Origin of the sequence: Streptomyces sp. DvalAA-14, from assembly GCF_900091855.1 — a bacterium.
Classification (GTDB): Bacteria; Actinomycetota; Actinomycetes; order Streptomycetales; family Streptomycetaceae; genus Actinacidiphila.
Map to the genome: position 1 here is coordinate 1 of NZ_FMCH01000388.1, position 57,671 is coordinate 57,671.

Annotated in this window: 45 protein-coding genes, 1 tRNA gene and 2 pseudogenes; 26 read left to right on the forward strand and 22 right to left on the reverse strand. The window is 71.8% G+C overall.

What is annotated here, in order from left to right; all coding sequences use genetic code 11:
- Positions 1–18: 18 nt before the first annotated feature.
- Both GA0115240_RS19955 and GA0115240_RS19960 read right to left on the reverse strand, forming a co-directional pair.
- A complete protein-coding gene (locus GA0115240_RS19955) occupies positions 19–1,116 on the reverse strand; it encodes a MerR family transcriptional regulator (protein WP_161302327.1) in 1,098 nt (365 codons plus the stop codon).
- A gap of 130 nt (positions 1,117–1,246) precedes the next feature.
- On the reverse strand, positions 1,247–1,441 hold the full coding sequence (locus tag GA0115240_RS19960; protein WP_093738123.1) for a hypothetical protein: 195 nt from the start codon (positions 1,439–1,441) through the stop codon (positions 1,247–1,249).
- Positions 1,442–1,725: 284 nt separating this feature from the next.
- On the opposite strand from GA0115240_RS19960, the gene GA0115240_RS19965 reads away from it, so the two are divergent.
- Positions 1,726–3,642 carry a tetratricopeptide repeat protein gene (locus tag GA0115240_RS19965; protein WP_093738125.1) on the forward strand — a complete coding sequence of 639 codons (1,917 nt, stop codon included), beginning with the start codon at positions 1,726–1,728 and terminating at the stop codon, positions 3,640–3,642.
- 192 nt (positions 3,643–3,834) lie between these two features.
- Here the strand turns inward: GA0115240_RS19965 and GA0115240_RS19970 are convergent, their stop codons facing one another.
- Both GA0115240_RS19970 and GA0115240_RS19975 read right to left on the reverse strand, forming a co-directional pair.
- Positions 3,835–4,014, reverse strand: coding sequence for a hypothetical protein (locus GA0115240_RS19970; protein WP_093738127.1), 180 nt, complete (start codon positions 4,012–4,014; stop codon positions 3,835–3,837).
- 164 nt (positions 4,015–4,178) lie between these two features.
- Entirely contained in the window at positions 4,179–5,663 is a 1,485-nt protein-coding gene (locus GA0115240_RS19975; RefSeq protein ID WP_093738129.1) for a glycosyl hydrolase family 79 C-terminal domain-containing protein, read from the reverse strand.
- Between the two features lie 558 nt (positions 5,664–6,221).
- Between GA0115240_RS19975 and GA0115240_RS19980 the strand changes: the two genes are divergently transcribed.
- The 4 genes from GA0115240_RS19980 (at position 6,222) to GA0115240_RS37020 (ending at position 9,027) form a co-directional block, all read left to right on the forward strand.
- Positions 6,222–7,814 (forward strand): phage tail sheath family protein, encoded by a 1,593-nt coding sequence (locus tag GA0115240_RS19980; RefSeq protein ID WP_093738131.1) that lies wholly within the window; start codon positions 6,222–6,224, stop codon positions 7,812–7,814.
- 93 nt (positions 7,815–7,907) lie between these two features.
- On the forward strand, positions 7,908–8,351 hold the full coding sequence (locus tag GA0115240_RS19985; protein WP_093738133.1) for a phage tail protein: 444 nt from the start codon (positions 7,908–7,910) through the stop codon (positions 8,349–8,351).
- On the forward strand, positions 8,351–8,872 hold the full coding sequence (locus GA0115240_RS19990; RefSeq protein ID WP_093738135.1) for a hypothetical protein: 522 nt from the start codon (positions 8,351–8,353) through the stop codon (positions 8,870–8,872). Before GA0115240_RS19985 ends, GA0115240_RS19990 begins: the two co-directional genes overlap by 1 nt.
- Positions 8,869–9,027 (forward strand): DUF6760 family protein, encoded by a 159-nt coding sequence (locus tag GA0115240_RS37020; protein ID WP_093738137.1) that lies wholly within the window; start codon positions 8,869–8,871, stop codon positions 9,025–9,027. The genes GA0115240_RS19990 and GA0115240_RS37020 overlap by 4 nt, the downstream gene beginning before the upstream one ends.
- 3,079 nt (positions 9,028–12,106) lie before the next feature.
- Here GA0115240_RS37020 and GA0115240_RS37025 read toward each other — a convergent pair.
- Together GA0115240_RS37025 and GA0115240_RS37030 are read right to left on the reverse strand one after the other, a co-directional pair.
- Positions 12,107–12,358: a hypothetical protein gene (locus tag GA0115240_RS37025; protein ID WP_161302312.1), complete on the reverse strand. Its 252-nt coding sequence runs from the start codon at positions 12,356–12,358 to the stop codon at positions 12,107–12,109.
- Positions 12,359–12,504: 146 nt separating this feature from the next.
- Positions 12,505–12,645, reverse strand: a complete 141-nt coding sequence (locus GA0115240_RS37030) for a hypothetical protein (RefSeq protein WP_161302314.1) — start codon at positions 12,643–12,645, stop codon at positions 12,505–12,507.
- A 257-nt stretch (positions 12,646–12,902) separates the two neighbouring features.
- Here GA0115240_RS37030 and GA0115240_RS20010 point away from each other — a divergent pair, with 257 nt between their 5' ends.
- The 10 genes from GA0115240_RS20010 to GA0115240_RS20055 all read left to right on the forward strand — a co-directional run bounded on the left by GA0115240_RS20010 (position 12,903) and on the right by GA0115240_RS20055 (position 24,261).
- Complete coding sequence (locus GA0115240_RS20010; protein WP_093738141.1) at positions 12,903–13,340, forward strand: phage tail protein; 438 nt, start codon at positions 12,903–12,905, stop codon at positions 13,338–13,340.
- On the forward strand, positions 13,341–14,060 hold the full coding sequence (locus GA0115240_RS20015) for a CIS tube protein (protein WP_093738143.1): 720 nt from the start codon (positions 13,341–13,343) through the stop codon (positions 14,058–14,060).
- Positions 14,060–15,940 (forward strand): VgrG-related protein, encoded by a 1,881-nt coding sequence (locus GA0115240_RS20020; RefSeq protein ID WP_093738145.1) that lies wholly within the window; start codon positions 14,060–14,062, stop codon positions 15,938–15,940. The genes GA0115240_RS20015 and GA0115240_RS20020 overlap by 1 nt, the downstream gene beginning before the upstream one ends.
- Positions 15,940–16,377, forward strand: coding sequence for a GPW/gp25 family protein (locus GA0115240_RS20025; RefSeq protein WP_093738147.1), 438 nt, complete (start codon positions 15,940–15,942; stop codon positions 16,375–16,377). The genes GA0115240_RS20020 and GA0115240_RS20025 overlap by 1 nt, the downstream gene beginning before the upstream one ends.
- Positions 16,377–18,335 (forward strand): putative baseplate assembly protein, encoded by a 1,959-nt coding sequence (locus GA0115240_RS20030; RefSeq protein ID WP_093738149.1) that lies wholly within the window; start codon positions 16,377–16,379, stop codon positions 18,333–18,335. Before GA0115240_RS20025 ends, GA0115240_RS20030 begins: the two co-directional genes overlap by 1 nt.
- Positions 18,332–18,889 (forward strand): phage tail protein, encoded by a 558-nt coding sequence (locus GA0115240_RS20035; protein ID WP_093738151.1) that lies wholly within the window; start codon positions 18,332–18,334, stop codon positions 18,887–18,889. Before GA0115240_RS20030 ends, GA0115240_RS20035 begins: the two co-directional genes overlap by 4 nt.
- On the forward strand, positions 18,886–20,469 hold the full coding sequence (locus GA0115240_RS20040; protein WP_093738153.1) for an NADase-type glycan-binding domain-containing protein: 1,584 nt from the start codon (positions 18,886–18,888) through the stop codon (positions 20,467–20,469). The genes GA0115240_RS20035 and GA0115240_RS20040 overlap by 4 nt, the downstream gene beginning before the upstream one ends.
- Positions 20,470–20,566: 97 nt before the next feature.
- Complete coding sequence (locus GA0115240_RS20045; RefSeq protein ID WP_093738155.1) at positions 20,567–21,253, forward strand: helix-turn-helix transcriptional regulator; 687 nt, start codon at positions 20,567–20,569, stop codon at positions 21,251–21,253.
- 159 nt (positions 21,254–21,412) lie between these two features.
- Entirely contained in the window at positions 21,413–22,066 is a 654-nt protein-coding gene (locus GA0115240_RS20050) for a DUF4255 domain-containing protein (protein ID WP_093738157.1), read from the forward strand.
- A complete protein-coding gene (locus tag GA0115240_RS20055; RefSeq protein WP_093738159.1) occupies positions 22,063–24,261 on the forward strand; it encodes an ATP-binding protein in 2,199 nt (732 codons plus the stop codon). The genes GA0115240_RS20050 and GA0115240_RS20055 overlap by 4 nt, the downstream gene beginning before the upstream one ends.
- A gap of 94 nt (positions 24,262–24,355) precedes the next feature.
- Here GA0115240_RS20055 and GA0115240_RS20060 read toward each other — a convergent pair whose 3' ends face one another.
- On the reverse strand, positions 24,356–25,756 hold the full coding sequence (locus GA0115240_RS20060) for a hydrolase (protein WP_093738161.1): 1,401 nt from the start codon (positions 25,754–25,756) through the stop codon (positions 24,356–24,358).
- Between the two features lie 183 nt (positions 25,757–25,939).
- Here GA0115240_RS20060 and GA0115240_RS20065 point away from each other — a divergent pair, with 183 nt between their 5' ends.
- On the forward strand, positions 25,940–26,614 hold the full coding sequence (locus GA0115240_RS20065; RefSeq protein ID WP_093738163.1) for an eCIS core domain-containing protein: 675 nt from the start codon (positions 25,940–25,942) through the stop codon (positions 26,612–26,614).
- A gap of 140 nt (positions 26,615–26,754) precedes the next feature.
- Here GA0115240_RS20065 and GA0115240_RS20070 read toward each other — a convergent pair whose 3' ends face one another.
- Positions 26,755–28,302, reverse strand: a complete 1,548-nt coding sequence (locus tag GA0115240_RS20070; RefSeq protein ID WP_141708903.1) for a hypothetical protein — start codon at positions 28,300–28,302, stop codon at positions 26,755–26,757.
- Positions 28,303–28,653: 351 nt separating this feature from the next.
- Positions 28,654–30,408: an ankyrin repeat domain-containing protein gene (locus tag GA0115240_RS20075; RefSeq protein WP_093738167.1), complete on the reverse strand. Its 1,755-nt coding sequence runs from the start codon at positions 30,406–30,408 to the stop codon at positions 28,654–28,656.
- A 278-nt stretch (positions 30,409–30,686) separates the two neighbouring features.
- Here GA0115240_RS20075 and GA0115240_RS20080 point away from each other — a divergent pair, with 278 nt between their 5' ends.
- Entirely contained in the window at positions 30,687–31,820 is a 1,134-nt protein-coding gene (locus GA0115240_RS20080) for a chitinase (protein WP_093738169.1), read from the forward strand.
- A gap of 155 nt (positions 31,821–31,975) precedes the next feature.
- On the opposite strand, the gene GA0115240_RS20085 is transcribed toward GA0115240_RS20080, so the two are convergent.
- Complete coding sequence (locus GA0115240_RS20085) at positions 31,976–32,860, reverse strand: aldo/keto reductase (RefSeq protein WP_093738171.1); 885 nt, start codon at positions 32,858–32,860, stop codon at positions 31,976–31,978.
- Between the two features lie 3 nt (positions 32,861–32,863).
- Positions 32,864–33,421: a hypothetical protein gene (locus GA0115240_RS20090; protein WP_093738173.1), complete on the reverse strand. Its 558-nt coding sequence runs from the start codon at positions 33,419–33,421 to the stop codon at positions 32,864–32,866.
- Between the two features lie 208 nt (positions 33,422–33,629).
- Between GA0115240_RS20090 and GA0115240_RS20095 the strand changes: the two genes are divergently transcribed.
- Positions 33,630–34,343 (forward strand): TetR/AcrR family transcriptional regulator, encoded by a 714-nt coding sequence (locus GA0115240_RS20095; protein WP_093738175.1) that lies wholly within the window; start codon positions 33,630–33,632, stop codon positions 34,341–34,343.
- 223 nt (positions 34,344–34,566) lie between these two features.
- Here the strand turns inward: GA0115240_RS20095 and GA0115240_RS20100 are convergent, their stop codons facing one another.
- Positions 34,567–35,385, reverse strand: coding sequence for a DUF4232 domain-containing protein (locus GA0115240_RS20100; RefSeq protein ID WP_093738177.1), 819 nt, complete (start codon positions 35,383–35,385; stop codon positions 34,567–34,569).
- Between the two features lie 126 nt (positions 35,386–35,511).
- Here GA0115240_RS20100 and GA0115240_RS20105 point away from each other — a divergent pair, with 126 nt between their 5' ends.
- A complete protein-coding gene (locus GA0115240_RS20105) occupies positions 35,512–37,050 on the forward strand; it encodes a helix-turn-helix domain-containing protein (RefSeq protein WP_093738179.1) in 1,539 nt (512 codons plus the stop codon).
- A gap of 287 nt (positions 37,051–37,337) precedes the next feature.
- Positions 37,338–38,024, forward strand: coding sequence for a DUF4232 domain-containing protein (locus GA0115240_RS20110; protein WP_161302316.1), 687 nt, complete (start codon positions 37,338–37,340; stop codon positions 38,022–38,024).
- Positions 38,025–38,229: 205 nt separating this feature from the next.
- Here the strand turns inward: GA0115240_RS20110 and GA0115240_RS20115 are convergent, their stop codons facing one another.
- The 3 genes from GA0115240_RS20115 to GA0115240_RS37035 form a co-directional block, all read right to left on the reverse strand.
- Positions 38,230–38,709 (reverse strand): macro domain-containing protein, encoded by a 480-nt coding sequence (locus GA0115240_RS20115; RefSeq protein WP_093738183.1) that lies wholly within the window; start codon positions 38,707–38,709, stop codon positions 38,230–38,232.
- An 891-nt stretch (positions 38,710–39,600) separates the two neighbouring features.
- Complete coding sequence (locus tag GA0115240_RS20120) at positions 39,601–40,200, reverse strand: DinB family protein (RefSeq protein ID WP_093738185.1); 600 nt, start codon at positions 40,198–40,200, stop codon at positions 39,601–39,603.
- A 301-nt stretch (positions 40,201–40,501) separates the two neighbouring features.
- Positions 40,502–40,639, reverse strand: coding sequence for a hypothetical protein (locus GA0115240_RS37035; RefSeq protein WP_161302318.1), 138 nt, complete (start codon positions 40,637–40,639; stop codon positions 40,502–40,504).
- A 307-nt stretch (positions 40,640–40,946) separates the two neighbouring features.
- Between GA0115240_RS37035 and GA0115240_RS20125 the strand changes: the two genes are divergently transcribed.
- Both GA0115240_RS20125 and GA0115240_RS20130 read left to right on the forward strand, forming a co-directional pair.
- Complete coding sequence (locus GA0115240_RS20125; protein ID WP_093738187.1) at positions 40,947–44,369, forward strand: hypothetical protein; 3,423 nt, start codon at positions 40,947–40,949, stop codon at positions 44,367–44,369.
- 131 nt (positions 44,370–44,500) lie between these two features.
- Positions 44,501–45,136: a hypothetical protein gene (locus GA0115240_RS20130; RefSeq protein WP_093738189.1), complete on the forward strand. Its 636-nt coding sequence runs from the start codon at positions 44,501–44,503 to the stop codon at positions 45,134–45,136.
- Between the two features lie 369 nt (positions 45,137–45,505).
- On the opposite strand, the gene GA0115240_RS20135 is transcribed toward GA0115240_RS20130, so the two are convergent.
- Positions 45,506–47,299, reverse strand: coding sequence for a PA14 domain-containing protein (locus GA0115240_RS20135; protein ID WP_161302320.1), 1,794 nt, complete (start codon positions 47,297–47,299; stop codon positions 45,506–45,508).
- 558 nt (positions 47,300–47,857) lie between these two features.
- Complete coding sequence (locus tag GA0115240_RS20140; RefSeq protein ID WP_093738193.1) at positions 47,858–48,484, reverse strand: class I SAM-dependent methyltransferase; 627 nt, start codon at positions 48,482–48,484, stop codon at positions 47,858–47,860.
- A 63-nt stretch (positions 48,485–48,547) separates the two neighbouring features.
- Between GA0115240_RS20140 and GA0115240_RS20145 the strand changes: the two genes are divergently transcribed.
- Positions 48,548–49,210, forward strand: a complete 663-nt coding sequence (locus GA0115240_RS20145; protein WP_093738195.1) for a TetR/AcrR family transcriptional regulator — start codon at positions 48,548–48,550, stop codon at positions 49,208–49,210.
- Positions 49,211–49,352: 142 nt separating this feature from the next.
- Here the strand turns inward: GA0115240_RS20145 and GA0115240_RS20150 are convergent.
- Positions 49,353–49,532: pseudogene (locus GA0115240_RS20150) on the reverse strand (transposase); the annotation flags it as partial.
- A gap of 178 nt (positions 49,533–49,710) precedes the next feature.
- Between GA0115240_RS20150 and GA0115240_RS20155 the strand changes: the two are divergent.
- Together GA0115240_RS20155 and GA0115240_RS20165 are read left to right on the forward strand one after the other, a co-directional pair.
- Positions 49,711–50,490, forward strand: a complete 780-nt coding sequence (locus GA0115240_RS20155; RefSeq protein ID WP_256069898.1) for a DUF5984 family protein — start codon at positions 49,711–49,713, stop codon at positions 50,488–50,490.
- A 1,247-nt stretch (positions 50,491–51,737) separates the two neighbouring features.
- Positions 51,738–52,295 (forward strand): hypothetical protein, encoded by a 558-nt coding sequence (locus tag GA0115240_RS20165; RefSeq protein ID WP_093738197.1) that lies wholly within the window; start codon positions 51,738–51,740, stop codon positions 52,293–52,295.
- A 288-nt stretch (positions 52,296–52,583) separates the two neighbouring features.
- On the opposite strand, the gene GA0115240_RS37040 is transcribed toward GA0115240_RS20165, so the two are convergent.
- The 3 genes and pseudogenes from GA0115240_RS37040 to GA0115240_RS39320 form a co-directional block, all read right to left on the reverse strand.
- A tRNA-OTHER gene (locus GA0115240_RS37040) sits at positions 52,584–52,657 on the reverse strand.
- 302 nt (positions 52,658–52,959) lie between these two features.
- Positions 52,960–54,153: a serpin family protein gene (locus tag GA0115240_RS20170; RefSeq protein ID WP_093738199.1), complete on the reverse strand. Its 1,194-nt coding sequence runs from the start codon at positions 54,151–54,153 to the stop codon at positions 52,960–52,962.
- A 516-nt stretch (positions 54,154–54,669) separates the two neighbouring features.
- Positions 54,670–54,909, reverse strand: a pseudogene (locus tag GA0115240_RS39320) (transposase); the annotation flags it as partial.
- 236 nt (positions 54,910–55,145) lie between these two features.
- Between GA0115240_RS39320 and GA0115240_RS20180 the strand changes: the two are divergent.
- Positions 55,146–55,841, forward strand: coding sequence for a DUF899 family protein (locus GA0115240_RS20180; protein WP_093738203.1), 696 nt, complete (start codon positions 55,146–55,148; stop codon positions 55,839–55,841).
- 239 nt (positions 55,842–56,080) lie between these two features.
- Here GA0115240_RS20180 and GA0115240_RS20185 read toward each other — a convergent pair whose 3' ends face one another.
- On the reverse strand, positions 56,081–57,433 hold the full coding sequence (locus tag GA0115240_RS20185) for a HEAT repeat domain-containing protein (RefSeq protein WP_161302325.1): 1,353 nt from the start codon (positions 57,431–57,433) through the stop codon (positions 56,081–56,083).
- Positions 57,434–57,671 lie beyond the last annotated feature (238 nt).

Genomic DNA, 57,671 nt, shown 5'->3' on the forward strand with positions numbered 1-57,671 from the left:
CCGATGGCGCGAGGCGGTTCACGCCACCAGCAGGCGGAGGCCGAGATCTGCCGCGTCGAGGTCGGCCAGCTTGCTGTTGCGCTCACCCCACCGGCCGGAGTCGAGGTCGTCGCCGAGGCTCCGTACCGCGCGCTGCCCGGCCTCCGGCCCGACCCTCGTCCACACCGAGATCGCACGGCGCACCCGATCCTCCAGATACGCCCCCGGCCGGCGCCAGTACGCCTCGAACAACCCGTCCGCGCAGTCCCACGGGACGGGCACCGGCTCGGCGCGGGCACCGATCGCGTCGGCCATCCCGGCAAGCGACGGAAAGTCCGCGAGGACGGCGGCGAACTCCGGCAGGTAGTCGCGGGTGAGCCAGAACCGGTGCTGCCATCCGGGCTCGTCGGTGTCGAACGTGAGCACCACCACGCGGCGGGCCACCCTCCGCATCTCCCGCAGCCCCGCTATCGGGTCCCCCCAGTGGTGAACGGTGGAAACGGCCATCGCCACGTCGAAGGAGCGGTCCTCGAACGGCAGACTCTCCGCCATGGCGGCCACGCACGGCGCCGAGCCGGCCGGCCGCTGCCCCCGCATGACCGCCGACGGCTCCACCGCGGTGACCTCGCGATCAGCCGGCTCGTAGGAGCCGGTGCCGGCGCCGACGTTCAGCACCGTCTGCGCGTCCCCGAGCGCCTCCCAGATCTGCGCGGCGATCCGCGGCTCCGTACGCCGTGTCGCGGTGTAGGCGCTGCCGATCGCGTCGTACAGGCGCGCACCGAGCATCTTCAGTTGCTCCTCCGGTGTCACTTCTCGTCCCTTCGCCCGTGCCTGGAGTTCCCTGTCGATGGCCGTCACCATGGCGTCGGCGCGATCACGCCGCTCCAGCAGCAGGCCGCGCAGCCGGCGCAGCCGCGCGACCGCGTCGGTGGACGGGTCGCCGACCAGTTCCGCGACCTCCCGCAGCCCGAAGCCCAACCGCCGATAGGCCAGCACCTCGCGCAGCCGCTCCACGTCACCCGCCGCGTAGGCCCGGTACCCGGCCGCGGTCCGCGCCGACGGCCGAACGAGCCCGATCTCGTCGTAGTGATGCAGCGTGCGGACGCTCACCTCGGCCAGCTCGGCCACGCGTCCCACGGTCCAGTGATCCTCCACGGCACCGACTATGGAGCCTGACGCCACGTGAGGGTCAAGAGCCTCCCTGACGGGCGGTGGGAGCCGCGAATGCTCGGGCCGACCGAACTCCTGGCAGGCTCACCGGAATCGGTTAGCTCCGGCCCGTGCCCTCGCCGCCTCGGTGCCTGATCCACCAGTCGCCGCCCTCGAAGACCGCCAGCCCGGCGGGGAAAGCGGCCAGCCCCAGGACCAGCAGCCCGATCAGGTGCACGCCGTCCGTCCAGGCGCCCGCAGCGACCAACGCGGCTGCGAAGAGCAAGGACCTGCCCACATTCGCCAGGCGCATCGCGCCACCTCCCCCTTCTGCCCCTTCGACCGACCCAGCCCTGATCGTGTCGGGCGGTGCGTCCGCCCGGCAAGGTGCCGTCCCACTGATTCTCCCCTGCCGACGTACCCCCGGCACCCTGGAAGCTGGGGGAATCGTTGCTCGTTGCGCCGCCGGTACGCGCCACGCGGCGCGGACAGCGCGGCCGCCCCTGACCAGGCCGGGTCTTCAGCACAACGGACCGGTATGCTCCCCGCTCGCGGTCGCCCTTGATCAGGTGGGGCGACGGGGGTGATGGGAGCGGGATGACAGCGAGCGCGGATGCCGGCCCGGGCGGCGGCTCCGACCGTCGGCGGGCCGAGGGCGAGTTGGCGGCCTGCCGGGAGAGCGTGCGGAGCGGTCGGCTCCGGGACGCCGCTCTTCACCTCGGTCGGGCGCTGTTCCATGATCCGGCGCTGGAATCCGCGTACACCGCGCTCGGTGACATCGCTGAGGCCGCCGCGTCACCCCTCGCCGCGCGCGCACTCTTCAAGGGCGACGACACCGCGGTCTTCCCCGGGAACGCCGCGGCGATCGTCGCGCTGACGGCCGCCGAGGGCCGGGTGTCCGACGCGGTCGAACTGCTCGGGTCCGTGGTCGCCGCTCATCCCGACAGGCCATGGGCCGCGGCGCCCTGGTTCAGCGCGGAGTTGGCCGGCTCCCTGCCGCTGATATCGATCGGCAGGGCGGTGAGCACGATCTGGCAGGCCGTCGACGATCCGGTGCCACCCGAGACGGCGCGGGCGCTGGCCCCGTGGCTGGCACTGGCCCGCAAAGCCGCGACTCGGCCGGACGTCGACGCCGCCTGCCTGTGCGCTCTTTCCGCGCTGGGCCGACGACTCGGGGCGTACCAGGAGGCGATCGCGTGGTGCGTGGCGGCCGAGAAACGTGAAAGGCGATCCACGGGTCGCGCGACGCAGTCCACCCTGATCATGCTGGGGTGCGCCCACCGGGCCGGCGGACGGCCGGAACGAGCGATCAACGCGTGGCGGCGCGCCGCCGCGCTGCCGCCCGAGAACGCCGCTCTCCTGCTCGACCTCGTGGACATCACCTACGGCCGGGGGGACTTCGGGCAGTCGCTGCGCTGGGCCGAGTGCGCCGCAGCGACCGACCCCTCGGGGCCCAAGCCGCGGGCAGCGGTTCTCGCGGCCCGCTACCGTGCCGGCCGGCAGGCCCATGAGGTGGGTGACATCGGCGAGTTGACGGAGCTTGTCGATCTCGCCGTGGCACACCCGGAGGTGGGCTACCTCCGTACCTGCCTGGCGCGGGCCTGCGAGGGAGCGATCTGGCTCCAGCCCGTTCCGCCGCCCACCGAGGCGGTCTGCCAGAGTTTCGGATACCTGGCCGGGATCGAGGAGTCGGGCCAGGGAAGGGTCACCCGGGTCAGGTCGCAGGCGACGTCCCTCGAGGCACCGACCCCGATGACCATCCATCGCGCGCGTTTCCCCCAGGCCACGATCACGGTGCTGCACGAACCCGTACCGGACTCGCGCCGGCCCGTCAGGACGGACTTCGGTCCACCGCTGTGGACCTACCGCGGCACCGATGCCGCCGCGACCGTCGCTGCCCCCTCGCCGGAGGCCGTCGAACTGCTCCACCGGGTCGCGGTCGGCATCTGGGCCGACCCACTGGTCGCCTACGACCAGGCAGCCGCCTTCGCCGAGTTGGACTCCGCCGATCTGCTGGGGCTGCTCGCCCATATGCCCGGGCCACGGGAAGCGGCCTGGGTGGCGGCCCAACGCGAATACCCGCTGTACTGGCATCGGTTCGCCCAGGTGTGGGTGTGTCTCGGCATCCTGCACCACCGGCCGGCCCAGCCGTGGGCCGACTCCGCCCGGCGCACCCTGCTGCTGCGGCTGCTGTTCGGGCCCGAGGACTGGACCGTCGACGCGGCCGCCTTCGCCCTGTGCGTCGCGGCCTGGCGCGATCCCGAACAGCGCGCGGAGATCGCGCAGGCCCTTGCCGAGCGATACCTGCACGCCGCCGAGGCCGTCGGGAAGCGGCCCACCGAGCTGCACGACCCGCTCGCACGGGTCGTGCTGGTCTGCCCGGGCGTCGATCCCGCGGTCGTGCGCCGCGCGCGGGAGAACCTCGCCGCGAGAAGGACGTCGGGTGCGGCGGGTGATCCGGCCAAGCGGTGGGCCTCGCTGCTGCGGAAGTGGACCCGGCGCAAGCAGGGGTAGACCACCGCGCGCCCCGACGACCCGCCCGGCAGCCGACAGAACCCGCCTGCCGACCGACGACCGACGACCGCCGGCCGTCCCGCCGACGCCGGCCCGTGGCCGGGGATCCCCGGACCCTGCGGTGACGCCGGCGATCCGCCGCGCGGGCAGGTGCGCCGACCACCGGGCCGGCGCACCGACTCGCCGCCGACCTCAGTTGCCGAACGGCCCCATCGGCGGCGTCACCGTCCGCGTGTGGTTGGAGGGCAGCAGCGAGTCCCGATCCGGTGCGCCCCGGCGGTGCGCCTCGGGATCCGCGTACTTCGCCAGCCGCCGCCGCTGCGACATCATGTCCAGCAGCCGGCTGCCCTTCCTCGAAAGCCAGTCCTTCATGGTCCCGCCCCGTTTCCCGTGTCCGTGCCTACCTCTTACTCGCAGTGTGCGTCCCGCAGAGGACCGCCAACCCTGTTCTGAGCGGAACTTGAGGTCAATGGCGCCGGGGCGGGCGCGCGCTGTGGTGGCCGGGTGCCCCTGTGGCGATACGCACGACGGACGTGTCAGTCGAACTGGATGATGGCGGCGCTGCCCGCGGGCACCGTGACGGTCGCGGTCCGGTGGTGGACGGCGACGGGCGTGGAACGCGGCGGCAAGTAGGCGCCGTGCGGGCCGACCTGGTGTCCGCCGAGGGTGATGCCGGTGGTCGCGGACAGGCCCGCCGGGGACGAGGTGGTCAGTGAGGTGAGCCGGCCGGTGCGGAAAGCGCCGCCCAGGTTGAGGGTGACGGGGCGCGCGGCGTTGGTCGCCGGGTCCTGGACGTTGTCGAGTACGACGGTCAGGCGGTGGCCGTGCCGCACCGCGTAGGCGCGCACGTCGGCCGCGTCGGGGTTGTCCAGCGCGGCGAAGCGGCCGGTGCCCACGAGTTCGGTCGCGAGCATGCCGTAGTAGATCGGCTCGGCGGTCAGGTCGCCGGTCCCCGGGCAGAGCGGGGAGTACGGGTCGCACCCTGCGGCGTTCGTGCCGTCCATGAAGTCGGCGTTGACGATGCCCTGCTGCGCGATCAGCAGGCTGTAGTCCAGCGCCCACAGCGCCGAGGCGAAAGCGTCGCTGACCCCGGGGGCTCCGGCGCAGACCACCGAGTTGGTCTCGGTCATCGCCGCCGGGACGCCCAACTGCGCGGCCGCGCTGAGCGCCGCCTGGGCGTTGGCGGTCTCGTACTGCACCGATCCGGTGCCCAGCAGTTCCGGAATGCTCGCGGTCGAGGTGCCGCAGACGCTCGCCGGGTAGGTGTGGTCGGAGATCTCGGTGACGTCTGGGTGGCCGGCTTCGAGGGCGGCGAATCCGCCGAGCCACGAGCTGTGGTTGGTCTCGGCGTCGGGGCCGGTGATGCCCACGCCGGGCACGGCCTGCCGGATCGCGGCGACGTCGGATTCGAAGTCGGTGTAGTAGGCGGCGGGGTCGCTGTAGTAGAAGTTCGGCTCGTTGCCGATCTCGATCGCGAGCAGCGAGCGGCCGAAGATCCGCCGGGCGTACGTCGCCTCGTCCGCGGCCCTGGCCGGGTCCGGGTGCTTGAGGTTGACGGCGAGGATCATCTTCCAGCCGGCCCCCCGCACGATGGTGGCGAGGTGCCGCAGCTTGTCCGGGGTGATCGTCCCACTGGTCGCCCACGCGGGCGCCGTCTCACCGGTGGAGGTCCAGAAGGTGGCGTCGCCGGAGTTGCCGCCGACCCGGATCACGCCGTTACGGCCGAGCGTCCGCAGGTAGCCGCCGAAGTCCGTGTTCGCGTAGCTGTCCTGGGCGACGGTGGCTGCCCCGAAGGACAGGCCGACGAACCCGGGGTTCAGCTCGTTGCCGAGTCGGTCCGGGTGCACGGTGATCGGCAGGCCGGGCGCCGGCGTGCGGCCGGCCGACGTGCTGCCGTCGGGCCCGGTGGTGGCGGCGTGGACCGGGCCGGAGCCGATCAGTGTGGCTCCGACGGCGGCGGCCACCGCGAGGGTGGCGATGCGGGTGCGGCTGAAGTGTCGTTTGGTCCCAGGGGTTTTCACAGACCCAACCTCGGGGGAGGCGTGCTCATTGACAAGACGATGGACGGCAAAATTTCAGGTGCGTGACCGTTGTTCATCAACGTGAACTCGCCTTTCGGTCCGCAGCGCCCAAGTCCCCCGCCGGTCCGGCGATTTCGGGGCCGCCCCGGCTCCGGCGAACCGCTGCTGGCCGCGTTGACCACGCGGCGGCTCCAGCGGCCGGAGCCGCGCCCGTGTCCGTAGCGCGGATCAGGGGGAGTTGCCCCATCGGGCAGTCACCGTGCCCCCGCGCCCCTCGGCAGCGGGGGCGGCCATCGGATACGCAGGGGAGTCGAGCCGCAGAGCGATGGGCGCGAACCCGGTCGAGCTGCGGGGCGGCCGCCGGCCGCGCGGTGAAGTCGTCGGCCGGGCATCGGAGTTCGGCCGTCGCCCGGCCGTCCGGCGGCGAAAGGGTTGCCCTTTCGGGCGCGGGACCGGAATCGGCACTGCCCCCGGTCAGGTACCTGAGGACGTTTCGTTGCCGGGGGCCGACCCGACATGTTGAACCAGTCCTGTCTCGTACCCCGAGGAGAGCAGCGCATGCCGTCGTACTTGTCACCTGGCGTATACGTCGAGGAGGTGGCCAGCGGTGCGCGTCCCATCGAGGGAGTGGGCACCTCGGTGGCCGCCTTTGTCGGCCTCGCCCCGAAGGGACCGCTCAACGAGCCGACGTTGGTGACCAACTGGTCCCAGTACGTCGCGTCCTTCGGTGACTTCACCGACGGGTACTTCCTGGCCCATTCCGTCTACGGTTTCTTCAACAACGGCGGCTCCTCGGCGTTCGTCGTCCGGGTCGGCGGCGCGCCGGGCGGGGTGGCGGGCAGCGAGGACCAGGACCCGGCCGCCGTGACGGCCGGTCGCAACACGGCGCCGGGCGAGCTGCCCGCCGGGGAGGCGAAGCAGCTCGGCGCGTTCACCGTGTCGGCGATCGCGCCCGGCGACAGCGGCGGGCTCAGCGTCGAGGTCGCGGACGCCGAGGGCGAGGGCCCGGCCGACCGCTTCCGGCTGATCGTCAAGGACGGCGAGAAGGTGGCCGAGACCTTCGACGTGACCGCCAAGAAGGCCAACCGGAACTACGTCGTCACGCAGGTCAGGGAACGCTCCAAGCTGATCACCGTGCTGGAGGCCAATCCGGCCGGTCAACTCGCCCGGCCGGAGAACCAGTCCGTGGCGCTCGCGGCCCCGGTCGCCTCGTCGCCGCTCCCCGTGCGCGAGGGCGATCAGGTCGGCATCCGCGAGTACGTCGGCGACTCCGCGGACCGTACCGGCTTCGGCGGCCTGGAAGCGGTCGACGAGATCTCGATGGTCGCCGTCCCGGACCTGATGGCCGCCTACCAGCGCGGTGCCATCGACCTGGAAGCCGTGAAGGCCGTGCAGCTCGGCCTGATCGCGCACTGCGAGCTGATGGGCGACCGGCTGGCCGTCATCGACCCGCCGCCCGGCCTCAACGCCCGCCAGATCCAGGTCTGGCGCCAGGAGACCGCCGGCTACGACTCCAAGTACGCGGCGCTGTACTACCCCTGGATCAAGGTCTTCGACCCGGCCGGCGGCCAGACCCGGTTGATCCCGCCCAGCGGCCATGTCGCGGGCGTCTGGGCACGCAACGACTTCGAGCGCGGGGTGCACAAGGCCCCGGCCAACGAGGTGGTCCGCGGCGCGGTGGACCTGGAGATGCAGATCACCCGGGGGGAGCACGACCTGCTCAACCCGCTGGGCATCAACTGCATCCGGGCCTTCCCCGGCCGGGGCATCCGGATCTGGGGCGCCCGCACCCTGTCCTCCGACCCGGCCTGGCGCTACCTCAACGTCCGCCGGTACTTCAACTACCTCGAGGAGTCGATCCTGATCGGCACCCAGTGGGTGGTCTTCGAGCCGAACGACCAGGCGCTGTGGGCCCGGATCAGGCGGAACATCTCGGCGTTCCTGGTGACCGAATGGCGCAGCGGCGCCCTGTTCGGCGGTACGCCGGACGACGCCTACTACGTGAAGTGCGACGCCGAGACCAACCCGCCGGAGTCGGTGGACCTCGGACGGGTGATCTGCGAGATCGGTGTCTCGCCGGTGAAGCCGGCCGAGTTCGTGGTCTTCCGGCTGGCCCAGTTCTCCAGCGGCGGCGGCGAGTTGGACGAGTAGCGGGGCAGTTCCGCGGACGGATCGGCCGCCGACCCGACGGCCGGGTGCGAGAAGCGCCGGCATCAGCAGTGACGAGGAGAGAGAGCAAGTCCCATGAGTCTTCAGCCGGGTGAGTCGCTCACCACACACAACTTCGGTATCCAGATCGACGGCGTCGGCCTGGAGTACCTCCAGTCGATCAGCGGCTACAAGTCCACCCAGGACGTCATCGAGTTGAAGCAGAACTCGGCCAACGGCCAGCCGGTCATCCGGAAGATGCCCGGTGGCCGGCAGGCCGGCGAGGTGACCGTCGTGTACGGCGTCACCCAGAGCACGGCCTTCAGCGACTGGCACAAGCTCTCCCAGAACGGCAACATGGGCGCGGCCCGCAAGAACGCCACCGTCATCTTCTACGACACCCAGATGAACCCGGTGAAGCGGTACCACCTGACGAACGCCTGGTGCAGCAATGTCGTACCCGGCGATGTGCGGGCCGGCGAGGCGAACGCCCTCACCGAGACGGCGACCATCGTCTACGAAGAACTGATACCTGAGTGATGCGCCGCGGAACATCCGCCAAGGCCTCGGTCTTCGCGGAGAACGAGATCGTGGCGGGCCCGGCCGGTGCGGCGGGACCGACCGCCGCACCGGTGCCCGCACCGGCACCCGCATCCGCGCCCGCGCCCGAACCGGCGGCCGTCCGGCAGCGGTTGCAGACCGAATTCGCCTTCGAGCTGCCGCGCGGGTACGTCGACGGCTCCGGCACCGTGCACCGTGACGGGGTCATGCGGCTGGCGACCGCCAGGGACGAGCTGATCCCGCTGCAGGACAGGCGGGTGCGGGAGAACCCGGCGTTCTTGTCGGTGGTGCTGCTCGGCCTGGTGATCACCCGGCTCGGCACGGTGGAGCACGTGCACGACGGTGTGGTGGAGAAGATGTTCGCCTCCGACCTCGCCTTCCTGCAGGACTTCTACCGCCAGATCAACGCCGAGGGCCACACCCGGGCCGGGGTCACCTGCCCGCACTGCGAGCAGCCGTTCGAGGTCGAGCTCGGCGGGAGCCGCCTGGGGGAATCGTGACGTACGCGACCGACCGCATGCACGAGGAGATCGCGTACATCGCCTACCACTTCCACTGGAGCCTGGAGGACATCCTGGACCTCGAACACCATGACCGCCGTCGGTACGCCGGGCAGATCGCCGCGCTCGTGACCCGCGCCGCGGCCGAGCGGTGAGAGGACAGGCGCAGGCCATGGGAATCCTCGACCGACTGCGGGGGCGTACGGGCGCTGCCGGCGCTGCCGGCGCGGCGGGTACCTCGGGTACCTCGGCTACGGACCTGGGCGGCCCGCCGGCTGCGGCCGTTCACCAGACCGTTCACCAGACCGTTCACCAGACCGTTCACCAGACCGTTCCTGGGTCCGTTCCCGCGGCCGGAACGCCCGCCGCGCCGGACGAGCGGCGTGGCTGGTCCGCCCTGCCGCCGATCCAGCGGGTGCTGGCACAACCGGACCGGCACACCGTGGCCGCCCCGGACTTCGCCCACTCGCTGACAACCTGGCAGAACCCCTCCTTCAGCGGAACCCTGTCGCACGCCGTCCTCGACGGCGCTCCCACCGGCCTGATCAGGGACGTCCTGACGCCTGCCGCCGGGGCCGCGCCCGCCCCCGGGCGGCTCGGCGAACCCGAGCTGTCCCTTCCGGTCGCGACCGAAGCGGGGGAAGCGCCGGAAGCACGGGAAGCGGGGAACGCCGCGAACGAGGCGGTCGGGGCGGCTGAGGCGGCCGACGTCCAGCGCGCCGTCTCGGCAGCTCGCGCGACCGGCCCCCAGGTCGCCCCGGTACGGCCGCGGGCGGCTCGGCCCGCCCCGCTGACCCGGTCGGTCGCCCCGGCCGCGATCCAGCGGCGGGTCCTTCCGGCCGCGACACCGGTGTCCCGCCCGAGCATGCGGGCAGGTAATCCTCCCGCCGGGCCGGCAGAGCCGGTGCGTACCACCGGACTCGTCGGCGGTACGCCGTCCGCCGACCCGGCCACGGCGGAGACATCCCGGCCCGCGCCCGGGCCGGCCCAGCTCCAACACCCCACAGCGGCAGCGGATTCGCCGCCCGTCCCTGCCGCCTCAGGGCCTACGCCGAGAACCTCGCCAGCGGACTGGCCAGCGTTCCCCGCGGCGCCCGAGTCGGCTCGGACAGCCGGGCCCGCGCCGACACCGGCAGCAGCACCCGGACAAGCACCCGCACCCGCACCCTCGTCTCCGCCCATCGGCGCGGCGATGCCCGGCGCGATCTCCCCCGGTGCGAGAGCCGCCGCGCCCCTGAGCACCTCCGAACTGCCGGGCCCGGCCGCCAGGGTGGCGGGTGCCGGGAGCCCGATGCCCCTCGCGGCAGTGCCGCTCCGCACGGAGGCACATGGGCCAACGGCCGCCGCCGATCCGGCTTCCCCGGTGCCGCGCGGTCTCGGGGCGCCCATCTCCGCCGCCGGCGCCCCTGCTTCCGCCGCAGGGGGCGCGTTGCCCGTGCACGTCGGCTGTCGGGGCCGGGCGTGCCGATCGCAGGCGACGGGGCGACCCAGGGTGCTCCGGACGCCGGGCCGGGGGGGCTTCCCCTCCGGCGCTGCCGTCGGCACCGGGTCCTCCGCCCGCTCGTCCACCAACTCGTCCACCAACTCGTCCACGGCCGCGACTCCGCCTCCGGCCGGCGCCGCCCGCGCCGGCAGTGCGCCCGCAGGGGCCGCGCCGCCGCGCCGCCGTCCCCTGCTCGGCGCTCCGCTGACTGCCCCGCCCGCAGGCGCGACCCCGCTCACCGGCGGGCCGCCGCGTCCACCTTCCCCTTCTCCTTCCGCTTCCGGCGGGGCCGCGGTGCAGAGAGCAGCGCTGCTGGGACCGTTGGGCGCTCCGCCGTCGGGGCATCCGGCTGCGACTCACCCGACCGGGTCGGACCCGACGCCGCTGTCCGCGCCCGGGACCCGATCCGCCGGGACCGCCGGCTCCTCGGTGTCCGCGGCATCGTCCTCGCCCCTCGGCCCGTCCGGGCCGTGGTCGGCAGCCAGTTCGGAGGCGGGCGGTTCGGAGGCAGCCGGTTCGTCCCGCAGCCTCCCCGTGCAGCGACAGGCGGCCGGGACGCCCGCGCCGACGAGCCCGACGAGCCCGACGAGCCCGACGAGCCCGACGAGCCCGGCGGTCCCGGCGGTCCCGGCGGCCCCGGCAGGACCGGGGGAGCGTTCAGCGCCCGCCGGCCCCCCCGTGCCCGGCTCCTCATCGCCGCTCGACACCCCTTTGACCAGGGCGTCTTCGGCCCCGGCCACCCCCGCCCCGGTGCGTGAGGCTTCGCGCGACGCAGCCGGCCAGGCGGGCCCGACGGCGGTCGACAGCGGCCGGATGGACGCAGCGACCGCTGCGCCGCACGTTCCGCTGGTGGGTTTCGTCCGCCCGGTGGCGGTCGCCGAACCCGGCGTCGGTGGAAGCGGAGGGATGCCCACGGTGGGCGCCGTGTCGGTCCAGCGGTCGGCCGCGGTGCCCGGTGCGCCCGCTCTTCCGGTCGTACGGGTCGCGCCGTCCGCGGCGGTGTCCGCTCAGGTCCCGCCGGCCGCCCCGGGCGCCGGCGGAGGCGAGGCGGCGCCGGCCGTAGTGCCGGTGCGGCGGTCCGGCCGGGTCGACGGTGGTAGCGGTCCGGACCGGTACCCGGCGGCCCCGGCCACGGCGCCGGATCCGACCAGTTGGCCCCGAGATGCGATGCCTGGCGCGTCCGATCTCGAGCATCGGCCGCCGGGTGCGGAGCCCTCCGCGCCGCGTCATCTGCCCATACCCGTAAGGCCGTTGGCCCCGGCTCGCACGATGACGCGACCCCAGCCACTCCTGGCAGCCGCCGTTTCGCGACCGCCCGGCGGGACGGGGACGGTTCCGCTGCGCGACAGCACGTCCGGACCCGTCCGACCCGTCCGACCCGTCGGGTGGCCGGCCGGCGGTACCGCCGCGCCCGATACCGGCCGTGCGGCGCCACCGGCCGGCATCCCCGTGCAGCGACTGCTGGCCGTGCCCGGTTCCTCAGCCCCTCCCGGACCGGGGACCGCCCTCGCAGCAGGGACGGACGCGGTGGCTCGCCACGGCGCGGCGTCCTCTTTCCCGGGACTGCCGTCCTTCGCCGCCGGGGCGCCGGCCGGGGCGCTGGGATCCGTGTTCCCGCCGGACGCCATGGGCCTCGGGCTGCCCGACGCGCCCGGCCTGTTCGCCGCCCGCCCCGCGCTGGCCCCCGGCGAGGGGACGTCCCCGCCCGTCGTCCCCTGGCACCCCGTCCCGTGGAACGCCGTCCCGCAGAGTCACATCCCCCAGGACCTCGCGCCGGTGCAACGCAGCACCGACGGTCCGTCCTTCAGCGGTGCGGCCGAGCCCCGCACCGCGGAGCGGCCGACGCGCGCCGGCGTCGGGTCTGCGGCGCCGGCCGCCCCGCAGCCGTACCGGCGCGGCCTGCCGGTTCCGCTGGTGGCCGCCGCGGCCGCGCCCCCCTTGGTGCTGCCGGTCCAGCGGATGCCCGCGACCCCGGCGGTGGCCGAGCCGGCATTCGGCCTCATTTCCCCGGTCCGCCGCGCCGAGCCGCGGGTGACGCCCCTCGTGGTCGGGCGCGCTGGTGGCGGGCCCGGCGACGCGACCGGTTTCGGGGGCGGTGGCCGGAGCAGCGGCGGGAGCGGCGGGGGAGGCTGGAACGCGCCACCGCCCCCTACAGCGCGGTCGCCGGCGCCTCCGGCGACCGTTCGTCCGCGCCGCGCGAGGGCGACGCCGCCACGTCCGGCTTCGACGCCCGGAAGCTGAAGGACGAGCAGGTCGACGAGCTGACCCACAAGCTGATCGGGCCGCTCACCAGAATGCTCCGCACCGAGTTGCGACTCGACCGGGAGCGGATCGGGAGGCTGCGTGATCCCCGCCGCTGATCCGTCACCGAGTGGCCGCCGGACCGTCCCCGGCCCCGCCGCCGGACCAGCCGACCCTGCTGCCGGACCCCAGCCGCTGATCCACCGCCGATCCGCTCCAGAACCACCGCTGAACCACCGCTGATCCGCCTCCGACCCGCCGACGAACTGCCGCACCACCTCGACCGCCCGCAGGAAGGCCGCACCGATGCCCCAGGAACTGGACCCCGGGTCCACCATCTACTTCGATCTGACCATCGACGGTCAGGGCCTGGGCCGCTTCAACACCTGCGAAGGGCTCGCCGCGTCGGTGGAGATCTATCAGCACCAGGAGGGGGGCAACAACGGGTTCGTCTGGCAGCTGCCCTCCCGGATCACCTTCTCCAACATCACGTTGACCCGTCCCGTCACCCCGGAGACCGTGAAGGTCGGGATCTGGATCACGTCCATCACGACCGGCGTCACCCGCCCCACCGCGCAGATCGCCGCGAAGCGCGCCGACGAGTCGATCGTCGCCCGCTGGGGGCTCATCGAGGTGCTCCCGGTGAACTGGAACGGGCCGTCGTTCAACCCGGAGAATCCGGCGGTCGCCATCGAGACACTGGTGATCGCCCACCACGGCTTCACGGACGCGGGGGCGGCGTAGATGGCGGGCGCGGGCGGTGCCGGCAAGAGCCTGACCCGGGCCTCGCTGGCCATCCACGAACCACCCATCGGCTTCAGCACCACACCGGGTTCCCTGATCAGTACCCTGCGCTTCGACTACAACCCGTCCCAACTGACGCTGAGCCGCGAGGCGCAGTGGAAGACGACCCCGAGTGCGGCGGTGCGCTCGGGCGCGGTCCCGGAGTTCATGGGCCCGGTGCCGCGCAATATGACGCTGGACATCCTGCTGGACCGCTCCGAGAAGCCGGACAGCCACGACGTGCTCAAGAACGTCGAACTGCTCTTCTCCTGCTGTGAGACGACGACCGCGAGCATCGCGGCGAAGCAGCCCTCGCCGCCCTGGGTGGTCTTCGACTGGGGCGGCAACTCCAGTGTCCGCTTCACCGCGTATGTGAGCTCGGTGAACGTGCAGCAGGTCCAGATCAGTCCCACCGGCGTGCCGACCCGCGCCTTGTGCCAGGTGCAGTTGAACGAGATCCCGAGCAAGACCGCCGGCCAGAACCCCACTTCGGGTGCGCTGACCGCCCAGCGGGTGCACCGGGTCGTGGCGGGCGACTCGCTGCAGTTCCTCGCCTGGCGCGAGTACGGGGACGCCACCGCCTGGCGCACCATCGCCGAGGCCAACGGCATCGACGACCCGGCGCAACTGCGCCCGGGCACCGAGCTGATGCTCCCCGCCGCGGAAGAGGTCGGTTTCTGATGGGCCGGGTCAGTTACTCCAACATCTTCTATGTCACCTTCGACGGGCGGAAGTTGACGGACGACATCGCTCCGCTGCTCGTGGCGGGCTGGGTCGACTTCGGGGCCGGCGTGCCCGGCTCGTTCCAGCTCGACTTCCGCGACCCCGACCGGCTGGTGCTCGGCAAGGCCGGCATCACCATCGGCACCAAGGTGATGCTGGCCCCGGTGGCCGCCAGCCAGGGCGCGCAGTACCCGCTGCTCACCGGTGAGGTGACCGGGCTGGAGAGCGACTACGACGGCACCGGCAGCTTCACCGTCGTGCGCGGGTACGACCTCGGCCACCGGATGCTCAGGCAGCGCCGGGTGACGGCGTACCGCAACATGACGGCCTCCGACATCGCCCGCCAGCTGGCGGGCCGGGACAAGGTCCCGATCGGCAGTATCCACCGGACCACGACCGTCTACGAGTTCATCACCCAGGCCAACATCACCGACTGGGACTTCCTGTGCCGTCTCGCCGACGAGAACGAGATGGTGATGTCGCTGAGCGCCCGGGGCACCTTCCAGTTCGTCAAGCGCGACCCCGCCTCCGGTGCCCCGGCGTCGAGCGCGCTGAGCGACAGCAGCCCGCAGGTTCTGGGCCGCGAGAACATCCGGCGCTGCCGGGCCGCGGTCACCTCCGCCGACCAGGTGAACGGGGTCCGGGCGCGCGGCTGGGACGTGACGACCAAGAAAACCCTGGTCGGTGAGTCGCCCGCGGCTGCCAACCCGGGTATCGCGATCGGCACCACGCCCCTGCGGGCCGTGGCCGCCTTCGGGACCGCCACGCTCGTCGAGACCGACATCCCCTACGACAAGCAGGGTGAGGTGAAGAACGCCGCGGCCGCGCTGGCCGACGACATCACCGCGGCCTTCGCCGAGTTGGAGGTGACCGCCAGCGGCAATCCCAAGCTGCGGCCCGGCGTCCCGGTCACCCTCACCGGTGTCGGCGACCCCTTCGAAGGCAAGTACACGGTGACCGGCGCCCGCCACAGCTTCGGGCTCAGCGGTGGCGGCTACGAGACGTTCCTGACCGTGAGCGGACGCCAGTGGCGTTCCCTGTACGGGCTCTCCTCGGGCGGGGCCGGCGGCATGCCCCGGCTGCCGAGCGTCGCCAACGCCCTGGTCACCGATATCAAGGACCCGCTCAAACAGGGCCGGGTCAAGCTGCGGTTCCCCTGGCTGGACGACAGCTACGTCAGCGACTGGACCCGTACCGTGCAGTTCGGCGGGGTCCAGGGCGGCGGTCTGATCGGCCTGGACGTGGACGACGAGGTGCTGGTGACGTTCGACCGCGGCGCCCTGGACCACCCGTTCGTCATCGGCGGCCTCTACAACGGCAAGGACAAGCCCGGCGTCGTCGACGTCCAGCCGTACGACGCGACCAGCGGCAAGACAGTCCGGCGTACCCTCGCCGACCGCAGCGGCAACCGCCTGGACCTGCTGGACCAGCGCACCGGGGGCAAGCAGGGGGTACGGCTCAACAGCGGCGACAACAAGCTGACCGTCAACCTGGACCGCTCCCGGACCGAGATCACCATCGACAGCCAGGGCGCCGTCACCATCAAGGGCACCCGCAAGGTGTCCGTCGAGGCGGCGGACATCTCGCTGAAAGCGCTGCAGAAACTGTCGATCCGCAGCGGCGGCACGCTGGCGATCGAGGGGAGGACCGTCACCGTCGACGCGGCGACCGCGCTGCGGATGAACGCGGCGACCGCCAGCCTGACCGGCACCGGCATGCTGGACCTGTCCTCGGCGATGGACGTCACCGTGAAGGGCCTCAACATCCAACTGGCCGGCATCATCAAGATGCTGGGAGAGGCGACCCTCGACGGGGCGCAAGTCATGGTGATCCCCTGATGCCTGAGCAATTCGTCGGCACCGGGTGGGCGTTCCCGATGCGCATCGGCCCCACCGGCGGCATCGCCATGGTCAGCGGGGTGCGCGAGATCGAGGAGGCCATGCGGCTCGTGCTGGCCACCGCGCCGGGCGAACGGCCGATGCGGCCCGAATTCGGCTGCGCCATCCACGACATGGTCTTCGCTCCCATCAACGAGGCCACCGCGGGCCGCATCCATCACGAGGTCCGCACCAGCCTGGACCGCTGGGAGCCGCGCATCGAGGTCGAGGACGTCGAGGTGACCGCCGGGGACGAGCAGGGGGTGCTGTTCATCGACATCCGCTACTCGGTGCGCGGGACCAACAACCCGCGCAGCCTGGTCTTCCCGTTCTATGTCATCCCCTCCCACGACGAGCCGTCCTCGGATCCGGGACCGGCCACCGAAAGCGACCGCTGATGGCACTGCCCTCCCCCAATCTCGACGACCGCCGCTTTCAGCAGTTCGTCGACGACGCCAAGCGCTACATCCAGCAGCGCGCCCCCGAGTGGACCGACCACAACGTGTCCGACCCCGGCGTCACCCTCGTCGAGACCGTCGCGCACATGGCCGACCAGATCGTGTACCGGCTCAACCGCGTGCCCGAGAAGAACCACCTCGCCTTCCTCGACCTCATCGGGATCACCCTCTTCCCGCCCTCCGCCGCGCGCGCCGACGTCACCTTCTGGCTGTCCGCGCCGCTGGACGAAGCGGTGCGGCTGCCGGTCGGCACCGAGGTCGCCACTTCGCGGACCGAGAGCGAGGAGGCGGTGGTCTTCGCCACCGAGCGCGAACTCACCGTGGTTCCCAGCGCGTTGGCGTATCTCGTGGTCCAGCAGAGCGGGGAGGCGGTTGTCGACCGGACCTCGGATCTCGCCGAGGGCAAGGATCTGCACTGCTTCGCCGAGTCGCCGCGGCCCGGTGACTGCCTGCTGTTCGGGCTCACCGCCGCCGTTCCGCGCTGCGCGGTGGCGCTCACCCTCGACAGCCGGGTGGACGGTGTCGGCGTCGACCCCCGGCAGCCGCCGCTGGTCTGGGAGGCGTGGACGGAGGACGGCTGGACACCGTGCGAGGTCGACCGGGACGGCACCGGCGGGCTCAACCGTCCCGGCGAGGTCGTGCTGCACGTCCCCGGCGGCCACGTACTGTCCCGCACCGGACGGCGCGAAGCGGGCTGGCTGCGCTGCCGCGTCACCGAGCCGCTGCCCGACCAGCCCTTCTACGCCACCTCGCCCACCGTCCGGTCGGCCGAGGTGTTCACCGTCGGCGGCACCACCGGCGCCGTCCACGCCGAGACGGTGCGCGACGAAGCACTGGGCGAGTCCACCGGACTGCCGGGCCAGCGGCTGCGATTGGCCCACGCCCCCGTCGTCGGCGATGTACCCCCGTTGCACCTGCAGGTGGCCGGCGACGACGGATGGACCGACTGGGAGGCCGTCCCGCACTTCGCCGCCTCCGGGCCCGACGAGCGCCACTTCACTCTCGACGCGGCCACCGGCGAGGTCGCGTTCGGCACCGCGGTGCGCGAACCCGACGGCAGCCTGCGCCAGTACGGCGCCGTGCCGCCCAAGGGCTTCGCCATCCGCGCCCGCCAGTACCGCACCGGCGGGGGCCGGGCCGGGAACGTCGCCCGCGGCGCCATCCAAGTGGTGCGCAACTCCGTCCCCTACGTCTCCGAAGTGGTCAACCGCGAGGCGGCCACGGGCGGCGTGGACGCCGAGACCGTCGCCGAGGCCAAGGCCCGCGCCCCGATCACGCTGCGCGCCCAGGACCGCGCCGTGACACTGCGCGACTACGAGGAACTCGCCCGGCGCGCCGCCCCGGAGACCGCGCGCATCACCTGCCTGGAAGGCGACCCCGACGAGCACGGCGCGCACGCCGTGCGGGTCCTGGTCGTCCCGCAGGCGGTGGCCGATCCCGGCGGGCGGCTGCGCTTCGAGCAACTCGTCCCTGGCGACGCGCTGTTGGAGCGGATCACCCACTACCTCGACGACCGCCGGCTGATCGGCACCCGGCTGGCCGTCGGCCCGCCCTACTACCAGGGCGTCACCGTCGTCGCCACCGTGCACGCCTTCCGCGGCACCGACGCCGACCGGGTCCGGCGGCAGGCCCACGACGCCCTCTACCGGCACCTCGACCCGCTGGCCGGCGGAAGCGCCGGCACCGGCTGGCCCTTCGGCCGGCCCGTGCAGTCCGGGGAGATCTTCGCCGTCCTGCAACGGGTACCGGGGGTCGAACTCGTCGACCAGGTGCTGCTCCACCCGGCCGATCCCCTCACCGGCCAGCGCGGGGACGCCACCGACCGGATCGACCTCGCCGCGCCCGCCCTGGTCTTCTCCTTCGACCACCGCGTCCGCGTCGTCGGGGACCCGGCGTGAGGGGCTCCATCGACGGCTTGGGCTCCCCGACCCCGCTCGGCCTGATGCTGCCCGCTGTCTTCGCCGACGACGACATCGCGCAGCGCTTCACCGCCGGGCTCGACGAGGTGCTCGCCCCCCTGCACAACGTGCTCGACTGCCTCGACTCCTACTTCACCCCCGCGTTGGCCCCTGTCGACTTCGTCCGCTGGCTCAGCGACTGGGTCGGCGCCGAGACCGACGGCACGGAGGACGAGGCGCTGCTGCGCGCGGCGGTCGCGGCCGCCGCGCATCTGCACCGCATCCGCGGCACCCGCCGCGGCCTGGCCGAGGCGATCCGTCTCGCCTTCGGGACGGAGCCGGAGATCACCGAGAGCGGCGGCGCCGCCTGGGACGCGCGGCCGCTCGGCCCGGTCCCCGGCGACCGGCGTCCGCGGCTCCACGTCGTGCTCACCCTGCCCGACCCCACCGCACGGGACCTGCACCGGCTGGAAACCCTGGTGGCCGCCGCCCGTCCCGCCCATATGCCGTACACGGTCCAGGTGACCGCAGCCGAGAGGACCCCTGACAGGTGAAACGACAGGCAGCCGACGCGCACCGGGCGGAGGGCGGCACGCCGGCGTGTGCCCAGTGCGGCACACCGCCGAGCCCCGGGCAGTCCTTCTGCGACAGCTGCGGCGCGGTCCTCAGCTGGACCCCGAACCCGGGGCCCGGCCGGGGCACGGCCACCGCCGCGGCCCCGGCCCCGGCGCGCGACAGCGACGGCGACACCGCACCGCAGGGTGTCGTCGGCGGGCCCGCGCACGGCGCCGAGTCCGGATACGGCGCCGAGTCCGGGTACGGCCTCGGGCCCGCTGATGGCATCGAGTCCGCGTACGGCAGCGAGCCCGCCTACTACGGGACCGGGCCCGGGTACGGCGCTGATTCGGCGGACGGCGGCGAGCCCGGGCACGGGACCGCGTCGGCCTACGACATCGGCGCCGCCCGCGCCGAACGGGCGGCGGGCCGTCGGCAGAACGACCAGCCGGTGCCGGAAGCGGCGCGCCCGGCCGTCGCCTCCCCCTGGGAGGCCGGACCGCGGGCCGACGAGCCCGGCACCCCCGACTCGGCTCACCCGGTTCACCCGGAGACCGCGCCCACCGCGACGACCGCGTCCACCGCGCCGCCCGCTTCCACCGCCTCCACCGCGTCCCTCGCGGGGTGGCCGGCCGGCGCCCCCGCTCGTCCGTCCGTCGCACCGCTCCCCGCCGTCGCGAGCGAATCGATCGCCGCGGAACGCGCGCGGGCCCTGCTCGTACCGGTCGCCGACCCGGGGCCGCCGGTGGCACCTTCGGTGGCACCCGTGCAGCCGGGCCGGCCGATCGTCGCGCGACCGCAGGTCCAGGCCCCGCGGGGGCAGGGCGACGACGGCGGCATGCCCTGTCCGTGGTGCGGCACCGGAAACCGGCCCGACCGCCACTTCTGCCGGCGCTGCGCCCTGACCATGGCGGGCCGGCCGGAGGATCCGGCCCGGCAGCCGTGGTGGCGCCGGCTGCCGGGCCTTCGGGACCGGCAGGCGCCGTGGGCCGGTGAAAGACCCCGCCTGCGCCGGGGCCTGGGCCGCATCCTGACCTGGGTGGCCGGCGGCGCGGTGCTCGCGCTCGTGGTGACCGCCGCGCTCAATGTCGGCAACGCGGTGCAGGCGGTGCGCGACCACTTCGCCAAGCGGGCCCCGGTCTCCGCCGACTCCTTCAAGGCGTCCCACTCCTACCCCGGGCACGGCCCGGGGCTCGCCTTCGACAAGCTCAACAACACCTGGTGGGGGCCGGGGGTGACGCAGTCCGGTGCGGGGGAGTGGGTGGAGGCCGACTTCACCCAGCCGACCAGGCTGCTCGACGTCGTCATCACCTCGGGTGAGTCGACCGAGCCGGCCGATCTGTCGAAGTCGGCGCTGCCGCACCGCATCGAGGCCGTTGTCACCACGGCGGACGGCAAGACCCACAGCCGCTTCCTCACCCTGGACGGGGCCAGCGGCGGACAGACCCGCGCCTTCCGGGTCGGCGACGCCACCGCGGTCCGCTTCATCGTGCGCTCGGCCTACGGTCCTTCGTCCAGCAAACAAGTGGCCATCGCCGAGATCGAGTTCTTCGGACCCTCCAGCGGAAACGGTTCGTAACAACTACCGTCGGATGTCAACATCCGTTCGGACACGCCGATATGACAAATAGTCAGATGCGAACAGCGCGTGAATCACAGGAGTACGCTTACTCAACATGCATAGCACGGGGTATACGGGTTCGGTCGTGCGAACGTCGCCCGGAGCCACAGCGCCCCCAACCGCCATCCCGGTCGCGGTGCATGCGCCGGACCCGGTCTCGCTCGCCGGAGTGAAGAGCCAGCTGGTCCACCAGCCGTCGATCGAGCTGGTCGACGAACTGACCGGCCGGCCGGGCACGGTGGCGGTCCTGGTGGCCGCCGACGCGCTCGACGAGCCCACGCTGTCGGCGCTGCGACGGCTGGTACGAACCGGCGGTACCCGCGCCGTGCTGGTCGCGAGCACGATCCGGGAGGCGGATCTGCTCCAGGTGATCGAATGCGGGGTCGGCGCCATCGTCTGGCGGCACGAGGCCACCGGGCACCGGCTTCAGCAAGCCGTCGTCGCGGCCTCCCGCGGCGACGGCGACATCCCCGCCGACCTGTTGGGCCGGCTGATCGTCCGGGTCGGCGCCATGCAGCGCGGTATCGCGGGGCCGTCCGAGGCTCCGCTGCACGGCCTCGGACCGCGCGAGGTCGATGTGCTCCGGCTGGTCGCCGACGGCCTGGACACCGGCGAAATAGCGAACAAACTTTCGTACTCCGAACGTACGGTCAAGAACGTGATGCACGGCCTCACCACCCGGCTGCGGCTGCGCAACCGGGCGCATGCCGTGGCGTACGCCCTCCGCGAAGGCTATATCTGACGGTTCGGACCGTCGCCGATGACCTGCGGGGCAACGGGGGCTGCTCCTGCGTCGTCCCCCGCGCGCCTGCCGGGGCGGCGCTCCGGCGCGGCAGGATGACGGCCGGGTGTGCCGCGCCGAGCGACGGATCCGTTTCCGGCGACAGCGAAGGGTACGACGGTGATCCACGAGGCGGACGAGGTCCTCAAAAAGCTGCTGTCCGGTGGCGCGCTGGCCGGGACCGGCGTCGAGATCGCCTTCGAGGCGCCGACCCGCGACTGGGCGGCCCGGCGCAACGCCCCGACCATCGACGCCTACTTGTACGACATCCGCGAGGACAGCAAGCGGCGCGAGAGCGGTTCGACGGAGGTCCGGGACGAGCGGGGAATGGTGCTGCGCCGGCGGCTGCCACCGCGCTGGTTCCGGCTGTCGTACCTCGTCACCGCCTGGACGAAGCGGCCGCAGGACGAGCACCGGATGCTCGCCGCGGTACTCGCCACCCTGGTGCCGCACGAGTTGCTGCGGCCGGAAGAGCTGACGGGATCGCTGGCCGCACTCGGCCTCACGGTGCCCCTCACCGTCGCCGGAAACCTGGACGCCCGGTCGAGCGCTGAGGTCTGGTCGGCGCTCGGTGGTGAACTCAAGCCGTCCGTCGACGTCGTGATCACCGTTCCCATCCCGTCCTTCCCGGAATACGACGCCGGGCCCCCGGTCGAAGAGCTCGGCGTGCGGGTGCGCGCGACCGCCGGAACCGGAGCGGACTCGGCCGAGCGGTATTTCCCGCGGCGGCCGGGCGGCGCGGTGGCCGAGGCGGGTCGGGCGGTCGCCGAATGAGCCCGTACGCCGAGCCGTTGCTCGACCGGCTCGACCAACTGCGCTACTGGGTAGCGCGATTGGTCGAGCAGCGCAGCGCCGACGATCCGACCGCCGACGACCCCCTGCGCGGCCTGTACCTGTCCGAGGACGCCGTATGGCGCCTGTTGCGACCGGTGGACGACGCCGCGGGGGCCGACGACCAGGCCGACCAGCCGGGGCCGGAGGGCGACGACGCGGCGCCGGACGGCGAGGATGCCGGGCCGGAGGACGATGACGCGCTGCCGGACGGCGAGGATGCCGGGCCGGAGAGCGACGAGGCGGCGCGCGAGGGAGACGGCGCCGAGCCGGAGGGCGAGTACCCGGCGGCCGACGACGACCGGCTGTACCGGCTCGCCGTCCGGCTCGGCCTCACCGCGCTGGACGTACACCTGCTGCTGCTCGCGCTCGCCCCCGACCTCGACCGCTCCTTCGAGCCGCTGTACGGCTACCTCAACGACGACGTCAGCCGCCGCCGGGCGACCGTCGGCCTCGCCCTCGAACTCAGCGGCCTGCCCCCGCACTCCACCGAGGCACGAGCCCGCTTCCACCCGTCGGCGCCGCTGTCCGCGCTGGGCCTGCTCCGGGTGGAGGAGTCCGAACGTCCTTTCCTCAGCCGCTCGTTGCGCGTCCCCGACCGGGTCGTCGCCCATCTGCTGGGCGACGACACCCAGGACTCCGCGCTCGACGGCTACGCCCGGCCGCTGCGGGCGCCGGAAGCCCGACCGCAGTTCGACGCGCTGACGCAGCGCCTGGCCAAACGCCTCGCGGCCGGTCCCCTCACGGTCTATCTGCGCCAACTCCGCGAGGACGACGGACTCGTCTGCGCCGCCGCCGCCCTGGACGCGGCCGGCCTGGAAGCACTGCACTTCACCCCCGCCGCCTCCGCCGGCCCCGCCGTCCCTGCCACCTCTGGCGGGCCGCCGGCCGCCGGCGACCCCGGCAGCGGCGAAGGGGACCACGACCTGATGGCCGAACTGCTCCGCGAGGCACGGCTGCTCGGCTGCGCCATCGTGGTGGCTCCGCTGCCGGAGCGCCCCGGACCGCTGGTGCGCGCGCTCTCGGTGCCCGACGTGCCCGTGCTGATGGTCGGCTCCGGTCCGTACGACCCGGATTGGTGCGACCGCCATCGCGAGCCCCTGGTCCTGGACGCGCCCCGGCAGCGCTCCGGCGACCTCGACACCTGGTCGGCCGCCATCGGGACCGCCCTGGAGCCCGGCTTCGACCTGGCGCCGGTGGTGGCGCCCTACCGGCTCGGCGGCGAGCGGATCCGGCGCGCCGCCCGGGCCGCCCGGGAGTTGGCCGCGTTCGACGGCAGCCCGCTCTCCGGCGCCCATCTGCGGCTCGCCGCCCGGCAGCAGTCCGCGTCGGGCCTGGAGCAACACGCCCGCCGTATCAGTCCCGCCGTGACCTGGGACGACCTCGTCCTGCCCGACAAGCCGCTGGCCCACCTGCATGAACTGGCCCTGCGGGCCCGGCACCGCGACCAGGTGCTCGGTGACTGGCGGTTGAGCGCCGGCGGCGGCCGGGGCCGGGGTGTCCTGGCACTGTTCGCCGGCGAGTCCGGCACCGGCAAGACACTGTCCGCCGAGGTGGTCGCCGCCGAACTCGGCCTCGACCTCTACGTCGTGCAGCTCTCCTCGATCGTCGACAAGTACGTCGGCGAGACCGAGAAGAACCTGGAGCGGATCTTCACCGAGGCAGACCGCACCGACGCCGTCCTGCTCTTCGACGAGGCCGACGCCGTCTTCGGCAAGCGATCGGAGGTCAAGGACTCCCACGACCGCTACGCCAACCTGGAGAGCGCCTACCTGCTGCAGCGACTGGAGTCCTTCGACGGCATCGCGCTGCTGACCACCAACCTGCGGGCCAACATCGACGACGCGTTCACCCGGCGGCTGGACCTGGTGGTCGACTTCCCGTTCCCCGACTCCGTTCAGCGCCTGGCGCTGTGGCGGCACAGCCTGGCCTCGGTGCCCTGCGTGCCCGGCATCGACCCGGAGCCGTGCGCCCGGGACTTCGAACTGGCCGGAGGCTCCATCCGCAGCGCCGTCGTCACCGCGGCCTACGCCGCCGCCGGCCGCGGCGACCCGGTCACCGGCGCGGACCTTCTGGCGGGCGCCCAGCGCGAGTACCGGAAGGCCGGGCGCCTGGTGCTGGACGACGGCGGCTGGTGAAAGGGGTTCCCCCCGGGGGCAACGGGAAACCGGGCCCCCGGCGGCCGGGGGCAGGCGGCCCGGGGGCCGGGGCCTGGGGGCCCGGATCAACCTCCTACCGGTCCATGGTCAGTTCAAAGGCTTCCAGCCGCAGTGACTGGCCCGTGGTCCCGAGGCTGACCCAATGGCGGGCGCCACCAGGGGTGTCGCACTGCTTCTGCTGCCACTCGGACGTCTCGACATAGCCGTTGCCGCAGAGCACGCCGTCGCTGAGGCTCATCACGAGCTGCTCGACCTGCTGCCCGGAACCGGGGTTTCCGATCGTCATGTCGGTCTTCTCGGGCGCGGTCTTCCAGGCGGCCGGCCACCCGACGTTGCCGCCGATAAACACGTTGGCCGAGGTGCTGGCGCTGCCGGACACCGCGACGTCGATGGCCTCGATGGGGCGCGACTGGTTCTCGGTGCCGGACGTCGCACCGTCGCACACCGAGTGCTGCCAGCCGATGTCGGCCACATAGGCCCGATAGCAGACGTGGCGGCCGGGAATGGCCTTGTCCAGCGCGGTGACGGCGGTCGCCGCGGTGTCCGGGATCTTGCGCTTGGGCTTGGGCTTCGCCGGCGCCCCACCGCCTCCGCCCCCCTGCGCCCCGGCAGGTGTCGGAGACTGCGTCACGGGCGGAGTTGTCGGCGTCGGGCTGGGCGTCGCCGAGGGCGGCGCGGGAGGCGAGGGGAGGGTGGCGACGACCGGCTGCTGGATCTGCGCGGTGGCCAGGCTGGTGACCTTGGCGGATTTGGTGAACCAGAGCGCGACGAAGACAAGGGCCAGGCTGATGAGCAGGGTGAGGAGGGTGGCGAGCCAGCGGGGGAGGAATCCGCGCTGCACATAGGTGCCGTCGACATCAAGGGGCGTGCTGCCGGAGCGGCGCACGGCCAGGCGGTAGGGCCGTTGCTGCTTGTGGCCGAACCAGATGAGCTGCCGGGGCCGCAGGGTGGCCTTCACGAAGGCGGCGCGGCCGGGCTCGATCTGGACGTTGGCGGGGTGGACCTCGTAGGAGAGCTGGTCGCCGTTGTCGTTGCCGGTGACGGAGGCGGTGAGGGTGGTGTTGCCGAAGTTGTCGATGGCCAGCTTGGGCCGTCCCCGGAAGCGTCCCTTGACGGTGTGCGGCACGAGTTCGGCGCGCATCTCGGTGAAGGGAGTGATGGTGAGGTTGCCCTCGGGGACCGTCGTGGCCTCGGGGTGCTCCGTCGGAATGATCTGGACGGCGTACCGATTGGGTCCCGCGGTGGCGTCGGGGGTGCGCGGCGGCGCGAAGGTGAGCTGGACGGTTCCGGTGGTGCCCGGGTAGAGCCGGATCGTCGGCGGCTCGACGGTGACGTACGGCGCGACATCGCCGACGGGCACGAAACGGTATTCGTCGACCACATCTCCCGTGTTGCGCAGCCGCAGTCGTACGCCGGCCGTACTGCCCGGGTCCACGGTGGTCGATGCCGGCTCGAGGGAAGTCCATAGGCTCACCTTGCGAAACTACCGGCGGGGCACCGAGCCGGTCAGCAGGCCGGGGGACACAGTCGGTGGCCCAACAGGCGCATCGGGCTGCCTGAAGGAGCAGCGACCAGTGCCCTTGTGCCCCTTCCCGCCGCACCGCCGGTCGCGTACGTATGGTGGGGAACCCGCACGCTCTTCGGAAAGGTCCGCCGCATGCGCGCGCAAGACCCGGGCAAGGCACCTGACGCGGCCAGGCCGCGCCGTACCGCGTCCCGCATCGCGCCGGCCGTCCCGAGCCCGGCCCCGTTCGACCGGGCCCTTACCCCGCAGGCCGCGATGTACGCCCTCCAGCGCAGCGTCGGCAACGCGGCGGCGACCCGAGCGCTGCAACGGGAAGCGCATCAGCACAGCGCGGGCTGCGCGCACCGGGCGAGCGGGCGGGGGTCCGTCGCGCAGATCCAGCGCGACGCCGTCCTCGGCGTTCTCGGCGCCCGCGGCCGCTCGCTGCCGGAGCCGGTCCAGCGCGAGGCGGAGGGGCGGTTGAAGGTTCCCGAGGGCAGCTACCGGTCGGTCGAGATCCTCGACCGGCCGAGGGACCTGGCGGTGGCCCGGGCCCTCGGCGCGATCGCGTTCACCTCGGGCAAGAAGATCGTCGGAGACGTCTCCAGGAAGAAGACCCTGCTGCACGAACTGATCCACGTCGGTCAGCAGGCGCGGGGAGCGGTGCCGGGCACCGACATGGGAAACGGCCTGAAGCTCTCCGACAAGGGGGACGACAAGGAAAGGGAGGCGGAGTCGGGCGCCATCGAGGCACTGGCCACCCCCCTCCCGACTCCTCCCCGCCCGGCCCGGCCCGGGAAAACCCGCCCCAGGGCGAGCCGCACATGAGCGTGACCGCGAGGCGACGAAGGGGCGGCTCCGCGAGGAGCCGCCCCTTCCGCCTGTCCGGCCGTGGTCCGGGTCTCAGTACCGTCCGTCAGTGCCGGTCCTCAGTGCCGGTCCTCAGTGCCGGTCCTCAGTGCCGGTTCTCAGTACCGGTAGTAGGTGGGCCGGTCGTCGTCGCGGTCCCGGTCCCGTCGGCGGGCCCTGCCGCGCTCCTCGTCGTCGACGCGGTCCCGGGGCGACTGGGAGCGGTCGAGGCGGCTGTCCGACCTGCCGAGGGCCGGCCTGGCCGGTGCCGCCAGACGGTCACTGCGGTAGGAGTCCGCCCTGCTGAGCCGCGGCCTGGGCTCGACGGTGACCACATTGGCCCGGCCCGAGGCCGAGGAGGCCACGGAGGGCGGCGGGGCGTACGAGGACGGCGGCGGCGCGTACGACAGCGGAGGCGGGTTGTACGAGCTGACGGGGCGGGGCGCCGGGCGCACCCCGGGCGTCGTGTGCATCGACGGGCCCGCGTACGGCGAGGGGTACATCGAAGGAGCCGGGCTGCTCTGCGCACTGGTCGCGGCCTGCCAGAGCCGCGGGTTGCTGATCGGCGGCCGGTCGCGATCCCGCCGGGGCGGACTGACCACCGGGCTCGCGGTGGTCCGGTCCTTGCTGGCGCTCCGGTGTTTGCTGGTGCTGCGATGCTTACTGGTGCTCCGGTGTCCGGACGTGCTCGACGACCTGCTGAGCGCGGGGGCCGGGGCGGGGGAGGGGCTCGCCCAACTGGGCGCGCCCGCGGTCACGACCCGGGGACCGCTCGTCGACGCCGCCGACGCCGCCGACGGGCCGGCGGCCCGCCGCTGCCGCCACTCCTGGTACTCGCGCGGGACGGCCTCGGGCGGGAGTGCTCCCATCGTCATGTGCATGTGCTCGGCCTCGGCCCGGCGGTGAATCCGTTCGCGTGGCTCGAGGTCTCCGGCTTGCTCCCGCACACCGACCGGCCGGGGGTCGAGGGGATTGAGCGGCCTGCGGTAACTCTCGCTCGGGTCGTAGGGCGAATGGACCGAATACTCCGCCTGTCCGAACACGTTGTTGCCGCCGAGACGCTGGCGCAGGCCGATCTGGGTGATCGGCACGCCGAGGACGTCGATGCCGCCGCTGACGCCGGGGGCGGGGGACGACAGGGCGGACTCGTGGCGGAGGTGCTCCATGTTGGTCGCCTGGGTGCCGGCGAACAGATTGCTGCGGCGTTGCGGTGTGCCGTGCACCGGGTCGCCGTGGGACCAGGCGGCGGAGCCGTGCAGCCAGCTCGTGGTACCCCCGGGATGCCGGCCGGCCGCCCGCATCGCTTCGCTCGCCGACTGACCCATCACCGTGTTCTGGCCCGGCTGCCGGCGAGCCGGAACTCCGGCCATCGAATCGCGCGTGGCGAAGCTGGTGTCGACGTGTTCGTAGTCGCGCGGGGTGACCGAGCGGCTTCTGCGGCGCCGCCGGCGCTGGCGATCCTCCTCCTCGGAGTCCGAGCTGTAGGCGCGCTGAATCGGCAGCGGCGCGGCGGCACTTGGGGCGGCCCGGCCCGTCAACCCCGTCAATGCGGCACCCACCGCGGCGTTACCGGCGGCGCGCTGCAAGGTGAGCAGCGAACCAGCGGTGGGCCGCGCCGACAGCGCGGCTACGGCGGGGGCGACGAGATCCTCCGAGCGACGACGCATCCCCCCTGCCGGAGCCCTCGTCGAATCCTCGCCCCGGTCCGCTCCCCTTGCCCTGCCGTGCTGCGTATGCATGGATGCTCCTTGCCGTGTGCCGAGATCGGGTGATGGTGCGTTGCTGCCGGCACTCCTCCTTCACGGGCCCGGGCCCGGCCCCGGGCGCCAGGGTCTTCCTGAGCAGCGGCACGGGCAACTGCGGCCCCGAATAAGTGACCAGACCCTACCCCAACGCCTCCGCCGGAACCGACGGTGCGTCAGCGATCGGGGCGGCGTGAGCCGGCGGGTTCCACGACCGGCTACGAGGCCGGGCCCGGACGGGCGGGGCCGGAGGGTCGGGCCCGTGACAAAGCCGGCTCAGTTCTGAAGTCGCGCGGGCAGCGGCACCCAGCGGCGCGGGCCACCGCGAGCGACCGCGTCCCGGCCGTCGCCGATGCCCAGACCGGCTGTGGCGCAGCAGTAGGCAAGGATGTCGGCGCCGTACGGGAAGGTGCGCCGGCGCTGCCAGAAGCGGAAGGTCCAGTATGCGGCCGGGTCAGACGCGAGAGGTGCGGAGCCGATCTCGTCGGACGTGACGACTTCCCCGTCGCGGGCCACGGTCCTGAACGTTCCGCCCTTGGGGCTGAAGTACACGCCGCAGGCGGTGGTCCCCGCCGATATCGCCTCCAGCAAGGCACCGCCGATCGGCGCGTGACCGTCCTGGGTGATGACGCAGCCGCCGGGAGCGCCCGCCACACTCCGCACTCCCACGAAGCGCAGGGATTCCTCGTAGTCCTCCTCGTCGAAGGGCGCGTCGTCGAGGTCCGCCGTCGGGCAGCGCGCGGGATCGGCGCCGATCCGCCGGATCAACTCGTCCTCGCTCAGGCCCCGCACGAAGCAGACACCGAGCCCCTCGGTCCACAAGGGTTCGTCGCCGAACGCCGCGATGAGCGTGTCCGCGGCCTGCTGCTCGGCGACCTCCTCCGGGAGCAACTCCGTCGCCCCCGGCAGGTCTTGCACAAGCGCCGCCAGCGAGGTGGTCAACAGCAGCCGACCCGGCGACCAAGGTCCGGACTGCGGCCGCCACACATCCGCCCCGGCATCGATCAGCGTGCGGACGGTGGCCTCGTCCATGCTGCCAGCGGCGTACCACAGGGGCGTGTGCCCGTCGTTGTCGCGCGCGTCGACATCCACGCCGTACGCGAGGAGCGCTGTCACCGCTTCTGCCGCGCCGTGCTCCGCCACCCGGTGCAGCGGGGTGGCGCCGGGCGATCCACCGAGGGTGCCGGCCGGCGCGCCTCCTTCCAGCCGGGCCCGGATCAGTGCTGTGTCCGCCCAGTCCCGGTAGCCCATCTGCTGCCAGTCGGCCCGCGGCACGTAGCGCTGCTGTGCCTCCTCCTCGCGACGAAGCGTCTCGCGCTGCTCCCGAGTCAGCGGCGGCGCCAGGAACCTCGCCGCTCCGCTCAGCTGCATGCTCGTGACCACGCCCTGCCGCGCCTGCGGATCCGGCGGCTCCAGTCCCGGCCAGACCTCGAGCACCCGACGTGACGCGGCACGCAGCGCCGCCACGTCGATCGCGGCGCGGGCCTCGGCCACCTCCTCGTCCGGCCACTCGACCACCAGCTGTGCCTCCCCTGGAGGCGGGAGTTCGGCCAGATACAGGTCCACGTCCGTGGTGAACCGGGACCTGCGGGAGTACATCGAGCCCGGGTCCAACGGGATGAGTCCGACCGCTTGGTCCGTCTGCGCCTCGATCGGCTCTCCCTGCGGCCCGGTGTAGTTGATTCTCCGTACGAACGTGCCGTCCACCGTGGTCACCCGGCGGCCGTCCGAGAGGAGCAGACCCACCCGGAGCCCGGACTGCCGGCTCGCCCCGGCGTCCTGGCGACGGGTTTTCCGGAAGATCGTCAGATGCACCGTGACCGACCGCGGCCACACGGACCATCCCGTCAGCAATATCCGGGTCTCCGGACCTGCGCCGACCACTTCGAGCTGTTGCACCCGTACGGGCGCGAAGTGGTCGACGGGCGGCGCGTACCGCCCGTCGTCCTCCCGCGGCGGTCGCAACCTGGCCAGCACGGCCGACTCGGCCGCCGGTTCCTCGGGCAGCACAAGATCGTCGAAGAATCCCATGGGCTGAGCCTCGCACGCCCCACTGACAGCGCCCGGGACGTCCCGTTCCCACGGCGGGATCGCGCGGGCCCGGGCTTCGCTCTTGACAGATCATTGGCCTAGACCAAATATGGGCGCAGTCATACGTGCCAGGTCAATTCCCCTGGCCGGGGACGGCCTTGAGGCCCGACGAAGCCGGCCCGGATGTCCGCCGGATGCCGGGTCCGATGCTGTTCCGCTGGTGTTCCGCTGGTTTCTGCTGGTGTTCTGCTGCTCAATTTCCTCTGGTGGGAGCGTTGATGAGACGATCTGGACCTGTTCGCGCGTTGCTGGCCGCTTCGGCGGCCGCCGCCGTGTCCGCCGGACTGGTGGTGGCGGGAGGCGGCGCCGCACAGGCCGCCCCGGCCTTCCGGGCGCCCATGCCGGCCCACGTGGTCGCGCCGTACTACGAGACGTACTCCGGTGGGAGCCCGGCCGCGCTCGCGTCCCAGTCCCACAACAAGTACCTGACGCTGGCCTTCCTCCAGACACCCGCGGCCGGCTCCTGCACCGCGACCTGGAACGGGGACGCCACGCAGCCGGTGTCCAAGTCGGTCTACGGCAAGGACATCGCCGCCCTTCAGGCGCGCGGCGGCAACGCCATCCCGTCCTTCGGCGGTTACGCGGCGGACACCACCGGAACCGACATCGCCGACAGCTGCACCGACGTCAAGTCGATCGCGGCGGTCTACGAAAGCCTGGTCACGACCTACGGCGTGACGAGGATCGACCTCGACGTCGAGGCCGACTCCCTGTCCGCCACGGCGGGGATCGACCGCCGCAACAAGGCGGTGGCCCTGGTCGAGAACTGGGCGCACCGCACGCACCGCAGTGTGCAGTTCTCGTACACGCTCCCGTCGACGACGACCGGCCTCGGCGCCACCGGCGTGGCCCTGCTCCAGAACGCCGTCGCCAACCACGCCCGGGTGGACGTCGTCAACATCATGACGTTCGACTACTACGACGGCGCGACGCACGAAATGGCGACCGACACCGAGACGGCCGCCGCCGGCCTGCACGACCAACTGGCCGCGCTCTACCCCTTGGAGCCGTCGTCCCGGCTGTGGAGCAGGATCGGCGTCACCGAGATGCCCGGCATCGACGACTTCGGCCCGGCGGAGACGTTCACCACGGCGGACGCCGCCACGGTGGAGCACTGGGCCGCCGCGAAGAAGATCAACACCCTGTCCTTCTGGGCGCTCCAGCGGGACAACGGAACCTGCCCCGGCACGGTCGGCGCCGGTGCGTGCTCCGGTGTGGCGCAGACCGACTGGTACTTCAGCCACACCTTCGAGAAGTTCACCCAGTCCAACTGGCCCTGGGCCGACAGCCGTTCCAGCCACGCGGCATCGAACTCCGCGCCGCGCAGCGCCGGTCGCGGCTCGCGCATGTGACCGATGCGGGCCCCGGCCGGCACCGACCGGTGCCGGCCGGGGCCCGGGCGTCAGTTACGTGTTCGCGGCGACCGTCGTCACGGACTCGTCGGCGCCGGTTCCGCCGTCGTCGGCGCCGCAACCGCGGTTCCGACGACCGGCGCACGCCTCGGTGGTCAGGAGGACGCGGTGAGCCTGGCCATCTGCTCGTCGGACAGGCGCAGTGAGGCCGCCGCGACATTCTCTTCCAGGTGCGCGAGCGAGGACGTGCCGGGGATCGGACAGAGCATGTCCGAACGGGCGAGCAGCCAGGCCAGCGCGACCTGGGCCGGGGTGGATCCGGTCTCGGCGGCGATGAGGTCGGCGACGCCGCCGGGCTCGGTGAGCGCGCCGCGCATGAAGGGAAACCAGGCGACGAAGGGGATGCGCTCGCGGGTGCAATAGGCCAGGACGTCGTCCCAGGTGCGCGTGCTCAGGTTGTAGATGTTCTGCACGGCGGCGACATCCACGACCGCCCGCGCGGCCTCGATCTGGGACACCGTGACCTCGGAGAGGCCGATGTGCGCGATCTTGCCCTCGTCCCGCAGTTCCTTCATCGTGCCGATCTGCTCGGCGAACGGCACATCCGGGTCGACGCGGTGCAGATAGAGAAGGTCGATCCGGTCCACGTCCAGCCGGCGCAGGCTCATCTCGCACTGGTGGCGCAGAAAGGCCGGCCGGCCGACCGGCTCCCATACGCCGGGCCGCGGTTGCACCTGGCCCACCTTGGTGGCGAGGAGCAGGCGGTCGGAGTACGGGTGCAGCGCCTCGCGCAGCATGTCCTCGACGACGCCGAAGCCGTAGGAGTCAGCCGTGTCGAAGTGATCGACGCCGAGCTCCACCGCCCGCCGGGCCAGTCGGATCGAGTGGTCCCGGTCGGCCGGCGGTCCCCAGATTCCCGGCCCGGCCAGCCTCATGGCGCCGAACCCCATCCGCCGCACCGATGTGCCGCCGAGCCGGATCTCGTCGGGCACCGCCCGAGTCGGGCGCTGTGCCCGGTCGCCGCGATTGCTGGTCGACATGGCTCAGTCCTTACGGGTCGAGCGGTGGAGTCGGATCGCCGAAACGAGGAAGAAGATCCCGCCGAGCACGGCGTAGCCGGCCAGGGCCTTCAGCGAAGGGTCGGACTTCGAGGCGCTCTGGATGAAGGAAGCGCCGGCCAGGACGGAGATGCCGCCACTGGCGATCATGGCCCATTGGCCACCCATGGGCCGGCGGGCGACGGCGACCAGGAGCTGGACCAGGCCGGAGACGACGGCCCAGGCGCCCCAGACCCGCAGCACGTCGGCGGTGCCGGACGTGCTGGCCACGGCGACGCCGACGGCGGCGAGCGCGCTGATCGCCATGTTGGCGTACAGGCCCTTGACCGGCCGGCCGGCCCGGGTCGACCCGGCGTCGATGACGGCCGCGGCCACGTCGAAGGCGGGGTAGAGGAACAGCAGGGCCTTGGTCCCGGCGGTGAGGTCGGAGCCGGACACCAGCAGCAGCACCGCCCAGGCGGCGGCGAAGACGAAGCGGATGAGGTACAGCCGGGGCAGGACGGAGCCGGTGCCCGTATGCGGAGTGACGGCGGCGGAGGCCATGGGGATTCTCCAGTGAGTGCGGGGATGGGGTCCGGGACCGGTTCTGCCGCCCGGGACCGGGCAGGCGGGCTTCCCGGTCGCGACCGCGGTGGCGACGGATCGCGGGAAACCTCGTCTCTACACAGAGAGAACGATCTCTCTGCTTCGTAGCCTGGCATATCGGCGCCGATAAAACAAGAGAGACCGTTCTACCCGCTATGCTGGAGGCATGACGCAGACGGAAGCCGGCACCGCCACCGGCAAGAGGGTCTCCGCAGCCCGGGAACGGCTCCTGCGGACCGCCGGGCAGCTCTTCTACGCGGAGGGCATCCACACCGTGGGTGTCGACCGCCTGGTCGCCGAGGCCAAGGTCACCAACGCCACCTTCTATCGCCACTTCCGCAGCAAGGAAGACCTGGCCGTCGCCTACATCGGCAGCGTGGACCAGGCGATCCGCACCCAGATCGGCTCCCTGATGGCCGCCGACACGCCGACCGACGGCGTCCTGCGCGGCATCGGCGCGTCCCTGGTCGAGCAGATCCGCTCGCCCGGCTACCGCGGATGCGCCTTCCTCAACGCGGCAGCGGAATTCCCCGCCCCCGACCACCCGGTCCACCGGGCCGTCGTGGAGCACCGTGCGTGGTTCCTGCAGACGATCACCGGCCTGTTCGCCGAGATCGCGCCCGCGGAGGCCGAAAACGCCGGGCGGCACTTCGTCATGCTCCGCGACGGCGCGATGAGCGCCGGCTACCTCGGCGACCCCCTCGTGGCCGGTGAGACGCTGCTGCGCGGCATCGACGGACTGCTGCGGGTCATCACCAGCCCCGGGCTCGACGGGGCGGCCCCGACCGCCGCGGGCCCGGCCGCCGCGGCCGCACCCGACCTGGTGCCTTCGGCCGTCACGACGGTCTCCGGGATCGAGTGCGCACCGCCTGGGGCGTAGCGACGGGTCGGAGCGGGCCGGCCGGGTGCGCGAGAGCGCCCCGGGCGGTCGCGCCGGGCGGGTCCGCGCCGCCGGACCGCGCAACGCGGTGCGCACCGCCGGACCGCGTTCCCGGCGCCACCCCCCGTGCGACCCGGCCGTGCCAGCCCGCTGTGCCACTCCGCTGTGCCGGCCCGCCGGAAGCGTCGGCGCGGACTCGGAGAGGTGAGGGCCGCCTGCCGGGTCAGGGCAGGATGTCCGCGCTCCGCATCGAGACGATCGCGTCCGCGACGGTGCTCCGGTACAGGCCCAGCTTCGGTCCGTGTACGCGGGCGCCCGCGCCGGTGCCGAGGGGGAAGCCGAGCGTGTCCGCTTTCGGCATGTGGTCGCCGTCGGCGAGGACGTTCAGCTGGTCGATGCCCGGCACGGTCCCGCTGGTCGCCCCGCTGGGGTCGAGGTCGATGACGGCGTAGGCGGTCTGTCCGGCGTAGACCGGGTAGGCGGGTGCGCCTCCGAGACCGCTCGGCACCAGCGGCTCGACGGCCTGACCGCCGCCGGCGTGCGCGGTGAGGCTCGTCAGCGGGTAGTAGCTCAGACCGCAGGAGTCGGGGCCGAGATTGCGCACCTCGATCACCCGCTCGGTAGGCGCCGAGGCCCGGCGGACCACGCGTACCGACAACTGCCCGGGCGTGCACGGGTGTTTCCAGGCGTAGCTGTCGCTCGTGGCTTCGCTGCTCGGGCGGCGGACCGGGCGACTGCTCGGTGAGCTCTTACCGGCCGGCTTGCCCTTGCCGGCGGTGCGGCCGCCCGAACTCCCGCCGCTGCTCGAACCGTTTTCGGTGGCCGGCGGTGAAGTGGGCCGTGCGGAGGTCGGCTTGACGGCACTCGGCGTGACGGCGCTCGGCTTGGAGGAGGACGGGAGCGCGGGCGCGGAGGAGGCAGGGGGTCGCTGCGGCGGCGCCGATCCATCGGCGCTGGCGGCGGATCCGGACCGGCACCCGGTCAGGGCGACGGCACCGACGACCAGGACGGCGGTGGACGACAGGACGGACTTCACGGACATGGTGGTCAGCCTTCACTGGGCCGGACGATGGGATGCCGCCACCGTGCGCCGTGTTTCGTCCCGGATGCCACAGTCTTGCCACAGTTGGGGACACTGGAACGATTCCACCCACCTTGAGCTGGGACGATGGCAGTTCCTGGAACGTCGGCCCGGGACGGGGGCGGGATGACCGCGTACATCGAGGACTTCGCCAGCGCGCTGCGCGAACTCAAGGAGCGATCGGGACACAGCTACGGCATGCTCGCCGCCCGGCTGCACGTCAGCACCTCCACGTTGCACCGCTACTGCAACGGCGCAGCGGTTCCCGGCGACTACGCCCCCGTGGAGCGGTTCGCCCGGCAATGCGGCGCGAGCCGGGAGGAGTTGGTGGCCCTGCATCGACGCTGGCTGCTGGCGGACGCGGCCCGTCGCCGGGACCCGAACCGCGCGCCGGAATCCCGTGTCCCGGCGGCAACGTCGCCGAACCCGGACCCGGACCCTGATGAGGGCTCAGCCGCCCCAGGAGAGGTCCCGTACAGCGCGGCCACCTACGGGAGCGACCCGCGCCGCGAGGTTCCCGGTGAGACGATCGCGCCCGCGGACGTCCGGGCGGCGGCGAACCCCCAGGCGCCCCCGCCGCCCGCGCCGTCCCCGCCGCCCGCGCCGTCCCCGCCTCCCGCGCCGCTCTCACCGCCCCTGCGGCCCCAAGCCGGCGGCAAGCGATCCGGGCGTCGGCCGCGCCGGACCCGGATCGCCTTGGGAACCGCGGCCGTGCTCGCCGCAGTGCTTCCGCTGGCGCTGCACACGGCCCGCGGGGCGGACCACCCGCACGCCACCGCCTCTCTCCAGCGTCCGACAACCGGCAGCGCGGGCGGTGCGGCCGGCGACAGCGCCCCCACCCCTGCCAGTGCCGGCGCCACCACACGGCCGGGGTCGTCCGCGCCGGTCCCGACGTCCGGCCGGACCGTGTCGGCACCGTCTGCGCCGAGTACCGCCTCCGATCCGGCCGCCCGGACCCGCAGCACTTCCGGGCCGACCACCTCGGCCCCGATCGGCGCCAGCGGGGAGGCGCCGATCCAGGTGACCGTGCTGTCGGACAACTGGGACACCCAGTGCGGCCAGTGGTTCCTGATCGCGAGGCCGCCGGAGAGGATCCCGCCGCCGCCGTCCCTGGCGGAGACGAACGCCTGGGCCGCCGCGCTGAACGGGATACCCGCCGGGGATCTGCGGTTGCAGGTGACCGCACAGGGACTGCCGGGCCAACCGGTCGTGCTGCACGCCCTGTACGTGCGGGTCGTCAGCAGCGCCCAGGCCCCGCAAGGGAACGGCTACACCCCGGAATCCGGTTGCGGCGGCGGACTCGAGCCCGCCTCCTTCGCCGTCGACCTCGATGCGGCCGTGCCCCGCGCGCGGGCCGTGCCGGGTATCGGAGTCCATGGGAAAACCGCCGTCCCCGACTTTCCCTTCCAGGTCTCTCCCCACGACGTGCAGGTCCTCGACGTCGACGCCCGCACCACGGACCACGACGTCACCTGGTACCTGGAAGTCGTCTGGAGCCGCGGCGACCAACAGGGCACCCTCCGTATCGACGACCACGGCAGGCCCTTCCGCACGACCGGACTGCGGGGCGACCCCACCTACTTCTACGACGGCGACAGTTGGGCCTCCGCGCCACCCCCGAGTTGAGGCCGCCGCGGCCCCGCACACGGGACCGTGGTGCCTGCGGAAGACGACGACCGGCCACTCGTCCGACTCGCCGACGGTGCTCCAGCAGGCCGAAAACCGGGCACGTTTCTGCCCTTCAAGGGATGAGGTCTCGGCGGGAACAACGGTTCCGCACCACCCGGTCCGGTGTGTAACAACCAGTGCCGACGACTGTCGTTCAGTCAACATCCGTCAGTGACATGCCTGTTGCACGTCTCCCTCGATACTGATCGTCACCTGGCCACCACGTTCGATCACTGGGAGAAACCGTGTCTCGTGTCCTGCGCACCGCCGCCCTCGTCGCCACTGCGGCAGTTGTGGCCCTCGGGCTCTCCGCCTGCGACTCGGGCACGTCGTCGGACGCCTCGGCGACGGCGTCGGCGTCGACCTCCACGAATACCTCCACATCGGCGGACGCGTCCGATCCTGCCTCCACCCCCACCACGGGCGCACCGGCCGCGACGGACGCCACCGGCGCGAAGGCCGACCCGGCGAGCACGCACGCGTCGTCCTCCAACGACAAGCCCGCCGCCGCCACCATCGGCCGCTGCCACACCGCCGGCCTGAAGTTCTCTTTCGGCAACGGCGACAGCGCCTACAGCAGCGCCGACGACCAGCAGCACCTCGAGGTCCTGATGACGAACAGCAGCGGATCGACCTGCACGATCAAGGGCTTCCCGGGCGTGGACCTCCAGGCCGCGGACACCTGGTCCCTCGTCCGCACCAACAAGACCGCGCCCACCGTCACCCTGAAGTCCGGTGCCAGCGCTAGCTTCGTCATCTCCTACCTCCCCTGGGAGGCGGGCTCCGGCACGCAGTTCAGCGCCAAGACGGTCGCCATCACCCCGCCCAACGAGACCACCTCCGTCACGCTCAACTGGCCCGGCAGCAGCATCCTGCGCCAGGACGGCGCCACCCACCCCGCCACGTACGTCGGCCCCGTCACCACCCCCTGAACCCCACCGACTCCCCTTCCGCACGTGCGGAAGGGGGCGGGGCGCCGTGGCGCGCGGAAGGGCGGCAGCGCGTCGTACGCGCGGCCGCCCTTCCTTCGTCCGGCCCGGGTCAACGCAATCGGGCGACCGCGCCGGTACGACGGAGCCGAACCGACGCGGATGCGGCGGCCGGCCTTCACGCCCGGTCACCCCGACCGGCCGGCGATCACCCGTGGTCGTAGACGGTGACACGCACGTCGGCGCCCACGAGACGCGCAACGATCGACGGCTCGATCCGTTCCCACTTGCCGCCCGCCAGGCCGCAGCCGATCCGCGGCATGTGCACGGACGCCGCCAACTCGGCAGCCTTGACGGCGACAACGCCGAGAGCAGTGTCGATGGCGTCGTAGCGCACGGGTACGCCCTTGCTGCCGGTGCGCGTGCCGTGCTGGCCGATCATGTTGGCCACCCACAGCAGCCGGTCCACCTGCACCACCTGCACGGCACCCAGGCCGAAGTCGTTGCCGGACCGCTCCCGATGCCACCGCCGGTAGGCGGCCTCCGGCTCGGGCCAGCGCCTGGAGACGGCCAGGACAAAGCCCTTGCCCCAGCCGCCCATGTCATTGCAGACGTGCGCGATCACCTTCGGGCCCTTGCCCAGCGGCGTCGTCGCATCACCGCGCACGTAATCGATCCCCGTCCCCATGCCCGCCAACGTATCCGTCGCCACCGACAACGCCGGCACCAGCCGCGCCCTCCCTCGCGGCGACCGTCCGCGGCGCACTGAGTCGGCGCGACTCAGTGCGCCGCGTCGCCTCGCCCGAACCGATTCGCACAGCCGCTCCCGCCCCTGCGGGCTCGTCCGGTACACGACCACGCCGATCACCCTCGATCGTCGCATCGGTCACGTCGCAGGAACGGGCCGACGAGGGTGGTGGCGAACTCCCGGCGAGGTCACACGATCTGGCCGACCTGAGGTTGGTGTAACTCTTGGTCGCGGTCTGGCTGAGAGCCGGCCCACCGATCACTCCGGAGCCGGCCGTCGCCCGGAGAGGCATGGCAACGCATGGAACCGGGCGTCGGATCGTTGTCGCCGACACCGTTCGGCCCCCGGCACCCTCACCGTTCTCAGCGCCGGTTGCCACGAATGTCCGCGTGATCGACGGCGAGATTCTCGCGAGGCTCCAAGAGCAGGCTTGCGCCAGCCGATTTCCACCACCTGCGCCCCCCACAGCCATTGCCGAGCTCGATGCCGCTGTCCGGCATCCGATGCCCCCACACTGCTCAGGCGGGTCCATCTGGAGGTCGCCGACGGCGGATTCAGTTCCCGGGGTGAGGCACTGTCCTATTGCCCCAAGCATGGGGAAAGCTCTTTTCCCCGAAGACCTCACCCTGGCCGACCGACTCTGCGGCTGGCTGGACGGACGTTCGGTGCCGGTGACCGGCAGTGGGGAAACTCCGGATGGTGCAACTCGAGCACGACTCGGTGAGGATCGTGTGCGCCCGGCGACAGTCCCGGGGTCGGGCTACCGGCTCAGCTTGTGTCCGGGAATGCCCGGGGGATCGGCCGCGTAGCTGGGTATTACGGGTCCCGGGGTCACAACGGCGAATCTTCGGTGAAGCCGGCCGCTGCCCTGGCGGCTTGCTCGATCTTCACGCACTGGGCATCCCAGAAGGCCGCGTCGTGCTGACCCTTCGCGTATTCGGCTGTGGTTCCCGTCGAGTCGTCGAGCTGTTCGCGCAGGATATCGGCGTGTCCGGCGTGCCGGCCGGTCTCGGTGAGCATGTGGACCAGGACGTTGAACAGGTTCACCTCCGGGCGCGGCCACCAGGGGACGTAGCCGGGGGAGTCGATCGAGAGGGCGGTGATCGTTGCGTCGGAGTGCTGCCACACGCGACGGTAGCGGTCGGTGATCTGCTCACGCGTCTCGTGTTCGGTCGCCCACATGTCGGCGCCGTGCTCCCGGGCGTCGTGCCACCGGGGCAGTGGTTCGGAGAACGGTCGGTCGAAGACCTCGCCGAAGTAGCGGGATTCCCAGATCGAGAGGTGCTTCACCAGGCCGAGAAGGTTGGTACCCGTCGATGTCAGCGGGCGCCGGATGTCGTACTCGCTCAGGCCCTCGAGCTTCCAGAGCATGACCTCGCGAACCTGTCGCAGATCGTTGTGCAGGTAGTCCTTCGCGACGTCATCGATCACGGGTCACGAGCCTGGCAGACACCGCTGGCCGGCTCAACCCGCGACTTGTGCCCGGCTGAGTGCCGGTACGGCTGTCCGGCACGCTCTGAGATCCGACACGCGCTGTGGCTCAACTCGGCGGGGACATCTCCGCCCAGGTCCAATGGGCCGTCGACGAGCGAACGGTCTCCGGGCTCGCCGAATCCCGTGCCGCTGACGAAGGCAACGAGAACTTCTCAATTTCGCAGGGGTGGCTGCAACTCGCTCCCGACGTCTTTACACGCGTGTTGCCGCGGAGCGGCGTGCGTGGTTGGTCAGCGCGTCAGGCGACCTGCCGATGTCGGACCTGACTGTGGTTGACGGTGACGCGCGAGTCATGCGTTCGGGTGTCGAGGACCGCGTCATCCACCGGGATGAAGCCTTCCGTGAGCGCATCGGCGCGCTTTTTTTCGTCCACCACGGACCGCCCAACCGCCTGACGTGAAACCACCCGTCGCTGGCCCCGGTGGCCCCGGTGACCGCGGTGGCATGGTGCGGAAATCGGCGTCCATGATCGGTTCGGGAGCGGAGCGCCGGGAGTCAGCGCGTGACGAGGGTCGCGCGATCTCCGCGTACTTGCCGTCCCTGCCCCGGCGGCATGCGCCCTGACGGACGGGTGCGATCACGCTCGGGACCGCCAACGGTGTGCCGTCGCCTCGCCGCAGGTGAACTCGATCCCCAGCTAAACCGTTACGGGTGGGCGGCCCGGCCGCACCACAATGGCCCGCATGTCCATAGCGCCGCACCATCCCCGCAAGGCCGTCGATGACCTCTTCACGACCCTCGACCCGCTCGCGTACCCCGCCCGCATGCGCGCGCTCGCCACATGGACACGGAACCAGGTCGCGGACCGCGACGGGGCCGGTGACATCCGGCCGCTGCTGGACGAGTTGGACACGCGGGGGCCGTTCGGTCGCAGGCTCGCCGTCGTCGCGGCGGTCATCGCAGGGGACACCGGCTTTCTGGAGGCCCGGCTCGCGGACCCCGACGCCACCGTCCGTGGCCACGCGCTCAAGTCCACCCTCCACCTGCCGATCAGCGACGCCGCCCTGGAACGGGCGATGGACGACGCCCCGGAGGCCGTACGCCGCCAGATCGCCACCGTGGTCGTCGCCGGCGGACGGACCGATCTCGCCGAGCGGCTGATCGTGCCTGTACGTGAGCAGTGGGGCGACGCGGAAGCCGCACGGCTGCTGCCGGGGTGCGGAGCCGAGGCCGTGGAGCGGCTGCTTCCGGGGCTCTTCCTGGCGGTCGCACGCTGGCGTGCGCTGGGCCGCCGCTACCCGGATCTGGTGCTCGACGAGGCCGCGCGTCAGCTCGCCGACCTGCCCGAAACGGCGCGCACGGACTGGTGGCGGCGCAACGCGGACATCTTCCCGGCCGCGGTCGAAGCCCGACCGCTGCGCGTCCTGGAACTGCTGGAACGGCACTGCCCTGCACACCTTCCCGGACCCGTGAGCGACTGCCTCGGCCACCTGCTGAAAGCGGCCCCAGGACGGACGATCGGTCTGATCACGGCGCCGGCACCTCTCGTCCCCGACACACGCGGACTGGTGTCCCGGACCGCCCTGAGCCGTCTCGCCCGGCAGGCACCGCCGGAACTCGTCGACCTCGGCCGGGCCTTGAGTCACACCCCCGAGTTCCTCGCACAGGTGCTCCGCGCGCTGCCGCCGTGCCGGCGCGAGGGCTTCTACGACGCGGTGACCGCGGGCCAGGACCTCATCCACAGCACCCTCAGCAGCAGCCTTCTCGACGCACTGCCCCGCCGTCGGGCGCAGACCGAGGCGCGGCGGATGGCCACGCAGGCCGCCGAGCGCGGTGCGTCCTGGGACACCGTGCTGTCCGCCGTCTCCTACGTGCCCGTCGCCGAGGCGCGGCCGCGACTGATCGCCGCCACCCGCCGTCCCGCGGCGGAGGACCGGGCGCTGGCGTATCCGCTGCTGATCCGCAACGCGGCCAGATCCGGGGAGGCCGCCGCGATCGCGACCCTCCTGGACGACCTGCAGCGGCTCCGCAACGAGCAGGAACCCGTGCGGTCGCCCGCGCTCACCGCACTCTCGGAGGTCCCGCCAGGGCTCTTCGCGGGCGTGGACACCGCCCTGCTCGACCGCATCGCCACCGATGCCGTCGAAGCGCGGGACAGCTCCTGGCGGACCCGGCAGGCCCTGTCGAAGTTGGCCCTGGCGATGCTGCGCGAACACGCTGTGAGCGGTGAACGGCCGCTGGTGGGATGGGCCTTGGCCACCTTGACGCAACTGTCCGGGCACACCGGAGGCGCCAACCTGGGCCGTCTGGACACCACTTTGCGCCGTGGGCAGGAGTTCCAGGTCTTCGAGGCGCTCCGGCCGTGGCTGGAGGCAGGCGCCGACAAAGTCGACCACTCGCTGACCTTCGCGCTCGCCCGGGCTCTCGGGCGCCGCGCCCGCCATATGCCGGAGCTGCAGGAACTCCTCTGGCAGGCGGTCCAGTTCGGCAACGACTCCACGGTGATCCGGGCGGTGGACCTGTGGCTCGACGATCCCGCGACGAGGGACGAGCGGGCCGTCCGGGTGCTGGAACCCGAACCTTCGGCCGCGGTACTTCACCCCGTGTTGCGGGTCCTGACGCGGCGCCGCACGGATTGGCTGGACGTGCTCCTCGCCGACAGGCCGCCGTACGGTCGTTTCGTCACCCCAGGCACCCGCTGGATCCCGCCCATCGACGGCATCCGCGCCTGGCTGCCGCGCCAACAGGCCGCTGTCGCAAGGCTGCTGGCCCGGGCGGCGGGTGACGTCTCACTGCCCAGGCAAGCGCGCGCCGGATACATCCGCAGCGCCGCCGGAATCCCCGAGCTGGGCTTCCAGGTCGTCGCCGGACACCTCGATTCCCCGGACACGGTCCTTGCCGAAGCCGCCTTGGGGGCCCTGGCGTGGACGGACCGCCCCGCCGAAGCGCTGCCGCTGCTGCTCGCGCACGTCGCGGACGAACGGGCGAGGGTCGCGATCTACGCGGCCACCCGGGTGACCGCGTTCGTCGCCCCGTCCCAGCTGGAGACGGTCCTGCGCGCCGCGCTGCTGCCCGGACAGGACGGCACGCCCGCCCCGGCGGCCAAAGTCACCAGCCGCAAGGAACTCATCCGGCTCGCCGCCTCCCGGCTGCCCGTCGGCAGCGCCGGCGCCATCCTCGCCGAGGCCTTCGCCCTACCCGGTCAGCACCCCGACGTGCGGGCGGCCTGCGTTCCCGTCGCCGCCGAGCTGCTGCGTTCCCCGGCGGCCTGGTCGTTGCTGGAGGGGGCCGCCGGCGGCCCGCCCGTCACCCAGGCCGCGGTCCTGCGGATCCAGCCGTACGAACTCCAGCCCGGTGACCGGGCCCGCTACGCCCGCCTGGTGGGTGAGGTCTCGGGGAGCAGCGACGCGGAGACCGCCGATACCGCGACGGGTCTGCTCGCACGCTGGTCGCCGTGGTACCCCGAAGCCGTACCGCTCCTGCTGGCCCGCACCGTCGACCTGGACAACCGCTCGTCCTGGCGGGCGGCGGCGGACGGACTGGTGGCGCTGACCGCCTCGGCCGACGGCGCGGGGCCGCTGCTGGAGGCGTTGGCCGAACTCGTCACCGCCGAAGCGGAATCCCCCGCCCACCACCTGGACGCGGAGGCCGACCGGGACCGGCCCGCGCGGCAGCGGACAAGCCACCTGGTCGCGCGGCTGTCGTCGTCGGTACTGGTGCGGCAGGCCAAGACATCGCGAGCGGCGGCCCTCCGGGCATCCGAACTCCTCATCGCAAACGATGACTTCCGGTCCCTGGGTACGCATCTGGCCGCCGTAGCCCTCGATTTCGATGCGCGGCCGGTCGAAGTGCTCGACGCACTGGACCATCTGGCAGCCCTCCACGCCGACCGGCCGGCCCTGGCCATTCGCACCGCGGAGACCCTCCGCCACCGGCTCACCACCGCCCGCCGCCCCGGCGACCCGCTCGTCCTACTGAGCGCGGTCGACCGGCTCACCGCGAACGCCCGCTACGCCGATGGTCTGTTGGCCGTCGCCATCACCCAGGCGCTGGGCCCACGCACCGGCTGGCCGCAGGAGTGGCGTACTCAGCTGCGCGCCCTGCGCCGCCACGCGCACCCCGATGTCCGCGACGCGGCACTGGCGTTGACGACGGCGGTGGAGTAACGAAAGAGCCGGGAAGCGCCGGCGGGCGGCGGCCCCGCATCCGCGTCGGCCCCTCCGATTCCCCACGGACGGAGCCAACACCGGGAGATAACGGTCAGCCGACGAACGAGCGGGTCGGCGGAGAGGAACCCATGAGTGTCACCGGCTTCTGGATCGTCGGCGTGCTGCCGGACGCGGATGTCGCCCGCGTCCGGCGGGTGTTCCCCGGTCATACACCAGGGACGCCGACCGCGGCGCCGTGGCCCGGCCGCCTGGACTGGTGGTATGGGCGAAGCGCGGCGGAGACGTTCTTCGAACCGACCCCCCACGGACCCAGGCCGACAGACGACGCCCTGCGCTGGCAGGAGTGCGTCGACGTCATGCGCCCGGTCGATGAGTCGGCCGAAGAGGTGAGGGACGAACTCATGGCCCTGGTGCCCCAGCAGGAGGGCGCCGGACTCTTCTGTGCCGCAGCCCGAAAGGGAGACCCGTTCGCGCCCCTCGGCTACGCCCTCGGTCCGGAGCGGATGCTGCGGCTTCCCGGCGCATGCGGTGAATTCCTGCTCGACGCCTCGGAGGTCCGCGCAGCGCTGCCCGCGGCCGAAGCGGCCCTCGACCTGTCACGGGAAAGCCGCTCGACGGTCATCGACCGCGTCCGCGACTGGACGACCGCAATGGCCGACGCCTCCGGCCACAACGCGGACGACCTGATCGACGGCCCGCTGCGCGTCCTTCGCCATGCCGGTCAGCAGGGGCTCGGCGCCGTAGGCATGACCCGCTGGTACTGACGCGTACCGGCCGCGACCGGAAAGCGTCCGGTCTCCCGCCTCGGTCTCCCGTCTCCCGTCTCCGGTCTCCTGTCTCCGGGCGGTACCGGGGGTGGCGAGACCGCGGTCGGTCTTCGGCGCCCCAGGCGTCGCCCACGTACAGGGCTGCTTGCCGCGGCGTGGGCGCGATGAGAGGTCCGGGTGCGAAGAACTCTCGCCGCTCGTACGGGGATTGCCGAAGTGGGCTTACCGCCGCCGAGCGGCCGGAGCGTAGCCGGGGACCGCGACTTCGGCGTCGCGGTCCCCGCCGGCGCGGTCCTCGGCGCGGTCGCGCCGCAGCGCATCAACAGGCGGACGTGTGCGGCTCAGCAGTGGCAACAGCCCTCGCGCTCACAGTGTGGCGCCGTAGGCTCGCGCGCCATGCGTCACGGCGGCGGTGGTGCCGTCGGCACGGACTCCGCTGATCCGGAAGTAGGTCGTATCACCGCGGACCATCGACAGGCCCGTCCGGTAGTCGGGGCCTTTCGAGCCCGCAACGGTCTTGTAGGGTACGTAAGTTTGGGTGGACGCGTTCCATTTGTCCATTCGGTACTCGACGATGCCGGCGCAGAGGGGTGCGTCGTCGCACGTCCACTGCACGTATCCGAGGTTGCCTATCGTGTCGGGGTTGACGATGGTGAGCGGGCCGGTTTCCTCGCCGCGGGCGTCGTCCGGCCGGTTGTCCGGCTCGGTGACGGTGACGGTGGGGGCGTCGGCCCAGGCGACGTGGTTGGCCCACGGGTCGACCGCCACGACGAAGAAGGTCACCGTCTCACCGTCCGGAGTCCCCTCGCACAGCAAGGCGTTCGGCACATCGCTGCTCTGCGACGCCCCTCCCGCGTCCTCGCACCCGGCGCTGTCGTAGGAGATGCTGCCGTCGGGGCGTTGCAGAACGCGAGCCGCGACGTAGCTCAGGCCGCTCTCGGCAGGGAGATCCCAGCTCAGTACGACGCCGTCCGCGCGCGGAGTTGCGGTCAGGCCGGTGAGCGCGGGCGGGGGAACGCTGTCCGGGGTCACCGTGACCGGCTTCGACATCGGGGACACGTTGCCAGCCGCGTCGGTGACGACGGCGGCGTAGGTGTAGGTGGTGCCGTCGAACGACGGCATCTCGTCGACGTAGTAGTCGGGCGTTGGTGAGGCCGCCGTCACTCTGGTGATGAGCTCGGGGTGGTCGCCGAGGGCGTCGCCGGTGGAAGGGTAGAGAGCGAGGACACCGCCGTCGGCGAGCTCGTCGAAGGTGTAGGACTGGGTCCAGCTGATCTCCAGGGAACTAGCCGTGTTCGCTCGGTGATGGACGCCGAGGGTGGGCGCCAGCGGAATGATGGTGTCGGGCGGGGTGACCGTCAGGACGGGGCCTCCCACGGAGACGTTGCGGACCTGGTCGGCGGCGCTGACGGTGTACTGGCGGGGCCTGCCGTCCTGCGGCACTTCGGGGTCGGTCCAGGTGGTCTTGTTGAGGGACCCCATGGGGATCCAGCCGGTTCCCCCGATCTGTCGGTACACCTGGTACGGGTAAGGGGCCAGGTCCATCTCCCTGTTGGCCGCCCAGGTGAGGGTGGCGGAGCCGGCGTGCTCGTCGTACACCACCTTCACGCCGGTGGGCGGGAGCGGCGCGACGTTGTCCGGGCCGGAAGCGCCAGGCGTGTAGGCGAACTTGACGGCGGCGGCGCCGGTCCAGTTGGCGTAGTCGACGCGGAGGGTGTGCGTGCCCTTGGGGATGGTCAGGCTGAGCGTCTTGGAGACGGTGGCGGTGCCGTTCTTCCACAGGTCGATCTTGCGTACGCCGTCGAGGTAGACGCGGATGCCGTCCTGGCCGGACGCGGCGAACGTGAAGGGCCCGCCGGAGCCGAAGTCGCGGTCCACGCTCCAACGCACCCCGAAGCCGTCCTTGCCGACGCCCGTCACGCCGGTCGAGTTGGTGCCCCAGTTCTCGCCGATCGCGGCGTCGCAGTCCGTGCGCTTCGCCGCACCCGAGAAGCCGGTGTTCGCGAAGAACTGCCGGGTGTAGGTGTTCGTCGCACACGGCGCCGCTGACGCCGCTGACGCGACTGACGCCGCCGAGGTGACACCCGCGACGAGACCGCCCGTCAGCGTGACCGCGATCGCCGTCGCGGCAGCCCGACGGGATCTTCCGACACTGCTCACTGAGTCCCCTTTTGGACACGTGACTGCCCCGCGGGCAGTCGCACAAGCTGTGAGATACATGAGAGCACCCTGTGGTTGTACGACCAGGCCGTTTCCCGTCGCGATCGAGCGGATGGCCGCGCAAGTGTCAGCCCTGGGGGCTCGGCTCACCGCCGCGGGCAAGCCTGTGCTGCCGACGGTCCCGCCCAACGCCCCCTGAGTTCCTGGCCGTGGAGCAGAGACGTGCGCGATCCGTCATCGCGCCGACCATGCGCGTTACCCTGCGGTAAGCGGTCCCCCCGTTCCCCCAGGGTGACCTGCGACACCCGCTACCTCGGACCGTCAACACCACGCCCCACGACGCAGCCCGCACGCGGTCCTCTCGCACCCGGGCCTGAAGCGACGGACCCTTCGTCCCGAATGCCGTCGGGGCAAGATCACTAGCAGGGTGTTTGGTGTTGTCACTGGTCAGCGGGTTGGGCTGAGTGCGCCTGGGGCGGTGTCGCGGGGTCTCGGGGAGCGATTCGGCTCCCAAATGGCTCCCAACGGTGTAGGGCCACGAAGGAGCAGCGTCGGCGCTCACGCAGCGGTAGCGCTCCGGTACAGCGTGAACCAGAAGGTCGGGAACGGGTTTGTGCCGGGCGTCACGTCGGTCAGCCGCCACCCAGGGAACCTGGCGCGGAGTTCGTCTGCGGTGACGCCGGAGATCGGGTCGTCAAACGACTCGGGCCCGTACCCGAACATCAGCAGTCGTGCGCCCGCAGCGGCACGCTTCGTCAGGCCGGCGGCGTAGGCGTCGCGGCGGTGCAGCGGAATCCCGCAGTAGCAGCTCAGGTCGAAGAACAGATCGTACGGGCCGTGTAGGCCCATGTCGTCGAGCTGGGTGGCGTCCCCGCACAGCACTGTGACGTCCACTCCGGCCGCGTGGGCCTTCTCCCGAGCTTGCCGGACCGCGCGGTCGACCAGGTCGACAGCCGCGACCCGCCAGCCGTGCCGGGCCAGGTAGACCGCGTTGGTCCCGGTGCCGCAGCCGAGTTCGAGGACGTGGCCGGGTGTCAGCGCACCGGGCCCCTCTATCAGGGCCACCAGCTCGGGTGGCGTGACGCCGCTGTCCCACGGTGGCTTGCCGTCCCGGTAGTAGTCCTCCAACAGGCCGCGCACAGCCGCCTCTTGGTCGAGCTCCGCAGCTGTCCGGGTCTCATCCATCCCGACTCCTCCAAGAATATAGAGCCTAACTCTAGTGACTGACTCTAGAGATAGACTCCCGGCATGGATGCGGTCAAGGGATCCGACAAGCAAAACGTCAAGCGCCCCGACAAGCGGGCCGAGCGTTCGCGGCGCACCCGCGAGAAGGTCGTCGCGGCGGCCCGGGATCTGTTCGTCGCCCAGGGGTACGGGGCGACAAGCCTCCAGGAGGTCGCGGACCGCGCTGGTGTCGCCGTGCAGACCGTGTACTTCGTCTTCCGCAACAAGCGCGCACTGTTCAACGATGTCGTCGACACGTCCATCGCCGGCGACGCCGAACCGGTCGCCACCATGGACCGCGACTGGTTCCGCGGCGCGTGCGCCGAACCCACCGCGGCCGGACAACTGCGAGCCCACGTACGGGGTGTACGCGACATCCTTGTCCGGGTCGCCCCGATCATGCCGCTGATCGCGGCCGCCTCGGCCACCGACCCGGAGATCGCCGCCCAGTGGTCCGCCGATCCGGACCCGCGCTACACCGTCCAGTACGCCGCCGCGAAGGCGCTGACCTCCAAGCCCGACGTCCGCCCCGGCGTCGACACCGTCCGCGCTGCCGACCTGCTGTACGCGCTGCTCAGCCCCGAGCTGTACCTGATTTTTGTCCGCGACCGCGGCTGGTCTCCCGAGGACTGGGAGGAGTGGGCCTGCGCGGCCCTCATCGCGGACCTCTGCACTCAGCACGAGTAGGGATCAAAAAACCGGAAAGTGTCACAGAAATCACCAAAATCACGTGTTCGGGGCTCTGCCGATGCTCCCATCGCGGCCCATCGCATCGGATGCAAACTCGGACGGCAGCACTATGGGGATGTTTGGTTCTGTCTTGTCCGTTTCACTTGGGGTCAGATGTCTTGCCAGGCGGGTGTGTTTTCGGGGTGAGTCGGCGGGTCATGAGGGGGATGGCTGCGATGTGGATCATGGCTTCGGATCGGTGTGGGAGGGCTTCGTAGTCGCGGGCGAGGCGGCGGTGCTGCATGAGCCGGCCGAGGGTGCGCTCGACGACCCAGCGTCGCGGGCCGCCAAGCCGATGACCTTGGCTGCGGATCCTGGTGCACCGTTTTTCACCCAACCGGGTCGGTTTCTTAATTGCCGATGTCGAGGGCGCCGATGCGCAGCGGGCTCGGGGACTCGTTTGAGACGGTCTAAGCCAGCCGCAATGGCTTCTCGTGAGCGACTGGGACACTGGGCGGGTGAACACAGACGCTGCGATCGGCTTTCGCTTCGGGCTGACCCCCTTGGAAAGGGTCACACCGTGGGGCGGTGAACATCCGGTGTTGCACTGGTTCGCGCTGACTGACGGCTGGTACTGCATCGACCTCGACGGGCACGAGGTCCTGCGTTACTCCGAGCGAACTGTTCAGGCGCTGCGGAGCGATCCTGAAGCTGGCCCGCCGCACCCGTATGTGGACTACTACGTCGTCCGCTTGTGGGAGGACGTGATCGCGCTCGTGTCGGAGGCGATGGAACCAGTCCCGGAGGATGTGGCCGATGCCGTGGAGGTCCTGCCGGACTCGGCCTGGCCGGAGACGCCGGAGGCCGAGGCCGCTTCGACCTGGCATAGCGCTGGATACCTGAACACCAGCTACCTGCGGGTCGCCCCGCGTATTCGTTGCTGGCGCAGCGTCGTCGGGGATGCTGACGCCGTGACGGTCGCCTGGGAGCAACAGGTCGATCCTGAAGGCGTCATCGAGTTCGCCGGCCCGCCCGCGGGGCGGGTGGTCATGCCGACCGGTGAGTTCCTTGCTGCGGTGACCGAACTCGACCGGTCGCTGCTGGCGGCGATGGATCAGCGGATATCGGACCTGGAGCATACGAACGTCGTGCCGCGTGTTGACGTGGACATCGGGCAGTTGCGCCGTGAGCACTTGGACCGGGCGACCTGGCTGCAGCGTGCGCGGAACCACGATCCCGGTACTGACTGGGACGCCGTACGGGAAGGCGTGCAGCAACTCCTAGACCTGGAGAAGTGACTTCGGGGTCGATCTCGCCAGGGCGGCGCATGAGAGGTAGCACGAATGCCGTTGGACCAAGATCACTAACTGGCCGTTTGGGGTTTACCTGCGGCGGAGGAGGTGACGCCAGCCAGGAACCCAGCGCGGGAACGTCCGTACAGCGGGCACTCGTTCTCCTCGGCAGAGGGGAGCGCCGATGAACACGTGCCGGAAAGATTGAGACGTCCCTTGGGCCAGATGAGCCGTGGAGCGAGATCCGCCGAGGCTGTGGATGGGCGGAGCCACGGGCCTGCCGCCGGCGTCGAGCACCTGGTCGTCGAGCTCTCCGACAGTCCACCCGTGCCCCGACCCACCTGCCGCCGTCGACTTGATCCGACAGAAGTGGTCACCCTGGGCGGTGAACAATGAAGTGGCTTCTGTCGTCAGGCACGGGGAGCATCATGCCCGCCCTGTTGACCGGCGTAGACGCGGAGAGGGTCGAGGTGGAGTTCGTTGGGCCCCAGGCAATCGGCGGCCCAGGTGGCCAGGCGTGAGCCGCAGGTGCAGGCCAGGTTGAGGCCATGCGCGCCGGTGGGTCCACAGCACCCCGCCCAGTTGTCCCCGGACGTGAAGGGCACGAGGCGGGGCAGGACGTCGTCTGGGTGGACGACGATGCTGTCACGCCGGCCGGCGGAGACGGTTGTTCCGGTCCCCGACTGAAGCCGAAGGAGCTCACGGCCGCTGAAGCGGGCGGGTTCGATGGGCGCGACGGCTGGTGGAAAAGGGGGCGCCCCAAGGGTCGGCGTCGACGGCGTAGTGCCCCTGCGGGATCGTGGAGCGGGCGCGTCCGGTCTTCTTGTCCCGAGCACGGTCCGAGTCGTCGACAGACGGGACGGCGGGCAGACCTGACAGGTCTCCCGTGAGAGCGGTCCCGCACTTGGCGCAGTGGAAAACGGTCACCGTCGGGTTCTCTCGTTGATGGCCCGCTGGCACGCAGGATGGCGTGCTGCGGTCGGGTGAGACCGGTGAAGCCCAACGCGGACCCATTCTCGACCATCGGGCCCAGACAGGCGAGTTGATGACGGCGAAGATCGCCTCGGTGTGTGGCGGTGACAAAAATGCGCAAGCTCAGGCTCACGAGGTTCAGGTCCCGAACGGTCGAAGGACAGCGATCGTCTGCGAGTCTGAACGGAAGGCACCGATCGACCAGCTCCGCGATGCTCGCGAGTTTTGACAGCTCTGGACGTGTCGTGGGCCTTGCTAGCACTATCTGGAGTGTCGGAGCCATGGGACTGATCGAGATGGAGATCGCCGGGCAGGACTGGACAGGGATGCTGTGCGGGTGCGGCAGTTCTGCAGAACACGTCGCGCTGGACCTGCTACGGCTCGCGGGTCGAGGGCCCTTGGGAGAACCGAGCCACGTGAGCCTTGAGGATCATGTCTGGTCTCCGGCAGTCCTGTGGGAGCCGGCTCCTGCGGTGACGTCCGTCACTCTGGCGGCGCTCGCCGACGAGGTCGCGCCAACCGTTCGCACCTCGTTCCTTGACCTCCTTCAGCGCATGGTGGCGGGCGAGGGCACGGACTGGGAGTCCGCTCGCCGGGGACTCGATCTCCCTGAACTGTGCCAGAACCTTGCTGCGCAAGGTCTGTGGCTCCTTTATGAGGAGGTGATGTCGAATCGGTCCCTTCCGGCTGCCGGCACCGCCTTCGAAATCCTCACGGTGGTGGAGCCCGACCGAGCCCGCCTGCAAAGAGTGCGGGAGATAGCGGCCGACTGGTTGCCCGTGTGCTGCCGGACCGGACTGTGCGACGACCACCTCCGGGGCCGGATCCCGGACCGCTGACTTCAGTCGAACCGGTCACGGACAAAAGGCGCCGCCAGCCACTTGAGATAGTGGCCGGCTGACCCCTCGGGTGTCGTTGGGGTTCACCCGTCGCCGACACCAGGCTCTTCGGCTCGGGCTCGCGTACTGGCGAGGCGGTAGGAGTCTGTGCCGGTTTCGGCCCGCGGCTCAGACAGGGGCCGGCGGCGGGAGGGGGCGGTCTCGCGGTCGAAGAAGCCTGCGCACTTCACCTCTTGTGCATGGAGCTCGTCGAAGCCCGCCGATGTCGCTGCATTCGCAGTGGCGGCGTGGGGCCGACCGGATGCGAACCGGCGGCCTCTCACTTGTCGTAAAGGCGCGACCACCACTGCGCTACGAGCCCCATCCCGCACGCGATCATATGAGCTGCTTGCACTCCGCTGCTTTCGAATATTCGAAGGCGACGAACGGACCAGTCAGCACGGCCCGCTTCGCCGGAGGAGAACCAGTACCCCTGCTCGTGGAACCAGCTATGAGGCCGGAAAGGATCGTGGCATGACCAGTCCCGACGCTGACGAACCGCCTGCCGAGCACGCCCGCTTCACCCGCTACTTGGAAGCCCTGGAGGGCGTGGCTGAGGCGGATGAGGCCGACCTGGTGGCGGTGCCTGGCGAAGCTCCGCAGCCCTCGATCTCATCGGGGGTGCTCACGAGTCGCGGGAGGTTTCCTCGAGGGTGTCGGGGTCGGTGACCCAGCCTGCGTTGAGGACGAGTCGAGAGGTGCGGTGCAGGGCGAGGAACCCGAAGGGACGGTCGAAGCAGACGCTGATCTCGCGGGCTCGGAAGGGGTGGCGCATGATGCCGGCCGGCACTGCGGCGAAGGCGGTGACGGCTGCGGAGTGGAAGCCGTGCGCGCCGAAGGTCGCCGTCATCGCCTGCGCGGCTTGCTGGATGGCCAGGCGTTCGGCGCTGATGCCGGGGAAGTGGCCCTGCGAGGTGTTCGTCGCCGTGCGTAGGCCGAACAGGTCGGAGTGGTCGAGCAGGTTGTGACGGGCGTTGACGGTGAAGGGCACGGTGGACACGTGGAGTGTGCGTTCGCCGTCGACGCTGGGGACGCGGCTTACGGACAGCCCGGGCCCTGCGGCCCCGTGGGGGAGTTGATCGCCGGGGACCACGGCGCGGCGGTTGTGGACTGTACCGACGGCGGCGGTCAGTACCTGGCCCGCGGTGGCTTCTGGTGTGCCGAGGTACAGGTGGACGTCGATGCCGTGGGCGCCGATGACCTGAAGTTCGGTGAGGGGGCCGAATGTTGTGTCCGCGGCGCCGACTCGGTTCAGGAGACGGGTACTCCGATGGAGGCCGGCCAGCTCCTTGCCGTGCCAGGGTCCTGTCTCGGCTTCCATTCCGCCTGGGGTGAAAGGCCGGACCCAGTCGGTGCGGAGGGCTAGTGCGCTGGCCAGTACCAGCAGGGTCTCGTCGTTGACCGTGATCGGCATCGCGTCGATCTGCCCGTCCGTGCTCCTGGCCGCCCAGGCGTCGAGGCGCGATTGGTCGCTGACGGGGTCGCCGGTGAGTTGCCCGTGTACGTCGGCGGGCAGCTGGTCCAGCCAGGCCGGTTCGATGGGCAGGGTGCCGCGGGTCCACAGGCCCAGGGCCGCGCTCAGGCCGGGCGTCGTCCCGAGAGTGGAGAGCAGCTCTCGTGCTGCCGTTGCGGCGCCGTCCGCCGGGATGCCGAGTGCGGCCGAGAGTTCCTGCCGGGCGGAGCCTGCCGCGCCCTCGGCGAGGAAGCCGAGCAGTGGCCACACCCCGGGGGCAGCGAATACCGTGCCCTCCTGGGGCAGGGCCGCGGCCCAACGTGCGGTCAGCCCGTTGATCGATTCGACGATGCCGTGACTACCCACGCCTGCCCCTTCGTTGCTCCCGGATCCTCGCGAGAGTAGAGCCGGAAGCGCCGACTGGCGAGCGAGTTGAACGCTGCGGTCGCTGAGAGAACCTCGCTGAACACCCTTCTGTCGACGGGAGGTAGGCGCACCTGCCTGGGCTGGTGCAGAAGGAGGAGTGCGCCTATTCCAAAGCATTCGATAGACCTCGAGCAGCCTGCCGCCCCATTCCCTGAGGGAGCTGAGTCCGCCGCCGGCCTGACCGGCGACGGGCTTCGGCCTCCTTCGTCACCGGCTGGTTGGCGCCCGCGCTGTGTGCGGGGTGACCGGCCCTCGCTTCATCAGGCGCCACGTGCCCCTCGCAGGGAGCCGGTGACCGGGTGGGGCGATCGCTTCACCCTCAAAGGCACAGGCTCACAACGTGAAGAGGTCGTCCTGGACGTACTCCGCTACGCGGCGCTGTGGGTAGAAGAGGCCAAGCAGCATGAACGTCCTGGGGTGCGCGGCGATGTTCCCGACGAAGAAGTGAACGGCCCGGACCCGGTTAACGGCGCCGTCGTCGTGCCACCAGGTGAAGTACCCGTACACGGTGGGCCAGGGTGGCAAGTCGTGTGGCAGACAACGCCACTGGCAACCGGTCCTGGCCACGTACAAGATCGCGTCCACGATCTGCCGACGCGGGTGCTTCTCCCGCCGCCCACCCTTGACGCCCGTCCGCAGCGCCGGCAGCAACGGCCTTATGAGAACCCACTGTTCATCGGTCAGATCGGAGGGATAGCCCTGCCTCGCACTACTCACACCCTGCGTAACGACGCACCCGAACAGCCGACGCGCCAGATCTCAAACGCGCTCTGAACAGGCGGCCGCTCCGCCGCCGTGACTCGTCCCGATTCGCCGTGAAGGCTGGCGGCTGTCCATGCGGCACACGGCGACGCAGGGAAGCATGACCGATGAGTTGTGCCCGGACGGGGAGTCGGTACTTCCGTAAAGGCACCCGACCGTCCGGAGGCACCATGTCCAGCAGTAGCAACGCCTTGCCGCCCGTCGTCGACACGTCCACCTGGGAGAAGGAGCTGGCCGCTCTGCGCGTGCGGGAGAAGGCCGCCACCCGTGAGCTCGACGCCATCGCGGCCCAGCGCCGCCGGCTGCCGATGGTGGAGATGCCCGACTACGAGCTGGAGGGCGAGGAGGGCTCGGTCCGGCTCGCGGAGATCTTCGGCGATCACCCGCAGCTGATCGTCTACAGCCACATGTGGCACGAGGGCGCCGAGTGGCAGTGCGGGGGCTGCACCGGGTTCACCTCGCAGTTCACCCGGCTCGCGGGCCTGGAGAAGTTCGACGCCCGATTCGTGATCGTCACCCAGGGTCCGATCGACGAGGCGCTCGCCTACAAGCGCAAGGTGGGCAATGCGATGGCGTGGTACTCGACGGCAGACAGTCCGTTCGGCAGTGATGTCGGCGCCCCGCCGAAGGGTGGGTTCGCGGTCAACGTGTTCCTGCGCGACGGCGACACGGTCTACCGCACCTGGCACACCGACGGCCGCGGCACCGAGCAGCTGAGCTACCTGTTCGCACTGGTCGACCTTCTGCCGTATGGCCGCCAGGAGGAGTGGCAGGACTCCCCAGAAGGTTGGCCCCAGTCCCCGACCTACAGCCGATGGGCGTCGTCGCAAGAGATCGCGGCGGCGTACGGCGAGGGCGACATCTGAGGAGCAGGGGGGTTCGCGAGGGGGAGTCCTTGGACCAGGCCCAGGCGTCCTGGGACCGGGTCCCAGGACCGTCGGTATCGCCGCGGACCACCGCTGGGAGAAGCTGGACGACGGCCTGACCGGCAACCGGACCGGGCCGCGCAGGCTGCCCTGGGTGCACCTGCAAGCCCTGCGCGAGCTGATCCACCACTGCGGGCACGCCGTCAACCTGCGCGAACTAGAGGCGGCGCACCGACATCTCACCGCGGCTCAGCGGACGGTGTCTGCTGTTCGGCGGTCGCGGGACTTGGCCTGTCGAGGGCGTCGCGGGCCGCCCGGAACCGGTCCGCGGGCATGAGCCGGATCACGTCCCAGGTGCGGTGAACCTCCGGCTCGCTGTCCTCCACGCGGTTGATGAAGGCCCTGACGAGGGGGATGTCGGCGCGGGGGTCGTGACGAAGTCCGAGGCCGCGGGCACCCTCCACCACCACGTCCGGATCGGCGTCGTCCATCAGCCGGGCCAGCAACGTGCGGATGTCCGGCGTGTCGGCTCGGGTGTCGGACAGGGTGGCCGCGGCGTTCCTCCGCACACGTCGGTCCGGGTCCTCGGCGAGGGCGAGGACCGTGCGCAGCACCTCGTTGTCCCCGGGCGGGACCATCCCCCGTAGGGCGGCGGCGACTTGGGCGCGGACCTCCGGATCCGGATGACGGGCGCGCCGAAGGATCTCCGGGAAGGCGCCGGTGTCGTGGCGCAGCCCGAGCCCGCAGAGGATCTCGATCAGTACTCCCGGGTCGTCCTCCGCCGCCGCACGACGGCGCAGCAGATCGCCGGCCGCCTTCTCCAGTCGGACGGTCGTCTCGTCCTCCTCCTCCTTCCACAGGCCGTACGTCAGGAGGACCTCGGCGGCGAATCTGCGTCGCCCGGGATCGGGGGCCGCCGTCAGGTCCCGGGCGGCCAGGACGAACGTCTCGTCGTCCACGCGGTCGGCCACGGCCGATGCCGCGTAGAAACGGCAGACATGTCCGGGGTCGAAGGTCAGAGCCCGCTCGGCCAGCTCGGCGTATGGGACCCGAATGCCTTGGACCTCTTCCAGTTCGGTGAGGATCGCGGCGTGCCCGGTCTGCACGCTTGCCGCTGCCGTCCGGGTGGCGACGTGGACCACTTCGAACGATCCGATGCCCTCGTCCGGCGCGGGCCCGCGCGTGATCCGGGCGTCATCGCCGTTTGCCGCGCCCAGGCGTCTGAGCAGCTCTTCGCCAGGGTCGACGCCGAGCCATGCGCGGGCGAGATCCATCGCGTCCTGGCCGAGGTCGTCGCGGAGCGAGAAGTCCGGTGACCCGCCGCGTAGTTCATGCCACGCGCCGAGCACGCCGCCATCGGCCGCCAACATGACCGGCGTGCGACCGCCGGGACACCGCAGGTCGGTGTCGGCGCCGTGGCGGACCAGCAGCTCGCACATCGCGGTGTCGGCCCGCACGACGGCGAGCCCCAGGGCCGTGTACCCGGTCTCGTCCCGCGCGTCGGCCGGAGCCCCGGCTGCCAGGAGCTTCTCGGCTGCGTTTGTGTCACCGGCTCGTACGGCGGCGATCAATGCTGCGGCGTCGTTCGACATGCCGCCCATTGTGGCGACCTCCCGCCTCTGCCGAGCGGTGAGGATCCCATCCCGTCCCGGGTGCCGGGTCCCGGGTCCCGGGTGCCCGGCTGTGGTCCGCGTCCCCGCCTCTCGGCTGGGGCCCGGAGAGACCGACCAAGATCTTCTCCCAAAGCCGCCCCGGCACGCTGTGAGGGGCAGTCTCCCTTATCGGAAGACCGCCCCTCACCTGCAGTTTCACCAGTCGGGGTGACGGGAT

Coding starts and splice junctions, on each gene's coding strand:
- GA0115240_RS20030 (WP_093738149.1), top strand. CDS start 16,377: ATGGCACTGCCCTCCCCCAATCTCGACGACCGCCGCTTTCAGCAGTTC.
- GA0115240_RS20075 (WP_093738167.1), bottom strand. CDS start 30,408: ATGGGATTCTTCGACGATCTTGTGCTGCCCGAGGAACCGGCGGCCGAG.
- GA0115240_RS20165 (WP_093738197.1), top strand. CDS start 51,738: ATGGGACTGATCGAGATGGAGATCGCCGGGCAGGACTGGACAGGGATG.
- GA0115240_RS19980 (WP_093738131.1), top strand. CDS start 6,222: ATGCCGTCGTACTTGTCACCTGGCGTATACGTCGAGGAGGTGGCCAGC.
- GA0115240_RS20115 (WP_093738183.1), bottom strand. CDS start 38,709: ATGGGGACGGGGATCGATTACGTGCGCGGTGATGCGACGACGCCGCTG.
- GA0115240_RS20140 (WP_093738193.1), bottom strand. CDS start 48,484: ATGGATGAGACCCGGACAGCTGCGGAGCTCGACCAAGAGGCGGCTGTG.
- GA0115240_RS20100 (WP_093738177.1), bottom strand. CDS start 35,385: ATGTCCGTGAAGTCCGTCCTGTCGTCCACCGCCGTCCTGGTCGTCGGT.
- GA0115240_RS20055 (WP_093738159.1), top strand. CDS start 22,063: ATGAGCCCGTACGCCGAGCCGTTGCTCGACCGGCTCGACCAACTGCGC.
- GA0115240_RS19970 (WP_093738127.1), bottom strand. CDS start 4,014: ATGAAGGACTGGCTTTCGAGGAAGGGCAGCCGGCTGCTGGACATGATG.
- GA0115240_RS19960 (WP_093738123.1), bottom strand. CDS start 1,441: ATGCGCCTGGCGAATGTGGGCAGGTCCTTGCTCTTCGCAGCCGCGTTG.
- GA0115240_RS20045 (WP_093738155.1), top strand. CDS start 20,567: ATGCATAGCACGGGGTATACGGGTTCGGTCGTGCGAACGTCGCCCGGA.
- GA0115240_RS20080 (WP_093738169.1), top strand. CDS start 30,687: ATGAGACGATCTGGACCTGTTCGCGCGTTGCTGGCCGCTTCGGCGGCC.
- GA0115240_RS20180 (WP_093738203.1), top strand. CDS start 55,146: ATGTCCAGCAGTAGCAACGCCTTGCCGCCCGTCGTCGACACGTCCACC.
- GA0115240_RS20145 (WP_093738195.1), top strand. CDS start 48,548: ATGGATGCGGTCAAGGGATCCGACAAGCAAAACGTCAAGCGCCCCGAC.
- GA0115240_RS20085 (WP_093738171.1), bottom strand. CDS start 32,860: ATGTCGACCAGCAATCGCGGCGACCGGGCACAGCGCCCGACTCGGGCG.
- GA0115240_RS19990 (WP_093738135.1), top strand. CDS start 8,351: ATGCGCCGCGGAACATCCGCCAAGGCCTCGGTCTTCGCGGAGAACGAG.
- GA0115240_RS20025 (WP_093738147.1), top strand. CDS start 15,940: ATGCCTGAGCAATTCGTCGGCACCGGGTGGGCGTTCCCGATGCGCATC.
- GA0115240_RS20095 (WP_093738175.1), top strand. CDS start 33,630: ATGACGCAGACGGAAGCCGGCACCGCCACCGGCAAGAGGGTCTCCGCA.
- GA0115240_RS20015 (WP_093738143.1), top strand. CDS start 13,341: ATGGCGGGCGCGGGCGGTGCCGGCAAGAGCCTGACCCGGGCCTCGCTG.
- GA0115240_RS37025 (WP_161302312.1), bottom strand. CDS start 12,358: ATGAGGCCGAATGCCGGCTCGGCCACCGCCGGGGTCGCGGGCATCCGC.
- GA0115240_RS19985 (WP_093738133.1), top strand. CDS start 7,908: ATGAGTCTTCAGCCGGGTGAGTCGCTCACCACACACAACTTCGGTATC.
- GA0115240_RS19965 (WP_093738125.1), top strand. CDS start 1,726: ATGACAGCGAGCGCGGATGCCGGCCCGGGCGGCGGCTCCGACCGTCGG.
- GA0115240_RS20065 (WP_093738163.1), top strand. CDS start 25,940: ATGCGCGCGCAAGACCCGGGCAAGGCACCTGACGCGGCCAGGCCGCGC.
- GA0115240_RS20070 (WP_141708903.1), bottom strand. CDS start 28,302: ATGCGTCGTCGCTCGGAGGATCTCGTCGCCCCCGCCGTAGCCGCGCTG.
- GA0115240_RS20130 (WP_093738189.1), top strand. CDS start 44,501: ATGAGTGTCACCGGCTTCTGGATCGTCGGCGTGCTGCCGGACGCGGAT.
- GA0115240_RS20020 (WP_093738145.1), top strand. CDS start 14,060: ATGGGCCGGGTCAGTTACTCCAACATCTTCTATGTCACCTTCGACGGG.
- GA0115240_RS20105 (WP_093738179.1), top strand. CDS start 35,512: ATGGCAGTTCCTGGAACGTCGGCCCGGGACGGGGGCGGGATGACCGCG.
- GA0115240_RS20010 (WP_093738141.1), top strand. CDS start 12,903: ATGCCCCAGGAACTGGACCCCGGGTCCACCATCTACTTCGATCTGACC.
- GA0115240_RS20125 (WP_093738187.1), top strand. CDS start 40,947: ATGTCCATAGCGCCGCACCATCCCCGCAAGGCCGTCGATGACCTCTTC.
- GA0115240_RS20090 (WP_093738173.1), bottom strand. CDS start 33,421: ATGGCCTCCGCCGCCGTCACTCCGCATACGGGCACCGGCTCCGTCCTG.
- GA0115240_RS20185 (WP_161302325.1), bottom strand. CDS start 57,433: ATGTCGAACGACGCCGCAGCATTGATCGCCGCCGTACGAGCCGGTGAC.